Raw genomic sequence first — 57,499 nt, 5'->3', positions numbered from 1 at the left:
CAGAGCGGGCACTGAAAAATTTTGCCATAGGGAGACGCAACTGGCTGTTTGCCAAAAGCATCCGCGGGGCACAGGCCAGTGCGACTGTGTACAGCATCACAGAAACTGCGCTTCTGAATGGACTGAAGCCATACAACTATCTCACATATGTGATGGAAAAGATGAAAGATCTCGGTGCGTTTCCGGCAAAGGAAGAAATGCTGGAGCTTCTCCCATGGTCCTCCAATCTGCCTGATGATTGCCGCAGCAAACTTAAAAAGTAAAAGACAGATCTTCCCCCGGTAAGTGCTGGGGGATTTCTTATTTTGTCAAGATACGGATTATTACTTACTTACCAAGGAACTATCTATAATACAAACTGATTTGCTTTTGATACTTGCCGAGCAGACGGATAAGTGGAGCCGGGGCGAAAGCAGCTCTATTCCCACAGAGAAAGCGCAGGATATCATGATCTCTATCCTGTTTGTAATTGGAATACAATTAAAGTCATATCAAGCCCCGGAACAGGCAGTAGATATGCTGAAATCAGAGCCTTTGAAGGTACTTTTTGAAAACGGTCTGAAGCTAATAAGGCGAAAAATGGCTGTTTCCCGGCATTTGCAAAAAAAGGTTTTAGAACATCTTCTCGATACGCCAAACGTTTATTACCGTTCCACCATAGCAGACGGTATTAACGGCTTTTTCAAATTATATCGCCCACAGTTTTCCGCCCATGAGATACACATAACGGCTGACTATCCCGTTTTTATGGGAAGACCGGAATTAGGCTTGGCCGCCCGGCGGTCATTACGCTGAATATTTATTCTGCAAAGAATGAGTGTGATGTAATTGCATAAGCCTGCGGATATGAACGAGCTTCCCAAATATCTGAAACCGGAAATTGCCGAGCGGGTAGCGAAGCATTTCAAGGACGGCGTCTTTGAGTTTGATTTCAGTACGGAAGAAATGATTGCCGTTGAGGGGAACACAGTCTATCATACGATTCCCCATTATGCGGAGGAAGGAGCAGAAAGCGTACTGGATAAGCTGCGCCGTATCATGGCCGGAAATTTGGAGGAAACAGAATGAAAACTGCTGAAAAAAGAAGGACTGCGCGTTATAATATAGGCATCCGTTTACCTGGCTGTAATTCCAAACGTTGGGAGGAAAGGAGCTACTATGAACCAGCAGCCAGATAAGATTACAGCTTTATATTGCCGTTTGAGCCAGGACGATGCGCTTGACGGGGAGAGCAATTCCATAACCAACCAAAAGGCGCTGCTATCCAAATATGCGGCAGAACACGGATTCCGCAATACCATGTTTTTTGTAGACGATGGATTCTCAGGGACAAATTTTCAAAGGCCCGGGTTTCAGGAAATGATGAAACATGTGGAGGACTATTCCGTCTCCACCCTGATCGTCAAAGATTTGTCTCGTCTGGGGCGGGAGTATTCTTATATGGGGCGCTTGCAGGATTTCATTTTCCCTGCCTACGATGTCCGGTTTATTGCCATCAACTATGATGTAGACAGCGCCAAAGGCGAAAACGACTTCGCTGTGTTCAAAAATGTTTTTAACGATTACTACACCAAGGACACAAGCAAGAAAATCCGGGCAGTTGTTAAGATGCGTGGGGAAGCCGGAGAACACATTGCCAGCAATCCGCCCTATGGGTATGTGAAAGACCCGCAGGACAAAAAGAAATGGATCGTGGATGAAGAAGCGGCAAAGTTGGTGCGGCGTATCTTTGATCTGTGCATTGTAGGCAAGGGGCCAATGCAGATCGCAAAAATCCTGACCGCCGACAGGGTGCTGACGGTTATTGCGTATAACGCCAGACAGAAAGGATGGGCTATGCCGGACAACCTGTATCAGTGGTGCTCCAAATCCGTCGCTGGAATATTGGAGAGGCCGGAATACATCGGCTGCACTGTCAACTTCAAAACTTATTCCAAATCCCTGAAATTCAAAAAGCGGATGGAGAACCCGAAAGAAAATCAGCGGATATTTGAGGATACGCAGCCAGCAATCATCGAGCGCGGACAGTGGGAACGAGTGCAGGCGTTACGGGCCAACAAGCGCAGACCGATAAAAGACAGGGAAAACAAGTATTTTCTCCGGCCTTGTCTATTGCGCCGACTGCAACGCAAAACTCTACTACTGTACCTGCAAAACCTACCGGGATGATTCACAGGATCACTTTGTCTGCTCCAACTACAAGAGCAATACGGGTTCTTATAAAATCCATTATATCCGGGAGGTCACGCTTTACAAACGGGTATTGGAATGTATTCAGGGAACGCTGACCTATGTGCGGCTGTTCCGGGATGACTTTACGCAGGAAATGCTGGCGCAGGACGAGGCTAGCCGGAAAGCGGAGCTGATACAGAAACGAAAAGCCCTTTCCGGGGCACAGAAGCGTATGGAGGATTTGGACAAAATCATCCAAAGGCTCTATGAGGATTCCGTTCTCGGCAAGCTGAGCGACCTCCGCTTTCAAAAACTCTCGGCGCAGTATGAAACGGAACAGGCAGAGATTCAGAGGCTTTCTGTTTCACTGGAACAGAAGATTGAGAATGAGGCGGGACAGATCGCCGATGTAGGGCGTTTTCTTCAGCTTGCCGACAGGTATTCCGATATGACCTCTGCCACGCCGGTTTCATCGGAAATTCTATTTACTTCCTTATGGGTAGTCGCCAATCCGCGGCGCCCTTCTTTTTCACTATGGTCTGCATACCTCTTCTATTTTCCCACCACCTTATACGTTTCCTCCACAATACGCTCCATGGCGTTAAGGATGTTTTCATACCCCGTGCACCTGCACAGGTGGCCGGATATCAGTTTGCGCAGCTCGTCGCGGTTATACCTCTTTCCCGTACCTACGATCTCCACCGCTGTCATAATCAGTCCCGGCGTACAGAAACCGCACTGCACAGCCGCTTCCTCGATAAATGCCTTCTGAATAGGGCTCAGTTCGCCGTTTGGCCCCTTCAGTCCTTCCACTGTCATGATGCTGCGGCCTTCTGCCCACATGGTCAGGTAAATGCAGCTGTCTATGGCCTCTCCATCCACCAGCACCGTGCAGGCGCCGCACTCCCCTACTTCACAGCCCTTTTTCACACTGGTCAGTCCCAGACGGTTCCGCAATGTCTCCAGAAGGGATTCTCTTGGGTCCACTGCCAACTCCACTTCTTTTCCATTAACAGTCATATGCACTATATTAAGCATCCCACTCACCTCCTGCATTGATTACGGCCTGCTTTACGGCACGCCTGCCCAGCTCCTCCACCAGCTGCAGCCGGAACTCCCTGGAAGCCCTCCAGCTGGAACGCGGATTTACTTCCTCCAGAGCGCCTTTTCCCACAGCCTGGGCCAGGGCCTCCCCTGTTTCCATTCCCTTTACAGCCTCTTCTGTCTTATGACAGCGAATAGGAGTAGGCGCAGCCACGCCGTATCCCAGACGAAGGTCCTGGATATGTCTCTTATCCTCTGTCAGCTTCACGCTCACAGCGCATCCCAGGGTGGCAATCTCCATGGCATTCCTCTTGCCATATTTGATATAATGACCGCCGTATCCCTGGTAATTCTCTTTCTTAATCCTGATAGCCGTCAGCACCTCATCGTGATTCCTCACAGTCCTTCCCGGCCCGGTGTACCACTGGCTGATGGGCACCTCCCTGACGCCGTCAGGCCCCTTAAGAACCAGGACCGCGTCCAGACAGCACAGGCTGCTGGCGCTGTCCGCGCTGGTCACGCCGTTGCACACATTGCCGCCTATGGTTCCGATATTGCGCAGCTGGGGACCGCCCGCCATGTCCACCGCATCCCCCAGCATGGGAATGTGCTTCTGAATGATGTCATTATTGGTAATATGGGAAAATGTGGTGGCCGGACCTATGACAATGGTCCCGTCCTCCTCCATTCTTATGCCCTCCAGCTCCTTAATCCCGTGAATGCTTACCAGGGAGCAGCCGGCCAGCTTTCCCTCCCTGATTTTAATCAGCACATCGCTTCCTCCGGAGATGACCACTGCCTCAGGGGCTTTCACTAGGGCGCGCACCGCATCTTCCACATCTGCTGCCTGATAAAATTTCCCGATATCATACATGCTGTTTCACCGCCCTTTCTATATTAAGCCTGCTTCCTTGAAATGCTTCACCATCTTCTGGGGATCCATGGGCAGACTGTCCACGGCAACGCCTGTGGCGTTAAGCACCGCGTTGCGCACTGCCGGGGCAACCGGTATGGCCGGCGGCTCCCCAAGCGCCTTATTTCCAAAGGGACCTGTGGGGTCATCCAACTCCACAAAGAGTGCGTTTAAGTCCGGGGTATCCATGGCTGTTGGTAGCTTGTAGTCCAGCAAATTATCGTTTAACGGTCTCCCCTTTGCGTCAAAGAGCAGCTCCTCGCTGAGTCCGTAGCCCAGTCCCATGCTCATGCCGCCGTGTACCTGGGCAGCCGCCAGCTTGGGGTTAATCAGTTTTCCGCTGTCATGTACATTGACAATATTAGTCACCTTCACCTTGCCCAAAGGCATATCCACCTCCACCTCCGCGAAGCAGACACCGGTGGCAAATGTATTGGTCTTGCAATGGCTGGTGGCCTCTGCCGTGATATGTACGGAGCGGTCCAGGCTGTAAAATGCCGTGGTGGCCAGATCCTCCATGGGAAGCAGCTGCTTTCCGGTCTCCTTATCCACGATGTGGTTATCCCTTACATCCAGGGTATCCTGGGGCTTCTCCAGCATATAAGCAGCATAGTCAAGTATCTTTTCCTTAAATATAGCGCCGGTTTTCTTCACTGCCATGCCGCTGACATAGGTCTGTCTGGAAGCATATGCACCTGTGTCAAAGGGACTTACGTCCGTATCCTGGGTGGACAGCACATTTACCTTATCTTCCGTGATGCCGGTCACCTCTGCCGCCATCTGGGTGAACACGGTGTCGGCGCCCTGGCCGATTTCAGTTGCCCCCATCTGCAGCTGCATGGAGCCGTCCTGGTTCAGTATCATGCGGCAGGACGCTGTTTCCAGGGATATGGGATATACGCCTGTCTTATAGCAGAAGATAGCCATTCCGATTCCCTTTCGCACGGGTCCTGTCTGGTTTTCATATTCCCTACGTTTTTCATCCCAGTGGATGAATTCCCGGCCCTTTTCCATACATTCCGTCAGGCCGTATGTATTGCATTTTACGTGGGTGTGGGGGTCAGCGTATCCCGGCCTCATGCAGTTCTTTTTCCTGAATTCCAATGGGTCCATGTGAAGGGCCAGGGCCAGGTCGTCTGCCATGCATTCCGCCGCAAACGCGGCCTGAGGGATTCCGTATCCCCTCATGGCGCCGCCTGTGGCCAGGTTGGTGTACACGGTCCAGGCATCGGACTCCAGCACCTTCTCATCCTTATAAATCTGCTTGAATTCATTGGATGAGTTGGCTACGATGGCATGGGCATGGGATGCATACCCGCCCTGGTTGGAATAAGCCTCCAGCTTTCTGGCAACCAGAGTGCCGTCCTTCCTGGCTGCTGCCTTTACCTTAAACTCGATGGCGTGGCGCACCCTGGTACAGCCCAGAGTCTCTTCCCTGGATATCTCCATCCTCACGCCACGTCCTCCCACCTGGGTGGTAAGGAAAGCATTGAGAGGCTCATAGAGCACATCCTGCTTGTTGCCGAAACCGCCGCCGATGTAAGGCTTGATGACGCGGATACGGCCCATGGGCAGTCCCAGCGCCTGGCTGATGACCCGGCGCACAATATGGGGTATCTGTGTGGATGTAGTGACGATGATTCTTCCCTTTTCCATATAGGCAAAGGAGATGGGCGTCTCTATGTGGCAGTGCTGCACGCTCTGGGTCCGGTAGTCCTTCTCTATCTCCACCAGTCCCTCCTCCTTCACTGCTTCCCCGTAAGTCCCTTCGCCCACCACAAAGGAGGAATGGGCGATGACATTTCCCGGTTTTTCATCGTGAAGCCGGGAGGCACCCTCTGCCATGGCATCCTTCACGGTCAGGAGGGGAGCATACTCCTCATACTCCACCTTCACAAGTCTGGCTGCCCTGGCTGCTGCTATATCGTCCTCCGCTATAACGGCTGCAATATCGTCTCCATAGACCCGCACCCTGGTATTGAGAAGTTTCCTGTCCGCAATATCCTGATGGGCCGTTTCCACGGACCATGGATGGCCGGGGGTGGGGAACTGGATGTCCGGCACATCGAAGCACGTGACAATCTTCACTACCCCCGGCACCTTCAGTGCTTCTTCCAAATCAAAGCTTTTTACCACGCCGTTGGCGATGGTGCTGCGTATTACCTTTGCCGCCAGAAGTCCCTGGGGCTCTAAATCGGCTGTATACTTGGCACTGCCTGTGACTTTATCAAATGCGTCAACGCGGGTCATGTTATTGCCAATTCCCATGGTGTGCTCTACCTCCTTATCTTGAATGCGCAAACGCCTGTATTCCAGGCGTCTGCATTATATGCTGCATGTTTTAAATTAATACATATTTAAGTACAAATAGTACCGCCAATACATACATCAGAAGGCTGATTTTCTTCTCCTTTGCACGGCCGGTTGCCACGTTGATAACCACGTAGGAGATAACGCCCATTGCAATGCCTTCGGAAATGCTGTACATGAAAGGCATTGCGATGATGGCGATGTAGCTTGGGATTGCCTCTGTAAAGTCAGTGAAATCAATCTTCAACATGGAGCTAATCATCAGGAAACCTACGATAATCAGAGCCGGTGCCGTTGCAAAGGACGGGATGGCTAAGAAAATCGGTGACAGGAACAGGGACAGACCGAAGAAAATTGCTGCCACTACGGATGTAAGTCCGGTTCTTCCGCCTTCCGCAACGCCGGAAGCGCTCTCAACGAATGTGGTTGTGGTGGAGGTACCGAATACAGCGCCAAGGGAGGTACCGATAGCATCAGACAGAAGGGCGCCTCTAATCTTAGGAAGCTTTCCGTCCTTATCCAGCATATCTGCCTTGGATGCCACGCCAATCAGTGTTCCCAGTGTATCGAACATATCCACAAACAGGAACGCAAACATGATGGTCACAAAGTTCAGGGACAGGATGCCGCTGAAATCCATCTTAAAGAAGGTGGGAGCCATGCTCTGGATACCGAAACCACTGGTGAAATCAGGCAGTACGCTGAACATTCCCAGTTCAGCATTTGGCTGGTACAGTCCGGTCACTTCACAGATAATACCTAAAATCCATGTGATGATAATGCCCCAGAGGATGTTTCCCTTTACGTTCTTAACAACCAGAATACCGGTGATAAGTACGCCGATGAGAGCCAGCAGTACGGTGATTCCAACGGAATTAAATGTTCCTGCTTTCAGAGAACCTTTGAATGAAAATACGGATACAAGAGTGGCGCTCTCCACCACGATTTTAGCGTTCTGCAAACCGATGAAGGCGATAAAAAGTCCGATACCTGCGGATACGGCGTGTTTCAGATTCATGGGAATGGCATTGAAAATGGCTTCACGCACATTGGTAAGAGACAGTGCGATGAAGATAATACCTTCCACGAATACGGCTGCCAGAGCCATCTGCCAGGTATAACCCATCTGGAGTACTACGGTGTATGCAAAGTAAGCATTCAGTCCCATGCCGGGCGCCAGCACAAACGGATAATTGGCAAATGCAGCCATCAGCAGGGTGGCAACCAGCGATGCAAGGGCAGTGGCTGTAAAGACAGCGCCTCTGTCCATTCCCGTGGCGCTCAGGATGTTCGGATTCACTGCAAGGATGTAGGCCATTGTCATGAACGTGGTGATACCGGCAATTACCTCTGTCTTGACATCTGTGTGGTTTTCCGATAGGTGAAATGCTTTTTCCAGGAATCCCTGATTTGATTTGTTCTCCATACTTCATACCTCCTTGAATTCATACCTATAGTTTTCCGCTGTTTCTATAGTTAAAACAGTTTCAGCTAAAATATCTTGCTGCCCGCCGCATACTTGGCGTCAATATGGCGCTCATCCGAAATGTAGATGAACCGCTCCAGCCGCTCCTTTAAGCTCAGAGGCTGAGGATGCTTAAGGCTCTCGTCGTTCAGCACCAGTGCGTCTAACTCATAGCCTTCCTCAAAGCTTCCGGCCTTTCCGAAGAACTCGCCGCCGCCCTTTGTTCCCAGGTAGAATGCCTCCTCCGCCGTAAGGGGCTTCAGTGTCTCATCCACCAGTCTCCAGCGCAGCTTTGACACCTGGATGGCGTCAGCCATGGCCCTGAATACGGACTCTCCCGCACCTCCGGCCACATCCGTACCAAGTCCTGTGTGGATTCCCTGTTCCAGATACGTCCTGACGGGCGCAATGCCGGAGGACAGGTTGGTGTTGGACTGCGGACAATGGGCCACGTATACGTCGTTGTCCTTCATTCTCTGTATTTCCTTTACCGGCGGCCACACACAGTGGGCCATGATGGTTTTCACGCCGTTGCCGAACATGCCGAAATGGTCGTACGCATCTCCGTAAAACTCAGACCACGGGCACAGTTCCTTCACCCAGTCAATCTCTCCCTTGTTTTCCGACAGATGGGACTGGACCGGAAGTTCATACTCAATCTGAATCTTCTTGAGCTCTTCCATCAGTGTGTCGGAGCAGGTGGGAATGAACCTTGGCGTGAGAATGGGAACCGTGTTCCTATACCGCCCCTTTATGTCCGCCAGCCACTGTCTGGTCTCCCTCAGGGATTCCTCTGTCTCCTCCACCAGGATATCCGGACTGTTCCGGTCCATGTTGACCTTGCCTACCATGGTCTTGAGTCCGGTCTCCTCCATCAAATCCATGAGAAGCTCCGTAGCCTCTCTGTGCATGGTTGCAAATATACAAGCCCTTGTAGTTGCACTGTGTTTCATGTTTTCCGCAAATATGGTATACGCCTTCCCGGCATACTCCATATCGCTGTACTTGGCCTCTTCAGGAAACGTCCGCGTGTTCAGCCATTCCAATAGTTCAAGGTCCATACCCAGACCTCTGAATGAATACTGCGGGGCATGGAGATGAAGGTCCGTAAGACCCGGCACAATCAGCCTGTCTCCATAATCCGTCAGAGGAAAGCCTGCATACATCTGCGGAAGTTCTTTGTACACGCCGGCTGATATGCCATCTGTACATACCAGATATCCCTGTTCCACACATATCAGTGTGCGGGAATCCTGGCTGTAGCAGATATTGCCCTTTAATACAAAATTCTCTGCCATATGCTCCTCCTTTTCCGTGATACGCCGGTGACCGGCGCACCCTTGTATTCACCCGTACAGCGGCGGGCCAGGGCTTCCATCTGCATTTTTTTGCAAACAAAAAAACCACCGCTGTTCCTAAGGCTTCACATCAGCCTGTCTCCGGCGCCCCGGGCAGTACCTGATGTGAAAACTTATAGTCAACTATTACGGTAGTTGGTAGAAACGCTCAACCTATCTTGAGCATATATAAGTTTTGAATACTTATACGTCTATTCAATTGCGTCATCTTCTGACACCTTGAGTCTATCACAATAGACAACTATATGTCAATGTATCCTGTGTTTTTTGTGCATTTTCTACATTTTGTATAAAATAATTGGCAGATATATGAAATCCGTCCCTTTTCTTTGTGCGAAACCAATATTCTTTTTAAAATATAACGATGCAATTTGATAAGAGTTCTCAACCGGCACCAATTCAATATACTGTCCAGGTAGACAATGAAGGAGGTTTCCCCCAGCTTACCATTCTGATTACGTTCCTGGCAGCCGTATTCACCAGTTCCTACACTGTTCCAGGAAGCGGGAGGAGGAAGCGGCCATGGCCCGGGCTGAACAGCTCAGGAGCAATTTACTGCGTTCCAACCTACCTCCGTGTCTTCATGGCCTCCCTGCGCAAAAAGATTGAAAAAAATCCCTCACAGCCCCAGTACATCCAGATCCACGTGGGAGTGGGGTACCGGATGATGAAGCGGTAAGGGATGAAACAAATAATGGATGAACGTGTGGATGAATTCCAACGGTATTTTAAATCCAACGGTATTTATGTCATGAAACCTTTCAGAGCCCAGTCATATGTATCCATGGCCTGCTGGAAGCCTGTGTCTGCACTTTCCTTGGCAGCGGCGGCGTCCATGTAGGCCGCTTTTGCCTCCAGATATTCCTGGCGTGACAGCATTCCCAGGGCCAGCTTGTTGGATGCGGCCTGAAACGCGGCTTCCTGTGATGCCATGGACGTTGTGGCGCTGGTCCAGAGTGTCTGGCTGGCCAGGACATCCTGATACAGGGTATCCAGCTGGCCGTACATTTCCTCCTCGCTCTGGCGGATATCACGCTGGCGGGCATGAAGTTCTTTATTGGAGCTGGCTCCCCCGCTCCTCTGTTCCCTCAGGGAATAATTGTTTCCCAGTGCGCGCCATTTGTCGATGCTGCCTCCCATCTCCCGGACACGCTCCGGCCGGGGTGCGGGCATGGGACCGATTTCTGTCTGGGAGCCTTCCGGATATCCGGTGAGAATGAGTAATTCCTTCTTCACCCGTTCCATCTCGTCCCGGGCAGCCTTTGCCTTGGCAGCAGCCGCATCGGCTTCCTTTCCCGCCTGGTCCGCCTGGGCGGCAGAAGCGCTTCCTGTCTGGACCTGGCGCAGCAGCTTCTCATACTGGCTCTGTTTCCACTCTGCCTGAGCCAGAGCCGCCCCCTGTTCCGCTTTAAGGGTATTATAGGTACCCATGAGATTCTGGGCGGTCCAGAGCACGGTATCCTCTATCCTGCGAAGGGACATGGATGCCTGGCTGCCCTGGGCTGATCGTATCTGCTTATCCATATCCTTGGCCGCATCCTCCAGTGTCTTGGCCTGGGCCCGGTACTGGCTGGCACTGTCTTTGTCCCCGTTCTTCTCCAGGTCCTCGGCCTCCTCCCTGAGAAGCCGTCTGGTTTCCATGATTTCCTCCCTGGCATTCTCATACCGCGCCAGGCGGCTGTCATACTGCGCCTGTTCCATCTGTATCTGGGGACTGTAGGCTTTCACCAGAGTCTCCAGCTCCTCATAGCGAATGACGTCGGGCATTGCATCTGCATGGACCTCCAGAGGATGCAGGCAGGCAAAGAGGATGCCTATACAGAGCAGTAAGCATTTTTTCACCATATCCTACGCCCCCTCTGTCTGTGCAAGGCCGTTGACCGCCCATCTGTAATCCTCCAGGGCCTGCCTGTATTTCAGGCCTGCTGTGTCGCATGCGGACTGGCTGGAGGCCATGGTTCCCTGCTGCTGTGTATATTCATTTTTGGAAATCATGCCCAGGCTGTATTTGCGCTCGGCTGTCTGGGCCCCGGTACGGGCCAGCTTAAACTCGCCTGCCGCCTGTTCATAATCAGCCCTGGCCTGCTCCAAAAGCTTATACTTGGCTTCCACATCCGCTGCAATCTGCCTGCGGCCTGTCTCCACCTTCTGATTCATCACATCCCACTGGGTCCCGTTGCCTGTAAATGTCAGACGGCGCTCATTGGCTGTCTGGGTAAAGTTCTGCTCCAAGGCCCTTTCCTTATCCAGCTCCAGGTCAATCTGATCCATCTCCCCGGCGTCCGGCACCGGCACTTCCCTGATATCCGGCTGGGCATCGTGATCCCATCCGGTCATGACGCAGAGTTCTCTGCGAAGTCCGTCCCGTTCCCTGTCATTGGTCTCCAGGGCTGCCTGGGCTGCCTCCATCTTTTCCCGGGCCGCGAGCAGCTCAGCCTGAGTGGCCATGCCCTGGCCAGCTTTCACTGCCATGGCTTCATACTTTGACCTGGCCTGGTTCACATCCTCCTCCAGGGCAGGACGCGCCTTGGCCTTCTGCCAGTAGGATATCATCTTTGTCTGGGCATCCTTTACAAGGACAGCCTCCTGTCTGTCGTACTCCAGTTTCTTTACCTGTCCGTCCTCATTCTGGGAATCAGCCAGCTCCTGGTTCTGTTCAGCCTGAAGGCGGGCGCTTATGGCCCCAACCGCTGCTCCCGCGTATCCCGGCTGGTCCTCATTGACAAAATCCATCATCTTATCGCTGGAATCATAGAGCCTGTCAGCAATGTCCTGGTAGGCATTCTTGATTTCATCGTGGTCCTTGCCTCTGTAGTCATCGTATTCCAGGCGGTTATTGATAACCGTGGCATTGTATTCATGGATCAGGTCAGCCAGCTCCCCGTATTCCAGCACATCATCCCTCAGCGCCGCCCATTTTTCCGCAGAATAGGCAAACTCCGGGCTGGCCCACGCAGTCACCGGCCGCAGCATACCCGGGGCCGGGGCCAGCATCAGGGCCAATCCCATGGCTCCTGCTCTCTTCCATGTACCGCTCATCCGTTTCACTTGCTTTCCTCCTGTCTCGATTCTCGATTTTCGTAACAGTTCAGACGGCGGGAAAAATGGTGAAGAGGCGGGTGTTAAGCTGGCTTATAAGACCGATTCTGCACCAATTTTTACATCGGATGGATATCCGATGCTTCTTGACCGTTTTTTCGGTTAAGAAGATGCGCCGTCTGAACTGTTACATTTTCTCCGGCTGGATCCTTGATTTCTCAGGCCGGATTCCCGTCTATTCGTAACGCAGCGCGTCTATGGGGTCTGCCTGGGCTGCCTTGGAAGCAGGGTACAGTCCAAAGAAGATACCGACCACTGCTGAGAATGACACCGCAACCACGATGACCCCCGGTTTTATGACCACCGCAAATCCCAGAAGGAATCCTCCCAGGGATACGGTTCCCACTCCCAGTATGACTCCGATTATACCGCCGCAGGCTGACAATATGGCTGACTCCGTTAAAAACTGAATCAGCACATCCCTGGTCCTTGCGCCCAGGGCTTTCCGGATTCCGATTTCCCTGGTACGCTCCGTCACAGACACCAGCATGATGTTCATGATGCCGATGCCGCCTACCAGCAGCGAAATGGCTGCGATACCGCCCACTGCCATGGACAGGTTGCCCATCATGCTGTCCACCGAGGTCATTTCCTGCATAGCCGTGTACATGTACATATCCTCCGGCTGCCTGCCGTGCATCTTGGCCGCATATGCCTTGAACTGGCTGAAGAACCGGTCCAGGTTCACATCTTCTTTTGCATACACATGGAGCTGGTAAAAATAGTCGTTGGGCCAGGTCAGCAGAGTGTACGGAATGAATGCCGAACCCTTGTCATTGCTGCCGCCCATCATCAGGGCCTGGAGGGCGTTGGTCTCCTTGCGGTACACTCCCACCACCGTAAAGTCGTCAGTGGAGCCATATAAGGTGGTCCTGAAGGACCGGCCAACCGCATTCTCAGTGCCGAACAGCATCTGGGCGCTTTTAGTGTCCATGACCACATTCTTCCTTCTTCCCAGGATGTCTCCCTCATTGAGATAACGGCCGTACACCACGTTCACCGGCTGGACATCCTGGTAATTGTAGTCAATTCCCTGATAATCAAATTTAATCTTAGTCCGCTTATACTCGGCATCACTGCTGGTATAGGCACTGCTGTCTATATAGGCAATCTGGTCCTTAAACGCCTCCTTGGCCCGCTCCATCTCGTCCAGGGTGAAATAATCGCTCTGCCGCACATCATCTACCCAGTAACCAATGGAAACATAAGCCTGAGTAATACCCACGTCCTTGTACAAATCCGAGAAAAGTCTCCGCATGGTATCTCCGATGGACACGATGGCTATGACAGAACCAATACCGATGATGATTCCCAGCATGGTAAGGGCGGAACGCATCTTATTGGACCGGATGGCTGAAAATGCCATCTTCATGTTTTCAATCAGCATCCTGCTCCCCTCCCTTCCCGTCCTCTGAAACCACGCGGGCCACATTCAGCTTGTCACTCTGTATCTGTCCGTCACTGAACCGTATAATGCGGTGGGCAAAGGCTGCTATATCCTCCTCATGGGTAACCAGCACCACGGTGGCCCCTTCCTGGTGAAGCTTTGTAAACAGCTCCATGATTTCCACCGAGGAGGCGGTATCCAGGTTTCCTGTTGGCTCGTCTGCCAGAATTAACGGCGGCTCATTGGCCAGGGCCCTGGCTATGGCAACCCTCTGCCTCTGGCCTCCGGAGAGCTCATTGGGCATATGCTCCTTCCTGGCTCCCAGCCCCACCCGTTCCAAAAGCAGCTGGGCCCTGACCGCCCGTTTGGCCTTTGGCACCCTGGCATAGGTCATGGGCAGTTCCACATTCTTAAGGGCCGATGTCCTGGATATCAGGTTAAAGGACTGGAATACAAACCCGATTTTCCGGTTTCTGATATCGGAGAGCTGGTCCGGCGTCATGTCTGCCACGTCAATGCCGTCCAGGTAGTAATGGCCCAGGGTGGGCCGGTCCAGGCACCCAAGTATATTCATCAGGGTAGACTTTCCGGACCCGGAGTGTCCCATGATAGCCACAAACTCCCCCCGTTCAACGGTCAGGTTTATCTTCTTAAGTCCCAGTACCTTAATGGCCCCGGTATCATATATCTTGACCAGATTCTCCAGCCTAATCAGGGGGCCGTCATAGACATCTCCCTGCATCCTGCTGTCCCTGTGTAAAAACTTCATCCACTTATTCATACAGCGCCTCCTGCTACTGGGTGATCAGCACGGCAGCACCGTCCGCCAGATGGGGTCCCGGATTGGTGATGACCTGCATTCCCTCCTCCAGCACTGTGCCGTCCGTGGGAATGACCTCCACCACCACGTCGCCGTCCACGCCCATGGTCACAGGTATGCGCTTAACCTTCATATCCTGCGCAATGGCTATGTATGTCACTTCCCCGTCGTCAAAAAGTGCCGATGTGGGAACTACGAAAACATCCTTTGCCTCCCTGATTAAAAGTTCTGCTTTTGCCGTGATTCCCGCAATCAGCTTCGAGCTCCCGCCGTCCACCCGTATGGTAGTGGGGATGACCCTCTCCGTGGAACCGCCGCCTTTTTCCTCGCCTGTGGGTGATATCTTTATGACTTCGCCTTGTGCAGTCTCACCGTCCAGGATATCCGCTGTGATGGTAGCCATCTGTCCTACCTTTACCTTGCCGATGGAAAACTCGCTTACCTTGATTTCCAGCTCCAGCTGCTCCAGGTTCTCGATGCTGAAAATGGGTTTATCATCCTCTACTTTATCCGCAAACTGACCCACCTTGGAATTGACGCGGACCACGGTGCCGTCAATGGTGCTCCTTATCTGGGTATTATCCAGTTCTTCCTTTTTCTTCTCCAAATCAAAGGCCGCGTTCTGTATCTGAATGCCGTAGGACGAATCCGCAACACCTCTTCCATTCTCAACCGTGTAGCCTTCCATCTGCCTTCTGGCGTCATTCAGAGCATTGGCGCTGGCTTCCAGCTCCATCTGGGAAATGTCGCCGGTGGCAAAGAGCTGGCTGTTCCTGCTGTGATCCAGGCTGGCCTTCTGGAAATCCTGGACTGCCTTTTCGTATCCAAGGGCTGCTTCCTTATCCTTTTCCTGCTTATTAGCCACCGCAAGGTCGTAGGCGTTCTGGGCAATCTGCACTTCCCGCTCCAGGTCCGTGCTGTCCACCACGGCCAGCACCTGTCCCTTTGTCACGGTATCGCCTTCCTTCACATTCATGGCAGTGATTTCCGCGTGAATATTGGACACCACGTCCACGCTGTCTGTTCCTGATACAGGACCGCTTACCGTAAGCTTTTCCTGAACGTCCTGTTTTGCAAGAGGCATCACGGCAACAGGGATTCCCATATCCTTCTTTCCTCCGGACATACGGGAGAACCCAAACAAAACCACTGCCGCCAGTATCAGGACCGTGATTATCTTCCGCTTCCGGCTGAACCCCTTAAAGCGCCGGACAGGGTGTAAGCCCCCCTCCGATGTCCGGGGTCCGGCCTTATGCTTTTTCTTCTTTTTCTTTCCGTTTCCTATATCCTCCGGAGCCATCAGCTCCTCCACGCGGCGGTCAATCTCCTCTGACTCTGAAATGCCTTCCAAAACCTGGATTTCCTCTAAATCACCAGCTTTTTTCTCTGTTCCCATGACTCCCTCCTTAATACCAGCGGATAGTGTATTATTTATATTAATACAGTTATATCACATATGGCATACTTATACAACAAAAATAAACACTCGCGCTATTGCTGTTCATTTAATAAGGCTATTATATAGGTTTGCCATAAATATTTCATCCAGTATTTTCATAACATTTCATAAATGAAAACGAAAGATTTACTTAAGGAACCGGGCAAACCATATAAAAAGGCGGCAGGCCCCTGTATTACAGGTGTTTCCTGCCGCCTTTGGCGGGCGGGACATCTTCCTTTGCCCTACAACCTATCCCTTACCCTAAACCTATTCCTTGCCCTGCAATCTATTCCTTGCCCTGCAATCTATTCCTTGCCCTGCAGTCTATTCCTTACTCTGTAACCGCTGCCCTAAGGCGTTTCATCATCTCGTCCACATCCGCCTTCTCAATCACCAGAGGCGGAACGAAACGGATGATATTGGGCCCGGCGCTAATTAACACCAGCTTCTGCTCCAGCAGCGCTTTTGACACAATAGGGCCTGCCGGTACAGAGAACTCCAGTCCCTGAATCAATCCCATTCCCCGGTGTCCCCTGATGCAGTCCAGTTCCTTTGACAGCTCCTCCAGCTTCTCGTAGAGATAGGCGCCAATCTCCTTTACATGGTCCGTAATATGACGTTTCTCAAAAATATCAAGCACTGCGCTGGCTCCCGCTGTCACCAGGGGATTGCCGCCATAGGTGGTGCCGTGGTCACCCGGAACCATGGCACTGGCCGCCTTGCCCCATGCCAGGAAGGCACCTATGGGAAGTCCGTTTCCCAGCGCCTTGGCCACTGTCATCACGTCCGGCTTCACGCCGTAATGCTGCCAGGCAAACATTTCCCCGGAACGGCCCATGCCGCACTGGATTTCATCCAGTATAAGGAGCAGGTCGTACTCATCGCACAGGGTCCTGACACCTTTTATGAATTCCTCCGTGGCAGGATAGATACCGCCCTCTCCCTGGATGGTCTCCATGATTACCGCGCAGGTCTTGCTGTTAATCAGCTTTTTCACGCTGTCCAGGTCGTTGAAATCAGCGAAGCGGATTCCCGGTACAAGGGGCTTAAAGGGCTCCTGGTAGCGGGCATTGCCGGTGACGGACAGGGCGCCCAGGCTCCTTCCATGGAAGGAATGATTCATGGCAATGATTTCCCCGGTCATGTCCGGCTCCGGGTCCTCGCAGCCGTCGCAGCCGTCTCCCATGGTTTCGTGAAGTTTATTATAGTGAAAGCGCTTTGCAATCTTAAGAGCGCCCTCAATGGCCTCGGTGCCGCTGTTGGTAAAGAATACCTTATCCATATGGGATGCCTTAAGCAGCTTCTCGCCCGCCTCAATGGAGGGCTGATTGTAGAACAGATTGGAGATATGGGTCAGCTTGTGAAGCTGGTCCTCCACGGCCTTTGTATACTCCTCATCCCCATAGCCCAGCGCCATGACCGCAATGCCCGCGCCAAAATCCAGATACTCGTTTCCCTCTGTATCGTAAAGTTTCACTCCCTCCCCATGGTCAAATACCACTGGGAACCGGTTATACACCTTATAAAGGGCCTGTTCCGCCCGTTCCATCAACTGTTTCTCAGCCATGATAATACCTCTCGTCTTCTTCTGAATTATAGATAGCGGTTCCTATACCCTTGTCAGTAAAGATTTCCAGCAGCAGGCAATGAGGAATGCGTCCGTCCAGGATATGCACCCTGGAAACGCCGTTCTTTATGGCGTTGATGCAGTTTTGAAGCTTGGGAAGCATGCCGCCTCCCAGCATGCCGCTGTCCACAAAGCTCTGGGCCTCCTCCACCGTCATCTCGGATATAAGGGAGGACTTATTCTCATAATCCTTATACACACCCTCCACATCTGTAAGGAAGGCCAGCTTTTCCGCCTCCACAGCCGTGGCAATGGCGCAGGCCGCGTCGTCCGCATTGATGTTATAGCTCAGGAAATCCTCATCAAAGCCAATGGGGCAGATGATAGGCAGAAAATCCTTTTCCAGCAAATCATATATGATTTTAGGATTCACTTCCTCCACATCGCCTACAAACCCGATGTCCTCGCCGCCGGCGTATTTCTTATGGCATTTAAGCATCATTCCGTCCTTGCCGCTGATTCCCACCGCATTGATGCCCAGCTCATTGACCAGCTGGACCAGGCTCTTATTTACTTTATTGAGGACCATCTCGGCAATCTCCATGGTGGGTTCGTCCGTGACCCTGAGCCCGTTCTTAAACTGGGCCTCCATCCCCACCTTACCTACCCAGCGGCTGATCTCCTTCCCGCCTCCGTGCACAATGATGGGCTTAAAGCCTACCAGCTTAAGGAGCACCACATCCTGAATCACCTTTTTCTTTAATTCCTCATCCACCATGGCGCTTCCGCCGTATTTCACCACCACGATTTTCCTGTTAAAACGCTGGATATAGGGCAGTGCCTCAATGAGCACGGCCGCCTTCTGCATTGGTTCCAAATTCATCTTCCCACTCCTCTCGTTATGAGCACTTGGCGCCCGTCTTTTGGGCGCTTACGTGCGATACATGTCACTGGCACTTGGCGCCCATATTATGAACGGTAATCCGCATTAATCTTAACATAATCAAAGGTCAGGTCGCAGCCCCACGCAGTGGCCTTCTCATCCCCCATCTTGATGTCAGCCACAGCCGTCACCTCAGACTCTGACAGAATCTGAGTGGCCTGTTCCTCGCTGTAGTCCGCGGCCACGCCGTCCTTAATGATCTGCATCTTCCCTGCCGCGCTCTCAAAATACAGGTCCACCTTTTCCGGATCAAACTGTGCCCCTGAATAACCCATGGCACAGAGTATCCTGCCCCAGTTGGCGTCGTGGCCGAAGATGGCTGCCTTGGTAAGGCTGGAACAGATTACCGACTTCGCCAGAACCTTGGCCTGTTCCTTTGTCTCTGCTCCCACTACCTTCACCTCAAACAGCGCGGTACAGCCCTCGCCGTCGCCTGCCATTTTTTTGGCTAATGTTTCATTTACAATCTTTAAGGCCCGGCAGAAGGTATGGTAATCCTCATCCTTCTCTGTGATTTCTTTGTTGCCGGCCAGACCGTTTGCCAGAAGGAGGACCGTATCATTGGTGGATGTGTCCCCATCCACGGAAATCATGTTGTATGTATCCTGGATATCCTGGCTGAGGGCTTCCTGGAGCAGCTCCCTGCTGATGGCCGCATCCGTGGTCACAAAGCTCAGCATGGTGCACATATTGGGATGAATCATGCCGGAACCCTTGCACATGCCGCCCATGGTCACAGTGGTTCCTCCCAGCTCAAATTGGACAGCCACCTCCTTGTTCTTTGTGTCCGTGGTCATAATGGCCTTGGAGGCGCCGGTGCCGCTCTCCAGGCTTTCGCCCAGCAGAGGAGCCATAGCCTTAACCCCCGCCGTAATCCTGTCCATGGGCAGCTGCATGCCGATGACGCCTGTGGATGCCACCAGGACGCTTTCAGCGGGAATTCCCAGGGCCTGGGCAGCTGCCTCGGCCGTCTGTGCGCAGTATCCCATGCCTTCTTCCCCGGTACAGGCATTGGCAATTCCTGCGTTTATAACCACTGCCTGGGCAGGCGCCCCGCTTGTCACCTGGTTCTTATCCCATTTTACGGGAGCTGCCTTCACGATATTGGTGGTGAAGGTGCCTGCTGACCTGCAGGGCTCCTGACTGTAAATCATGGCCATGTCCTGACGGTCCTTATATTTGATTCCGGCTGCCGTGGAAGCAGCCTTAAAGCCCTTGGCAGCCGTAACGCCGCCGGTTATGATTTTGATTCCCTTGCCTGACTCATCCATATCTCTCGTTCCTCCATTTATTTCCATACCTTTATGTCATATGGAGATGCACCGGCCCCTTGTCACGGTGCACTCCGTTTCATTTTACCGTACAAACCGGGTGATGTTTTCCTCATTCAATATGAATTCGTATGTATTCACATCCTCCCGTTCCCGCCATCCGATTCCCTGCCAGAACGCATTTCCCACCTCATTCTCCTTAAACGCAATCAGGCTGATTTTGCTGACTCCTTCTTTCTGCAGGGCCTCCATGGCAAAGCGGACCATGCGGTATCCGATGCCGTGTTTCCTGTATCCCGGCGCCACGCACACGTGGTAAAAGCAGCCGGTCCTGCCGTCATGGCCGCAGAGGATGTTCCCTATAATATGACCGTACTGGACAGCCACCACACTGGTAGTGGGATTCCTCCTGAGGAAGCGCACCACTCCCTCCCGGGAATCGTCAATGCTTCTGATTCCAAATCCCTTGATTTCTGTCCACAGGTCGTAAACCTGGTCGTAATCCGCTATTGTCATTTCACGGATAAGGATATCCATCGTACCTGCCATGAGCTCATGTTTCCTTTCTTTTTCCCTCTTTTATCCTTTCAGAGCGTCTCTAAACCAACAGCCTGAACCATCAGGGGAAAATAGGAATCTGCTTCAGTCCCGTATTCTCCGGCAGACCGAACATCAGGTTCATGTTCTGGATGGCCTGGCCTGCTGCTCCCTTGACCATGTTGTCAATGGCTCCCATCATCACCACCCGGTTGGTTCTGGTGTCTATCTTAAAATTCACGTCTGCAAAATTGCTGCCCTCCACCCACCGGGTCTGGGGCACCACATCCTTTTCCAGGACGCGTACAAAATATTCGTCCGCATAATATTTGTCGTATACAGCCTTTACCTCCTCGTAGGACACTTCCTTTGTAAGGGAGGCATAGGCCGTCACCAGGATTCCGCGGTTCATTGGTACCAGGTGAGGGGTGAAGCTGATGGTTACCGGCTTTCCTGCCGCATAGGACAGCTGCTCCTCTATCTCCGGCGTATGTCTGTGGGAGGCCACTCCGTAAGCCTTAATGTTCTCATTGACCTCGCAGTACAGACTGTCCACCTTGCTTCCCCTGCCTGCGCCGGATGTGCCGGACTTGGCATCGATGATGATGGTATTGGGGTCAATGAGCCCTTCCTTTACCAGAGGATACGTGGACAGGAAGGAGCAGGTGGGGAAACATCCCGGATTGGCAATGAGCCTGGCCTTCTTCACCTTTTCCCGGTTGATTTCAGGCAGCCCATACACGGTTTCACCGATGAACTGCGCAGATGCATGGGTCAGCTTATACCATTTCTCATAAACCGACACATCCTTAATACGGAAGTCAGCGCTTAAATCAATGACCTTTACCTTAGACAACACGTCCTCGTCCACCAGGGATGCGCACAGGCCCTGAGGGGTTGCGGTGAACACCACGTCCACCTGGTCTGCCAGCTCCTTCATATTATCATCCATACACGCGTCGTCCACAATCCGGAACATGTTCTGGTAGATGGATGCATATTTCTGGTCTATGTAGCTTCTGGAACCATACCATTTAATCTCTATGTCATCCCTCTGGAGCAGGAGCCTTGCCAGCTCTCCTCCCGCATATCCTGTGGAACCGATAATACCTGCCTTAATCATATCCGTATCTCCTTATATTTATAAATATTGGCTGCTGCCTTCATTATAGTCAGTTTTTCTTTTAATGAAAAGAAGCATTTTCATGACCCTTATTTCCCGGTCCCTTTTCAGATTTCATAATTATACATTATAAATGCATAATATGCAACATCTTTTTAAAAATTTTTATTTAGCACTTGCATTTTATCACATAATGTTGTATATTTATGAAAGTTCAATCAGTACAGCAATCTCAGGAGGATATTAATATGAAAGAAAAAGTAGTTTTAGCTTATTCCGGCGGACTGGATACCACCGCAATCATTCCGTGGCTAAAGGAGCATTTTGGTTATGAAGTCATCTGCTGCTGCATCGACTGCGGCCAGGGCAGTGAATTAGACGGCCTGGACGAGAGAGCCAAATTATCCGGTGCTTCCAAATTATATATTGAAGATTTAGTGGATGATTTCTGCGACAATTACATCATGCCCTGTGTAAAGGCCAATGCAGTATATGAAAACAAATACCTCTTAGGCACCTCCATGGCCCGTCCTGCCATTGCCAAGAGACTGGTTGAGATTGCACGTAAGGAAGGCGCCTCAGCCATCTGCCACGGCGCTACCGGCAAGGGCAATGACCAGATTCGTTTTGAGCTGGGCATCAAGGCCCTGGCTCCTGATATCAAAATCATCGCTCCCTGGCGTATGACCGATGTATGGACCATGCAGTCCCGCGAGGACGAGATTGAATACTGCAAGCAGCACGGCATTGACCTGCCCTTCTCCGCGGACAGCAGCTACAGCCGTGACAGGAACTTATGGCATATCAGCCACGAGGGCCTGGAGTTAGAAGATCCGTCACAGGAACCAAACTACGAGCACCTGCTTGTACTTGGCGTGACTCCTGAAAAGGCGCCGGACGAAGGCGAGTATGTGACCATGACCTTTGAAAAAGGCGTTCCCACCAGCGTAAACGGCCAGAAGATGAAGGTTTCCGATATTATCCGCAAGTTAAATGAGCTGGGCGGAAAACATGGCATCGGCATTGTGGACATCGTGGAAAACCGCGTGGTAGGCATGAAGTCCCGGGGCGTGTATGAGACACCAGGCGGAACCATTCTCATGGAAGCCCATAAGCAGCTGGAGGAACTGGTATTAGACCGGGCCACCATGGAGACCAAAAAGACCATGGCTGATAAGTTGGCCCAGATTGTTTATGAGGGCAAGTGGTTTACCCCACTGCGCGAGGCTGTCCAGGCATTTGTAGAGTCCACCCAGGAATATGTGACAGGCGAAGTGAAATTCAAACTGTACAAGGGCAATATCATCAAGGCCGGAACCACATCCCCATACTCCTTATACAGCGAGTCCCTGGCTTCCTTCACCACAGGCGACCTGTACGACCACCATGACGCAGACGGTTTCATCACCCTGTTCGGACTTCCCCTTAAGGTAAGGGCTATGAAGATGGCTGAGGTAGAATCTGCCAAGAAGGGTCAGTAAAGAGGCGGGGAACTGAAACGGTAAATACCGCATTTTCCGCACATTGGAAAGGACCCATGAAGAAGCAGCCTAATCTTCATGGGTCCGTTTTAAACTGCCATTGAGCTGCAGCTATTTATGTCTACAGTGACTTCACGGCTGCCACAACGTTCTCAACCGTAAATCCGAATTTCTTAAAGAGCTGTCCCGCTGGTGCGCTGGCGCCAAAGCCCTTCATGGTGACGGTGGTACCGTCAAGGCCCACATATCTGCCCCATCCGAAATCGCCCAGTGCCTCTACTGCCACTCTCTTACGCACTGCCTTTGGAAGGACCTTCTCCTTGTAATCCTCAGTCTGTTCCTCGAACACGTCCATGCTCGGCATGCTGACAACGCGCACATCCACGCCCTCTTTTGCCAGCTCAGCCTTTGCACCCACTGCCAGCTCCACCTCGGAACCAGTGGCAATGATGATGGCATCCGGAACTTCCTTCGCGGAATCTTCCAGGATGTAGGCTCCCTTTAATGCCTCCCTGCTGGAACCAGCCAGCTGCGGCAGGTTCTGCCTTGTGAGTACCAGAGCCGTAGGAGTCTTTTTGGAAGATACGGCGCTGTACCATGCAGCTGCTGTCTCCGTGGCATCCGCCGGGCGGTATACATGGAAGTTAGGCATGGCGCGCAGCATAGCCAGCTGCTCAATGGGCTCATGGGTAGGTCCGTCCTCTCCCACGCCGATGCTGTCATGGGTAAATACAAAGGTAAGAGGCACGCCCATAAGAGCGGACAGCCTTGCCATTGGCTTTGTATAATCACTGAACACAAAGAAGGTGGACACGAATGCCCGCAGGCCCCCGTGAAGCATGAGACCATTTCCAATGGCGGACATGGCCAGCTCGCGGACGCCAAAATGCAGGTTGCGTCCGGCATAGTTTTCCTTGGAGAAATCGCCCATATCAGTCATGTAGGTCTTGGTAGACGGAGCCAGGTCTGCCGCTCCTCCAATCAGATTCGGCATCAGGTTCTTAAGCTTCTGAAGCTGCCTGCCTGACAGACTTCTGGTAGCATCCGGCTTGTCCTCAAATGCCCAGTAGTCTTCACTGTCATAAATATCATTAGCCAGATTCGGATTATAGAATTTATCCCATAATTCCTTCATCTCCGGGTATTTCCCGCAGTATTCTGCAAATAATGCGTTCCACTTTTCCTCTGCCTCGGCGCCTCTCTCGGCGTATGCCTTATAATTGGCATATACCTCATCCGGTACATAGAAGGGCTCCATGGACGGCCAGTTCAGGAATTCCTTCATGGCTTTTACATTGTCATCCCCCAAGGGCTCGCCGTGAGCGCTGGCCTTGCCCTGCTTTGCGGGACAGCCGTAGCCAATCTGGGTCTTTACGGTGATGAAGGATGGACGTGTGGTATCCGCCTTTGCCTCCTCGATGGCCTTGCCGATGGCATCCAGGTCATTGCCGTCCTCAACGGTAATCAGCTGGAATCCGAAGGCTTCCATGCGCTTCTGTACGTTCTCTGTAAATGCGATATCCGTGCTTCCCTCGATGGAAATACGGTTAGAATCATAAAATACAATAAGCTTGCCCAGCCCCAGGGTACCTGCCAGTGAGAATGCCTCGGAGGAAATGCCCTCCATCATACAGCCGTCGCCGCCCAGCACGTAGGTATAATGGTCAACAACAGGATATCCGCCCTTGTTGAACACGGCTGCCAGATGGGACTCTGCCATAGCCATGCCAACTGCCATGCCCATGCCTGCGCCCAGCGGACCTGTGGTGGCCTCAACGCCTACTGTATGGCCATACTCCGGATGTCCCGGTGTCAGGGAATCCATCTGACGGAAATTCATCATATCCTCTTTTGTAAGGCCGTAGCCGAAAAGATGAAGCAGGGAATACAGCAGTGTGGAGCCATGGCCTCCTGAAAGGATGAAACGGTCCCTGTTCTCCCATCCTGGATTCTTAGGATTATGGTTCATATGTTTTGCCCACAGCTCAAAGGACATGGCCGCGGCTCCCAAAGGAAGACCTGGGTGGCCTGATTTGGCTTTCTGTACAGCATCTGCTGCCAGAACACGGATTGCATTGACTGACATGGTATCAATCTGATTCATAGTTCCCTCCATTCCGGTGCCCCCAAGGGGGCCCACGCATCATAGATGTTATTTTTTTACCAGCTGCCCTTTATTATACCAATTCCATCCATACAGGGCAATACTTTTTCTCGCAAAAATCAGTGCAACATTTTGCGTTTCTTTGCGTTATTTTGCAAATTTAAAAACGATTGTTATAAAAAGATTATAATTTAAACACATTTTCATCACATTTTAATTTTAAAACTGTTTAGTGAGTATATTATAAAAAACTGACAGGAGGACACATTCAGTGATTGAAGTTAAAAATCTTGTGAAAGATTACGGCGGCCATCTGGCAGTGGACCATTTAAGTTTCCGGGTGGAAGACGGCCAGATATACGGCTTCCTGGGCCCTAACGGCGCCGGGAAGTCCACTACCATGAACATCATGACCGGTTATCTGGGCGCCACAGAGGGCCAGGTCATCATAGACGGCCACGACATACTGGAGGAGCCGGAAGCCGCAAAAAAACGCATCGGGTATCTGCCGGAGATTCCGCCTCTGTATATGGACATGACCGTGTATGAATACCTGGAGTTTGCGGCCTGTCTTAAAAAACTGCCGAAAGCAGGGCAGAAGGACGCCATACAGGAGGTAATGGAACTGGTTAAAATCACGGATGTCAGGAAACGGCTGATCCGAAACCTGTCCAAGGGCTACCGCCAGCGGGTGGGCATGGCCCAGGCCGTTTTGGGAAAGCCCTCTGTCATCATTCTGGATGAGCCCACCGTTGGACTGGACCCCAAGCAAATCATTGAGATACGGGATATGATAAAAGGTCTGGGCAAACAACACACCGTCATCCTGAGTTCCCACATCCTGTCCGAGGTAAGCGCCGTTTGCGACCATATCATGATCATTGCCCACGGAAAGCTGATTGCCAGCGATACTCCTGAAAACCTGGAACAGCGGTTAAAAGGCGCCGCGGGCCTGGATCTGACGGTAAAAGGCAGCGAGGAGGCACTGAGGCCCGTGTTGGAGGAAATTCACGGACTGTCCATAGAGCGTATGGAGGCAGGTAGTGAGGCTGGCACCTGTGTTATGAATCTGCAGTTTAGCGGGGACGGGGATGCCAATGTTTCGGACAGCGCCACTGCATCGGACAGCGCCACTGCTTCAAACGGCGCCGCCTCTCCCGGCCCGGAAACAGATATCCGCGAAACCATTTTTTACGCCTTAGCCAATCACCACCTTCCCATCCTGTCCATGGCTCCCTCCAAGGCATCCCTTGAAGAAATATTTCTGGAGCTGACAGAGGACTCCCCAAAATCCCGGGAGGACAGCGGTGGCACAGACCCCACAGACCAATCAAAGGAGGAGGATTCCCAATGAGAGCTATCTATAAGCGGGAGCTGAAATCCTATTTCTGCTCCATGACAGGCTATGTTTTTATTGCTTTCATGACAATGTTCATGGGCATTTATTTCATGGTCTACAATATGATTAACGGTTACCCCTATTTTTCCTATACACTTAATTCCATCCTGATGATACTTATGATTGCGGTGCCGATTCTGACTATGCGGAGCATGTCGGACGAACACAGAGCACGGACTGACCAGCTGCTGCTGACCTCCCCCGTATCCGTATGGGGTATTGTTATGGGAAAATTTCTTTCCATGGTCACTATTTTCGCTGTCCCCATGGCCACTGCCTGCCTCTGTCCCCTCATCATCCGAAGCGCCGGGACCGCTTACCTGACAGAGGACTATGCATCCATACTGGCCTTCTTCCTTTTGGGATGTGTCTATATTGCCATTGGGCTTTTCATCTCCTCCCTTACGGAAAGCCAGCTCATAGCCGCGGCAGGGACCTTCGGCGTACTGCTGCTCAGCATCCTCTGGCCAGGGCTTTTAAACTTTATACCGGCTACCGCAGCGGGTTCGCTGGCCGGTTTCCTCATTCTGTGGACCCTTGTGTGTTTTATCATGTACCGGCTGACCGGCCATATTCCCCTTTCCCTTGGACTGGAAGCAGCCGGGGCAGCAGTCCTTATAGGAACCTTTTTCGTGAAGCAGAGCATGTTTGAACGGGCCCTGACCGGACTTCTGGGAAAAATCGTCCTGACAGACGTATTTGACGGCATTGTCAGCAGCCATATGCTGGATGTCAGCGGTCTTGTCTATTATCTGAGTGTGGCCGGTATATTGCTGTTCCTGACTGTTCAGTCAATCGAGAAAAGAAGATGGAGTTGAATCATATGACCAGAAAATTTAAAAAAGGCAGCTATATGGCACTGTTCACCCTTGTGGTCATTGCCGCTGTCATTGTACTCAACCTGATAGTGGGAAAGCTTCCTGCCAAATACCTGAAACACGACTTAAGTTCCAACAAAATCCTTACCCTGGGGGATACAACCAGGGACATCCTCGCGCAGCTGGACAGAGACGTTACCATCCACATCGTGGCTGACCCCAACTCCGTGGATGAAAGGATTACATCCTTTGTAAATCTGTATAAAGACCTTTCCCCACATATTTCGGTGGAAGCCAATGACCCAGTGCTTCACCCGGACGTACTTACCTCCCTGGACACAGAACCCGGAAACCTGATTGTATCCTGTGAGTCCACCGGAAAAAAGACTTCCGTTTCATTTGACGATATCATCCAGTTTGACCCCATGGTTTACTACCAGTACGGGCAAATCAAGGAAACAGCCTTTGACGGTGAAGGACAGATTACCAGCGCCGTCCGCTATGTCACAAGCGATACGGCTGCTGCCGTATATACCCTGACCGGACACGGCGAAGCCGCCCTCTCGTCAGCCGCGGCAGATGCCATGGATAAATCCGGCATAAATGTGACCGAACTGAATCTGCTCACCCAGGGAGCCATTCCCCAGGACTGCAGCCTTCTCATCATGAACGCCCCTGCCAAGGATATTTCCGTGGATGAAAAGGAAACTCTGACCGATTACCTGAAAAACGGCGGCCGCATGTTGCTCCTTGCAGGCTGTACCCAGAATACCCTGGCCAATCTGACTGAATTCATTTCCCAGTACGGAATGGACCTGAAAAATGGATTTGTGGCTGACCCGGCTCCCCAGCATTTCTACAACAATAATCCCTTTAATGTTATTCCGGATTACGACTTTGCCAGCAGCCTTCTCTCAGGAATCGACTCCTCCGCGGCAGCCCTTCTGGTCCAGCCTGCCGGAATGACCATACAGGAAAATCCTTCGGAGGACATTGCGGTCCAGCCCTTCCTTACCACCTCTGATTCCGCATTTCTGGTGGATCCTGTCACACAGGAGAAGACGCAGGGCTCTTATGTGCTGGGAGCTGTGGCCACGGAGACTGTAAACGAGGAAGAGGGCTCATCCTCCATGCTTACCGTTATCACGGCGCCAAGCATGATTGATGATTCCATTCTGTCACGTTTCCCCAGCATCACCAACCTGACTTTGTTCATGAACGCCGCGACCAACGGACTGCCTGGAGTCACACCGCTGTCCATCCCCAGCAAAAGCCTGGATATTACCTATAATATGGTAACATCCGCCGGACTGTGGAGCGCGCTGTTCATTATCGTGATTCCGGTCATTTTCCTGATTGCAGGCTTCGTGATCTGGCTGAAGCGCCGGAAGCTCTAAAACACGTTGACATGTATCGCACGTAAGTGACCTAAGTACGGTCACTAAGTGCTCATAACGAGGAGGTTAGACATGAAGAAACATGTACGGCCAATGGTTCCCGCTCTGGGAGCCCTGGTCCTTCTCTGCGCTGCATATGGCGTCATCAACTGGCAGCAGGAGAGGAATGCTAAAACACAGGCCCTGTCTCCGGAAAATGCCTCTGTATATATGACCGACCTTCCGGAACTATCTTCCCTGTCCTGGACGAAGGATGACAAGAGTCTGTCCTTTACCCGGGAAGGCGACACCTGGTACTATAAAGGAGATAAGGATTGCCCCATCCGCCAATATCCCCTGACCACCCTGGCAGATACCCTGTCCCACTTAAAAGCAGAGCGGAAGCTGGAAGGTGCGGATTCTCCGGAAGCATATGGCCTGGATAACCCTTCCGCGCGGTTTGATACCGTTTCCTCTGACGGTTCCTCCCGCGCCATCCTGCTGGGCAGCCAGGTTCCCGGTACCGGCGGTTCAGGCTCGGACGGTTCCCAGACCCCTGCCCAGTACTATGCAGCCATGGAAGGGGACAGTCAGATTTATACCATCAGCAGTTATCTTACAGAGACAGCTGCCAAGGGACTTTACGATTTTGTCGAGACAGAGTCCCTTCCCCATGTGTCAGGCGCCGATATCCGGGAAATCACTGTTTCCAAGAACGAGCAGACCAGCCGGTTCTGTAAAAAGACCGTGGATGACGCAGGCAATATAGCCTGGTATAAGGACTCTGCCGAGGACGAGGCCAACCGCCTGGATGACAATGGCGCTCTTAATAATCTGGCGGATGCCATAAGCGGTTTGTCGTTCCAGTCCTGTGTATCATACAAGGCCAGCGATGAAGAATTGGGCAGCTATGGCCTGTCTGATCCAACTATGACTCTTTCCTGGACCTATGAAAGCGGAGATACGGACGGCGGCCTGTCATTGGCGATTGGAAGTCCCACTGAGGATGGTACCGGCTACTATACCAAAAAGGATGATTCCAGAGCCGTGAACCTGATATCCAAAGAGGCGGCAGAGCGTTGTCTGAACGCTGCCTATCCAAAGTAATGTGAATCATACATGAAGTTGTGTTAAATATGAAAGGGAAACAACACTGCATTCCTGCCTGTTGTCTCCCTTTTAATTAAATAACTGTTCTGATATATGATTGCCCTTAAGCCCCTTCCCTGCGCTCCCCCGCGCCCCTGTCATGGAGCACAAAATGATTCTTCTGAAAATCCAGTATCCCCTCAGCCCGCATCTTACTCAGCTCGCTGGACATGGCGCTCCGGTCCACGCAGAGATACTCAGCCAGCTCCTGGCGGTTATGGGGTATGTCAAAATCCCTTCCCCCTTTTGCCATGGCCTGCTCTGACAGATAGGACAGAAGCTTTTCCCTGGTGGTCCTGCGGCACACATGCTCCAGTTTGTTTTCCAGCTTCACATTGTGCTCCGACACCAGACGCAGCATGTTGTGTATGAACCTGGTATGGAAATCGCAGGCCAGGGGACAAAATGTGATCATCCTCTGGTAATTGAGGAACAGGGCCTCGCATCCTCCCTCTGCCACCACGCTCACCGGCAGCACCGGGGTCCTGGCGCAGGAATAGGACTGGCCAAAGAGCTCCCCTTCCTTTATATGATATATGTGTTCCTGATGTCCCCAGAAATTCTCCTGGATGACACATGCCTTTCCCCTCAGCAGAACCAGCACCTTATTGACGGATTCTCCCATGCGGAAAATATATTCCCCGTCCTCATAAAGCACCTGCTCCGAGGCGCAGCATTTTAACAGAGTATAGAGCTCGTCATCACTAATGCCATAAAATAGCGGAGATTTTTTCACAAGAGGCAGCCATTCCTCCATATTCGCCCTTCTTTCCGTTGCATTTACAACTCTTTTGCTGTAAATATTATATAATCAAGAGATTTTTCCGTCAAGAGGGATTTTATGTGAGATAAAATCTCATATAGTATCACTGAGCATCGTCCATTCCCAGCTGTTTTTTATATATCCCAATGACTTTTTTCATAGCCTCCTGTCCGGGGGCCCCTATGGTAAGGCGCTTCTCCACGCAGGTCTTCATGCTGATGGCCTCATATACGTCCTCCTCAAACACCGGACTGATGGCCTTGTATTCTTCCAGGCTGAGATTATCCAGGGCAATTCCCTTGCCGATGCACGTAAGGACCAGCTGTCCCACGATGCCGTGGGCATCCCTGAAAGGCACTCCCTTGTTCACCAGATAGTCCGCCGCATCCGTGGCATTGGTAAAGCCGTTCTTTGCACTGGCCTCCATTACCTCCTTACGAAAGCTCATGGAGGAAATCATGCCTGTAAACAGAGCCAGGCATCCCTTTACCGTGTCAATGGCGTCAAAGGTAAGCTCCTTATCTTCCTGCATATCCTTGTTGTAAGCCAGAGGAATCCCCTTCATGGTGGTCAGCATGGACACCAGGGCGCCGTATACGCGCCCGCTTTTGCCGCGTATCAGTTCTGCGATATCCGGGTTCTTTTTCTGAGGCATGATGGAACTTCCTGTGCTGTAGGAATCATCAATCTCCACAAAACGGTACTCGTTGGTATTCCATATTATGATTTCCTCGCAGAACCGGGACAGGTGCATGGAGATAGTGGACAGGGCGCTGAGCAGCTCAATCAGGTAATCCCTGTCAGCCACTGAATCCATGGAATTAAGGGTCGGTCCGTCAAATCCCAGAAGCTCTGCCGTATATTCCCGATCCAGAGGATAGGTGGTGCCTGCCAGAGCACCTGAGCCCAACGGGCAGTAATTCATGCGCCTGCGTATATCCTTAAGGCGGGAGCGGTCCCTGGAGAACATCTCGAAGTAAGCCCCCATATGATGGGCCAGGGTGATTGGCTGGGCCTTCTGAAGATGGGTGAAGCCGGGCATGAAGGTGTCTGTATTCTTCTCCATCACTGCCAGCAGCTCCTCCAGCAGTTCCTTTACCAACGCCTCGATGGCGTCAATCTCATCCCTGGTATAGAGCTTCATGTCCAGGGCTACCTGGTCATTGCGGCTGCGTCCTGTGTGAAGGCGTTTTCCCGCCTCCCCAATCCGCTCAGTCAAAGTTCCCTCCACAAAGGAGTGGATATCCTCATATCCGGAATCGGATGATATGGTCAATTTACCACTATCCAGGTCTTCCAGAATGCTTTCCAATCCGCGGATAATATCATCTCTGTCCTGTTCTGTAAGGATTCCCTGCTTTGCCAGCATCTTCACATGAGCAATGCTGCCCCTGATGTCCTGACGGTAGAATTTCTGGTCAAAGGAAAGGGATTCGTTAAAATTGTGTACCAGCTGATTGGTTTCTTTTGTAAAACGTCCGCCCCATAATTTCATGGCTCTAATCTCCTTATTTCTGATTTTCTTTTGTCCTGTTTTAACTGCTCTTTTTCTTCTTCCGGCCGATTCCAGCCAGCACAGTGACTCCCAGGACAGCCGTGCTGACTCCGGTAATCCACGCCCCGGTCCTAAGTCCCTCCGGTTCATAGGAAAAACTGATTCGGTGGGTCCCTTCACTGATGTCCACTGCCAGAAACGTGTCAAACATCTTCCGCGGCACCACGGCCTTGCCGTCCACCAGGATGCTCCATCCCTTATCATAGGGAATGCTGGTGTACATAACGCCTGCGGAATCTGCGGTTATGCTGCCTGACAGTTCCGTATCCGTCCACCTGGAAAGCACCATGGGATTCTGGTTCATTTTCCCGTAAACAGCCTCCAGGGCCTGAGGGTTAAAACGCCACACCTCTGCCTGCAGGGTCGGGCTGCCGTCATCCCCTGCCTCCAGACGCACCTCCACATCCTTGTTGATGCGGCCCAGCTCCATAAAGTAGCCCCGGTCCACATTATCAAAGCTTTCTGTCTGCTCTCCGATTACAGCCGTGACCTCCTTCACCTTCTTATCGGTCACATACACGTAGTAATCGCCGGTCTCATCGGCTGTAAATGTAAGCTTTCTGCCCTCTGTTACGCTTTCGTTGGGAAGCAGCACATGCTCTGTTTCCAGCACATCGCAAAGATCGTTCTGGACATGGGCCGGGTTCCCGGAATTCAAAATCCAGTTTCCTTCCACATCCGATGGAAGCATGAATGCCACAGGCAGGGTAAATTTATTCTCGTACAGCCACATGCTTCCTTTTCTTGCGGACAAATCCCTGAGTCCATCGGCAGGCTGCTGGTCCCCGTATATGCCGTACCGCACGGACAACAGGCTGTCCACCAGAGGTGTGCTTCCTGTGATGCTGTAGGCATTGGTAGAACTCTCACACCCCATCCTGCGGAAGAAATCCGACAGGGAGGCATTGGCTGTGGATGAAAACAGGGATACGGACGGGAAATTCATCCAGGCGCCGTCATTCTTTGTCTTTCTGTCTGTCTTTTCCACACGATAGAAGGTGTCCGACTTGATATTCCACACCAGATCCTCCACGTCCTGGTTATCTTTCACATAGGAGGACCTGCTGGTGGTAGGGATGCTGGTTACCGCGGTATTCACGGCCGCCTCAATGGCAACCACGGCCAAAGCAGTGAGAAGGATGGCATCCAGGCTCCATTTTCCCTTGTGGTACAGGTAAATCAGACCTCCATATATGGCAATGAACAGGAGCGCCACATAGAACACGGAGAAATGGTATTGTTCCGGATTATTCACCAGCTTCTCTGCCAGCAGCACAAAGGAAACAGCTCCCCAAAACGCCAGGCATACAGATTTCCAGGACGTATCCTCCAGATGAATGTAGGCGTGGTAACACATGAACAGCATCAGTGCAATATAAATGAAGGACTGACGGCAGGGAAGGCTGTTGGGATAGTGAAACCCATGCCAGATGAAATTCAGCACATTAACGGAAAAGCTGGCATAAAACAGAATCAGCATGGTGCAGTACACTGCCTTTTCCCTGAAGGTAATCTTCCTGCTTCCCAGATATAAAAGGAAGAACATGAGCACTGCCACACCGCAGTATATATTGGGCCAGTGGTCCAGGCCTATCTCGGTTCCCACATTTCCTATGTGACGGGCAATCATATCAAAGATGGAAAAATAGGAGGAAAATGTCTTAGGAAAATCAAAATCCCCTGACGCCGTGACCTGCAGCGCATAAATCTCCGGCAAAAGCACCACCGCGGCAAGACCGCCCGCCAGAAGGGAATAAAAGGCAAAGCGCAGCCCTGTTCCCATGAACTCACCAAAGCTTTTTGGCGGATTGAGTGTCATCTGAGCAATCACATAGATGACCATGAAAATGCAAATCATAATGGAAATATAGTAATTGGAAAGGATGGAGAGGCCCAGAGTGATGCAGTAGAGCGTCCCCCTCTTCTCCTTCACCAGCTGCTCCAGTCCCAGAAGAATCATCGGAAACAGCATGATACAGTCCAGCCACATGATGTTCCAGCTGTAGGCAGCCATATAGCCGCTGAGGGCATAAAAAATACCGAAAAAGCCCACGCCGAAATTCTTAACTCCAAAGTGTTTCTTCAGATACCACGAAAAGCTAAGGCCGGACAGTCCTGTCTTGAGAACAATGAGTATGGTCATGAACTCAATGATAAACTTCTTCGGGCATAGTATCAGAAGCCAGTTCACCGGGCTGGCCAGATAATAGGCATAGAGCGCCGAAAAATTCACCCCCATGCCGATATCCCAGCTGTAAAGCAGGCTTCCGCCATGGGTAAGCTTATACTGGAACTCTGAAAAAAACGGGGCATACTGATGGTACATATCTGTCCTGAGAAAACACTCTTCCCCAAAAGGAAAGATACCTCTCTGGGCAAATATGATAATCATGGCCACTACCGGGACAAAAAATGCTGCCACCAGACCGTCCGAAGGCTTTAACAACCGAAGTCCGCGCCTGTTTCCTGTCCGTGACATCCCTGTCTCTCTCTTATCGTACTGCTGCCTGTCCTGTCCGGCAGTCTCATTCTCTTCTTCCATTCCGTATTCGTCTTCCTCTGATGTATATTCATCTGTTGCGTAATTATCTGTTGTATTATTATCTGCTGCATAATTATCTGCTGCATAATTATCTGCCGCATTACCCTCCGGAGCATATCCCTCTGTATCATTCTGCGGCTTGCGGCTTCCATTTTCTGTCCTATGGGAATCTATCCTATGGAATTCATCCCTCCTGGAACCCGCCCCATGAGAATTCATCCCAAAGGAATCCCTCTCATGCAACCATTCCTCTTCCTCCCCAATCCCATATGTTTTCTTTTCCTCTGATGTCTTTTTTTCCCCGTCGGTAACCGGCTCCTTTGAGAGCGCTTCCTCCCGGGCTTTATCCTGTATGGTCGGTTCTGGCTGCACAAGCTTCAGGATTTCGTCAAGCTCCCGTTCAACCCGTTCTATTTCTTCACGTTCCATCACAGTCACCTTTCTCTATTCAGGCTTATTCTTGAATATCCAGAGTTTGCTGAAAATATAGTTCAGTACCATGTTGATTACAGAGGATGTGAATTTGCAGAACAGCTCATATAGCATTCCCCTGTCACCGCCTAATTTTACCATGACCACCATGAGCACCCAGGTAACGGCTCCTGAGAACGCCCGGGCAGCCACAAATGCTCCCACCTCCTTCATAAGGTAGGAAGGCCGCAGATTATAATTGCGGAACACGATAAGCTTGTTCACCACATAGGCAAACAGCACCGCCGCCAGCCATGACATGGCCTGGGACAGGCCTACGCCAATCCCAATCTGCCTCAGCAGAGCATATACCGCAAAATCCACTGCCGTGGTGAGAAACCCGCATATAATGTAGCTTATTGTCTCATAGTTAACACATTTTACCCATATTTTACGTAACATCTTCTGCTCCTGCACTGTTCCAGAGTGCGCACAGACAAACTCTGGAGCAATAATCCCTTCTATTATATGGTAGCATCATGGAATTGTAAAGAAAAAACCATTATCTGTACAGGAAATCCTCGGCCCCCCTGGTGTAGTGGAGTTCCCCGTCTTCCGTGAGGAATATGCCGTAGATTTGGTCCATGGACTCTATGAGCCTGGTCCCTTCTTCCAGTCCCAGGGCAAAACAGGTGGTGCTCAGTCCGTCCCCGTCCACTGACCTGGGGGAAATGATGGATACCTGGGTCAGCCCATTTTCATAAGGATATCCGGTAGCCGGATCCAGTATATGATGATAGTTGACGCCGTCCTCCACAAAATGCCTCTCGTACACGCCGGAGGAAACCACGGACATGTTGTCTATTTTCAGTGCTGCCACGGTCTCTGTATGGGTTGCGTACGGCCTCTGGAGCCCTATCTTAAAAGGAGTGCCGTCCGGCCGTTTTCCCACGCAGAGCACATTTCCTCCCAGGTTGATGACCGCACTTTCCACACCGTTTTCTTCCAGATATGCCTTCATCTGGTCTGCTATAAAACCCTTGGCTATGGCGCCCAGGTCAATGGTGGTCTCGTCATTGAGGAAGGTGACCTGTCTGCCATCCAGGATCACATTTTCATATCCCACCTTTTTCAGATCCGCCTCAATCTCCTCCCTGGGCGGCACATGGGGCGTCCTGCCTGTAAAATCCCACAGGGAACTTAAGGGCTCTATGGTTATATCAAAGGCCCCCTGGGACATGCGGCAGTACTCCAGCCCCTCCGCCAGTACCTCGGCTGTTTTCTCCGATACGGTGATGATCCTCTCACCCGGTCTGCGGTGGTTCAGTTTATAAATCTCGCTGCCCTCCAGGGTCTTGCTGAGCAGCTTCTCATAGTCGGAACAAAGTGTCATGCAGCCGTCCAGAATGGTCTGGTCCTCTGTATCGTATAAGGTAACGGTGACAAATGTGTTCAACAAAAAAGACGACCTGGTGACAGGATCCGCAACTTTCTTGCTGCATCCTGCCAGCCAAGCCGTGCACATGATAATCAAACCTGCTGTTATTATTGTCTTTAATCCTGTATTTTTCATGCCTTACATTCTAGCACCCGGCCCTCAAAAAGTCAAGGCAGCCGCATTAGGCTTTAGTCTCTTCCATGTACTCATCCATCACAGCGTCCAGAATGCTCTTAAGGGTCTCAGGCGCCCTGCCTCCCACCGGAGTGCCGTCAATCTCATTGGCAGCCACACACAGTTTGGTGGATGATGTCACCAGAACCTCGTCCGCATCCATCATCTCCTTCAGGGTATATGGAGTCTCGCTTACCGGAATCTCCAGTTTCTTACAAATACGAATCAGGTGGGCCCTTGCAATGCCCGGAAGAATCAGATTGTCGGCAGGAGCCGTATAGAGAATTCCGTCCTTTAAGATATGGCAGTTGCTATGGGCACATTCTGTCACACGGTCGCCTCTGTGGAACACTGCTTCCTGGCATCCTGCCTCTTTTGCTTTCTGGGCAGCCATGACGCTGGGCAGCAGATTCAGGGTTTTGATGTTGCAGTGGAAGAAACGGGTGTCCTCCTGGGTAATCAGGCGAATTTTCTTGTACAGGTCCGGTGTTCCCATGGGCTTTAACATAACCCAGAGATTTGCCGGTACGTTCTCCGGAAATTCATGGGTCCTGACAGCGGTCCCCCTGGTTACCTGGAAGTAAATGAACAGATCTCCGGTGTCCATCTTATTTACCAGGTCCTGAAGCAGCGCCTTCAGCTCTGCCTTTGTGCATGGCACCTGAATCCTGATAAGGCCGGCGCTGTTGAAGAAGCGGTCAACGTGCTCGTCAATTGCAAAAATCCTGTAATTGCGGCAGGGACCTGCATCGTATACGCCGTCTCCAAACCAGCATACCCTGTCATTCATGGGAACGCTCATGTTCTCCAGTTCGTCGTACTTTCCATTATAATATCCAAGCGTTTTCATATATGTAATCTCCTTTTTAATAAAATCTTCATTGAAACATGATGCTAAAACCGCTTCTTCTCTTCTTCCGGTATGGCGGAATACATGTTTTTGATTTCCTTCAGCACGAAATGGGTCCTGGTGGCGGATACACCGGGTATGCTCTTGATGGTGCGGTGGATGCGCTCCAGCTCATCGGAGGAGGCGCAGGATATCTTCAGCACAAAATCATAATCCCCGGTCAGATAATAGCAGTCCAGGATATTAGGGTGGTCCATGATGACCTCTGTGAAGGAGTCATGGAACTTGGGATGCTCCAGGCTGATTTCCATCAGGGCTGTGACATCGTTCCCCAGGGCCTTGGCATCCACCCTTACCGTATAGCCCTTGATGATGCCGGACTCTTCCATCTTCTTGATGCGGTCCAGTACGGCTGATACGGACAAATGAATGGCTTTGCTGATGTCTGAGGCTGTCTCCCTTCCGTTCTCTTTTAGGATGTTCAGTATCTTATAGTCAAGTTTATCCATCTTGTCCCCCTGTTATTTTAGCTTTTCAAATGTGATTTCGTAGTATATACTGGTAGGTGGATAGAATGCATTTGCTGCACTGCGCCTGCGTGGACATTATAACACAAATCATCCAGGAGTTGTACTATGAATCTCTCTTATTTGAAATATGCGGTAGAAGTGGAAAAAACCGGGTCCATCACAAAGGCGGCTCAGAATTTTTATATGAATCAGCCCCATCTGAGCAAAATCATCCGTGAGCTGGAACGGGACCTGGGATGCGACATCTTCGACAGGACCAGCCGCGGGATGGTTCCCACCAAGAAGGGTGTGGAATTCCTGCGCTATGCAAAGGCAATCCTGGTGCAGGAGGAACAGATTGAGGCCCTGTGCGTGAAGAACAGCGAAAAAGCCCTGGAGGTGAATCTGTGTGTTCCCAGAGCCACCTATATTTCCTATGCCTTCTCTGAATTTCTTAAAAATATGGACAGCTGTCCCTCTGTCAATGTACATTACATGGAAACCAATTCCAAGGACATCATTCGGGGCGTGTCAGGCAAGACCTTTGACGTGGGCATCATACGATGCCAGGCCCTGTATGAATCTTATTATATGAAGCTTCTCCAGGATGAGAACCTGGAGTGGAAGGAACTGTGGTCATTTTCCTGCAATGTCCTTATGTCCCCCAGCCATCCCCTGGCCTCTAAGGACAGGCTGACATACCTGGACTTTACCGATTACATTGAAATCGTCCAGGGCGACATCCAGAACCCTTCCTTTACCTTTGAGGCCCAGGATGCCTCTGCCACCGGCGGTAACTCCAAGAAAACCGTTTCCATCTATGACAGGGGTAGCCAGTTTGATCTGCTGCGCCAGCTGCCCGGTTCCTATATGTGGACCTCGCCTGTGCCCTACGGCTGTCTCACCTCCTCAGGCCTGATTCAAAAGAAATGCAGTTATCCCGGAAACATCCACAAGGACCTGCTGATTTACAGGAGCGGCTACCGCTTTTCCAGGGAGGAGGAGGAATTTCTCCAGTGCCTTTCACGGATGGTAAGCCGTCTCTCCGATTGACCGCCAGTATGAATTTCATTAGCCCGTCAGCCCCCTCATTACAGCGGCTGACGGGCTTATGTTTTGCGTTGAAATCCCGTTTATTCCTATTTATATAGTGTAGTGTCTTTATATGAAACAGCGTCTTTATATAGGGCAGCGTCCCATTTTACCATGATCCGGAAAGAATCCTCGCCAGCTCACTGTCCTCGTTCAGAATGATAGTCTTATTATCCCCTTTCAGGGAAGCCTTCAGGGCATCCAGGGAGCGCACGTAATTATAGAAGTCGGCCTTTGCCTCGTCATTGTAGGCGTCGCTTAATATCTGCATGTATCTGGCCTCGCCCTCCGCCTTGATTTTCTCTGCCTCCGCATTGGCCTTGGCTATGGTCTCCTTCACCGTCTTATCAGTCTCGTTCTTAATCAGGGATGACTGGTAATCGCCGTCAGCCGTATACTGGGCGGCAATGTTGTTTCGCTCGGATATCATTCTCTGGTACACGGATTCCTTGTTGGAGTCTGGAAGGTCCAGCTTCTTTGTCTCCACCGCATAGATGTGGATGCCGTAGGAATCCATGGCATCACCGATGTTCTCCGTGATGGTCTTAGCCAGGTTCCCGTCCCGGCCGGATATGATATCCGCCTGGTTGGTGGAGGAAAGCACGTTTTTGATGGAGTTATATACCACGTTCCCCAGTCTGACTTCTGCCTTTTCCTTGCTGGCGTTCAGGGACGCCAGATATTTCACCGGATCGTTGATATCCCATATAACGAAGGAATCAACGGTCATTACCTTTTTGTCCTTTGTGGTGACATCGCTTGGGTACAGGTCGGAAATCATCTTATATTTAGGTATCTTCTGCACGGACTGCAGGAAGGGAACCCTGAGAGAGGGACCTGCCGAATTCTCTACACGGACCACCTTTCCGAACTGGATAATCAGGGAGTACTCATTGGATTTTGTAACCACCAGCGGATTGAATATGGTGACAGCCAGGAGCACGATAACCAGTATTCCCATGTTTCTCATAAATTTAGTCAATGTCTTCATTACTGTCCGCCTCCGTTCTGGTCATTGCTTCCATCCATATTATCCTGGGTATTATCCTGGTCATAGGCGCCGGGCTGGCTGTTCAGGCTGCCGGAACCTGCCTGGTCTTCCTGGTTTGCCTGATGGTCCTGGCTGCCGCTGTATGCCCCCTGAGAACCGGTGTTTGTCTGGGCCCCGGTGACAAAGGAGTCCAGGGGAAGCATGGTCTGAGTCCCGTCTGAGCCGTTTATGATGACCTTGAGCCCTGGCAGAATGTCCTCCATGGTCTCATAAAACATCCTCTTCTTTGTAATAAGAGGATACTTTGCATATTCCTGGTACATATCGTTGAACCTGGATACCTGCCCCTCTGCCTCGCTGATTCTCTGCTGGCGGTAGGCTTCCGCGTCCCTGGCAGCCTTGTCGGCCTTTGCATTGGCTGCCGGAAGCTGCTCGGACTGGTACTTTCTGGCCTCGTTGATTTTGGTATCCATACCCTGTTTTGCATCCTCCACTGCCTTAAATGCATTGTTCACCGCATCCGTTGGCGGCTGTGCGTCCTGGATAGTCACATTATTAATGCCCAGGCCGATGTCCTCCTGCTCCAGGCGCTCAGACAGCAGTGCCTTCACCTTTGCCTGAATCTCGGATTTGCCGGTGGTGATGACCTCGTCCACGCTGTAGGAGCCCACCGTGTCCCTTATATAGGACTGGGCCAGGTTCTTTAAAATAGGAATGGCAGTGTCGCTGTGGATATACGCCTTAATGGGGTCCACAATCTGATACTCAATGTAGAAATCCACATTCACAAAGTTAAAATCCTTGGTTATCATCTCTGACTCGGACGTAACCGTAATCGGATTGTTCTCGCTGTCCGCATGGTTCTGTGCATTGTAATCCGGGTCGTATCCAATGGGCATGCCCTTGATTTCCTTGGACATCTTATGTACCTTCTGTATGAAAGGCACCTTGAACTTGGGCCCTGAGGTAGTGACGCTGCTTGGACGGCCAAAGGTGGTCAGCACTGCCATCTCGTTCTCTGACAGGGTATAGAAAGAATCAAAGGCAGCAATGGCCAGGACAGCCACCACAATGGCTATCTTTATGGTACGGAGCATCCGCTTCATCCTCTTATTGCTTTCTTCCCTGTTGTCAAATACTACTTCCGGTCCCTGATCTTTTTTACCGCCTCCAGGTCCCACAAACCTCTTACCCATGAAAAAATTCATCCGGTATTCCCCTTTCTCAGTCATTTTAGAGAAGTATACCATAAGTTTCACATACCGGATAGCATTTGCCCCGAGTTTCCAATAATTTTATAATTCCTTCAGGGAGATGCCGGAAAAGGAATACCGGTATTCCTTTTTCATACCTACCCATTCCAGGCCAATGATGTTAAGATGTAATCGTTAAAGAAATAACACATCAAAACAACATTTTACATATACTGGGAGGTATTATCATGAGATTTACACTGCCAAGAGATTTGTACCATGGAAAGGATGCACTGGAAGCCCTTAAGACCCTGACCGGCAAAAAAGCCATTGTCGTTGTAGGCGGCGGCTCCATGAAACGTTTTGGTTTTCTGGACAAGGTAGTTGATTACCTGAAGGAAGCCGGCATGGAAGTTAAATTATTCGAAGGCGTTGAGCCTGACCCATCTGTGGATACAGTTCTGAAAGGCGCTGCTGCCATGCAGGAATTTGAGCCTGACTGGATTGTGGCAGTGGGCGGCGGTTCTCCCATTGACGCGGCAAAGGCAATGTGGGCATTCTACGAATACCCCGACACATCCTTCGAGGACCTGATTACACCATTCAGCTTCCCGACCCTGCGTACCAAGGCTAAATTCTGTGCGATTTCCTCCACATCAGGAACAGCAACTGAGGTTACCGCATTTTCCGTTATTACTGATTATAAGAAAGGCATCAAATATCCCCTGGCCGACTTCAACATCACGCCTGATGTGGCTATCGTGGACCCGGCTCTGGCTGAGACCATGCCAGGGAAGCTGACCGCACACACAGGAATGGATGCCATGACCCATGCAATCGAGGCTTATGTCTCAACTCTTCACTGCGAGTATACGGACCCGTTAGCACTCCATGCCATCGAGATGATTAACGAGTATCTGATACCTTCTTATAACGGGGATATGGAAGCCCGTGATAAGATGCACGATGCACAGTGTCTGGCCGGAATGGCGTTCTCCAATGCTTTGCTTGGAATCGTACATTCCATGGCTCATAAGACAGGTGCTGCATATTCCGGCGGTCACATTGTTCACGGTTGTGCTAATGCAATGTACCTTCCCAAGGTTATAAAATTTAACTCCAAAGAACCTGAGGCCGCCGCCAGATATGCGAAAATTGCTAAATTTATCAACCTTCCCGGTACAACGGATGAGGAGCTGACAGATGCCCTTATTGCCCGTCTCTTAGAGATGAACAAGGCTCTGGACATCCCGGCCTGCATAAAGGATTACGAGGGCGGAATCATTGATGAGAAGGAATTTATGGATAAGCTTCCGAAGGTTGCCGAACTGGCCGTAGGCGATGCCTGCACCGGCTCCAACCCAAGGGCCATCACTCCAAAGGTCATGGAACAGCTGTTAAAATGCTGCTACTATGATGCGGAAGTAGATTTTTAACTGCCCCCTTTGTGCTACACTCCATATAAACGGTTTGTTTTTACTGCCCGAAAAGGGTGGGAAAGAATTTGTCTTTCCCACCCTTTTCACGTTGCCAGAAGCTGTTCCATATAGCGCAGATACCCGCACAGTCCTGTGATGATGAATATTTCCAGAAAACTGGTGATAAAGCCAGCTTCCAGGAGGAATAGGACAGCACAGGCTGCCATCATCCACAGGATGCCCCATGCCCTGCGAAAGCGCATTCGGTCACGGGCGCTTAAGAAGCGGAGGAAACCAATGATGCTGACAGCCAGCAGCACCGGCGAAAAAAATGCCAGCAGCACATGGAGGTCTGCCTTTAAGGGATATTCCTCCGGCATATAGGGAATCATAACTGCCATGAGGAGAAAGGCTGCCGCTGTATACATGAGTGTCCTGCCTCCCGGATTCCTGTACCTTCCTATGTGAAAAAGATAACGGACATACACACAGTAATAGATGCCGGTGGCAAATCCCCACACTGCAAACAGCAGCTTGTTGCCGGTCCGGTTGCCCAGGACAGACAGGTTGGTACCGGTCCAGCTGTCAAAGGATGCCAGGAATATGGTCACGCCCGGAATCAGATAAATCGTGAAGAGGTCGTATTTTCCTTTAAACCGTACATTCCGGCCCTGCATGGTCCTGCCTCCTTTATCAGATGATCCCTGCTCTTAAATCTGTCCCGGATCGCCTGCAGCCTGGATATCCGGGACAATGAGGAAGGGAGCGCGCACATCTGCTTTCGATGTGCCGCTCCCTATCATTATCTGATGAAGTGCTGACTTTTACACTTGAATCATTTTCCTTGGAAGGTATCTGCCCTCCAATTATGCCATTGTTTTTAAAAGCTTTTCCACAGAGGAGAGCTTCACGCAGAGGGTAAACAGCTCGGCAGCCGTAATCAAATCCCCTAAAGTCGGATAGGTGGGCGCGATACGGATGTTGCTGTCATGTGGATCCTTTCCATATGGATAGGTGGCTCCGGCAGAAGTCATAACCACTCCTGCCTTCTTGCATCTGGCCACGATATCCTTTGCACAGCCCTCCAGTGAATCAAAGGAGATAAAATATCCGCCCCTTGGCTTTGTCCACCGGCCGATTCCCAGTCCTTCCAGCTCCCGATCCAATATCTCCTCCACTGCCTCAAATTTGGGCCGGATGATATCCGCATGCTTTCTCATATGCTCTATCATGCCGTGGATATCCTTAAAGAAACGGGCATGGCGCAGCTGATTTACCTTGTCGTGGCCAATGGTCTGGTTCTTTAACTGGGCCTTGATGTCCTCCAGGTTATTGTGGGAGGTGGCAATGGCCGCAATACCGGAACCGGGGAAGCTGATTTTGGAGGTGGATGCGAACTTATAAACCAGATCAGGATTTCCGGCTCTCTTGCACTCTGCCAGAATTTCAATCAGGTGATCCTGGTCATGGTCATACAGGTGATGTACGCCGTAAGCATTGTCCCAGAATATACGGAAGTCGGACGCAGCCGGCTTCAGCCTTGCAAAACGGCGGACAGTCTCGTCTGAATAGGAATAGCCCTGGGGATTGGAGTACTTGGGCACGCACCAGATTCCCTTGATGGAATCATCGGAAGCCACCAGTTCCTCCACCATATCCATATCAGGTCCCTCCTCGGACATAGGTACATTAATCATCTCGATGCCGAAGTATTCTGTGATGGCAAAATGGCGGTCATATCCCGGAACCGGGCAGAGGAATTTCACCTTATCCAGCTTGCACCAGGGCGTGCATCCCATGATTCCGTGGGTCATGGCCCTGGATACGGTATCGTACATGACGTTCAGGCTGGAATTGCCGTAAATGATAATGGTGGAAGGATTCACCTCCATCATATCCGCCAGCAGTACCTTGGCCTCGTCAATTCCTGTAAGCACACCGTAATTGCGGCAGTCCGTGCCGTCCTCGCAGGTCAGGTCGCTGGTGCTGCTCAGTACGTCCATCATACCCATGGAAAGGTCCAGCTGCTCCACACACGGCTTTCCCCTGGACATATCCAGCTTCAGGTCCTTTGCCTGAAACTCACGGTACTGTGCTTTCAGGTCCTGGCGCAGTGAAAGCAGTTCCTCTTTTGTCATCTCTGCATATGGCTTCATAATATCCTCCTGGCTCACTATATTTTCTATAAAATGTGTCCGTCAGGCATACATCTGTCAGCTACCGGTCAACATTTTCGTACATTGTACACAAGCATACACCAATTGAAGCATTCCGTCAATACAAAATTTTCTTATATTGTCAAAAGATATGCTTATGTCTTTTTCCATCTGTCTCTATCACAGCTTATACATCTTATCTTATGCATCCCCGCCGGCAAGCAGCTCCCTCACAAGCTGATTCACCATGGCCGGGTCCGCCTTGCCCTTCATGGCCTTCATGGTCTGGCCCACCAGGAATCCCATGGCCTTTTCCCTGCCGTTCCTGTAATCCTCCACGGACTGCGGGTTGGCAGCCATGACCGCCTCCACGGTGCGGCGCAGGGCGCCCTCATCCTTTACAACCTTTAGGCCCTTTTCCTCCACATACGCCTCAGGGTCCGCGTCGTGCTTGAATATCTCTTCAAACACGGTTTTAGCGACCGTCCTGTTGATGGTGTTTTTCTCCACCATGCCGATAAGGGCAGCCAGATGGGAGGGGGAGAACCTCATGTCCTCAGGCTCCATTTCCTGTTCCTTCATCAGGCGCATGGCCTCCACCATGAGCCAGTTGGACGCCTCCTTGGGCCGGCCGCTCAAACGCGTGGTCTCCTCAAAGATATCCGCCATGTGCTTGGAACCGGTGAGAAGCCTGGCGTCATACTCAGGAAGCCCGTATTCCTCCCTGTATCGGGCGATTTTCTCCGTGCGCAGCTCCGGCTGGCGGGCCTTTACCCGGGCAATCCACTCATCGCTTATGACCACCGGCACCAGATCCGGATCAGGGAAATACCTGTAATCCTGGGCATCCTCCTTGGATCGCATGGCCTTGGAACTCTCCTTGTTGTCGTCCCAGCGCCGCGTCTCCTGGATTACCTTCCTGCCGTCTTCCAGCAGCTCAATCTGACGCCTGCGCTCCCCCTCTATGGCTCTGGCAATGGCCTTAAAGGAGTTCAGGTTCTTCATCTCGGTCCTGGTGCCAAACTCAGCCGCCCCCGCCTCTCTCACGGACAGGTTCACGTCCGCTCTCATGGACCCTTCCTGAAGCTTGCAGTCAGAGGCGCCCAGGTACTGGATTATCAGCCTCAGCTTCTCCAGGCAGGCTATGACTTCCTCGGCACTGCGCATGTCAGGCTCCGACACAATTTCAATCAGCGGGACTCCGCTGCGGTTGTAATCCACCAGGGAACAGTCCTCCCACTCATCATGAATCAGCTTGCCCGCATCCTCCTCCATGTGGATTTCATGGATTCCCACACGTTTCTTAAGGCCGGACTCCGTCTCTATATCCACCCAGCCGTCGTGGCATATAGGCAGGTACAGCTGGGATATCTGGTAGTTCTGCGGATTATCCGGATAAAAATAGTTCTTTCTGTCAAATTTACAGTACTGGTTAATCTGGCAGTTTGCAGCCAGTCCCACTGCCAGCGCATACTCCACCACCTGCTTATTTAACACGGGCAGGGAACCCGGCATGCCGGTGCATACGGGGCAGGTATGGGTGTTTGGCGCTCCCCCGAACCGGGTGGAACAGCCGCAGAAAATCTTGGTTTTGGTGGCCAGCTCCACATGGACTTCCAGACCGATGACGGTCTCATACTGTTTACTCATGGCTCATCCCCCTCTCTGTCCCCGGCCATGACGCCGGACGGCGCCTCTGCCGTCCCGGCAGTCACAGGCGGCAGCTTCCACTCCCGCGCCTTCTCGTAAGCATAGGCGGCCCGTATGATGTTTTTTTCCTTAAAACAGTCCCCTATGAGCTGCAGTCCAATGGGAAGTCCCTTTGAATCCAGGCCGCAGGGAAGGCTGATTCCGGGAAGACCGGCCAGGTTCACGGAAATGGTATAGATATCCCCCAGATACATCTTCAGAGGATCCCCCAGGGACTGGCCTAACCGTGGGGCTGTTTCCGGCGCTGCCGGCGCCAGTATGACGTCATAGGACGCAAACGCACGGTCAAATTCCTTCTTAATCAGGGCCTTGGTGCGGAGGGCCTTCAGATAATATGCGTCATAGTAGCCGGAACTCAGCACAAAGGATCCCAGCATGATACGGCGCTTCACCTCCGGCCCGAAGCCCTGGGAACGGCTCTTTTTGTACATGCTGTGAAGCCCATCGTATTCCGGCGCCCGGTAGCCGTACTTTACACCGTCAAACCGGGACAGGTTGGAGCTGGCCTCTGCGGAAGCAATGACATAGTAGGCAGGTATGGCGTACTCCACCAGCTTAAGGTCAAAGGTCTCCACGATGGCCCCCTTTTCTCCCAGCACCCTGGCTGCTTCCAGCGCAGCGTCCTTCACCTCCTGGTCCAGCCCCTGTCCGAAGTAGGATTCCGGTATGCCGATGCGCATTCCTCTTACATCCTCTGACAGGGCTGAGGTGAAACCACAGTCCTTTCGCTCCATGGATGTGCTGTCCTTGGGGTCATGAGATGCCAGGACCTCCAGGACCGCGGCGCAGTCCGACACGTCCTTTGCCACAGGCCCTATCTGGTCCAGGGATGAACCATAGGCAATGAGCCCATACCTGGACACGGTCCCGTAGGTGGGCTTGATGCCCGTGACGCCGCAGAAGGAGCTGGGCTGTCGTATGGAACCGCCCGTATCAGACCCCAGGGCATAAAAGCATTCCCCGGCAGCCACTGCCGCGCAGGAACCGCCGGAGGAGCCCCCCGGCGCATGTTCCAGGTTCCATGGATTCCTGGTAACGCCAAAGGCGGATGTCTCCGTGGTGCTTCCCATGGCAAATTCGTCCATGTTTGTCTTTCCCAGGATAACGGCTCCTGCCTGCTCCAGATTGGCTACTGCCTGGGCCGTGTAGGTGGGGATGAAATTTCCCAGTATCCTGGAACTGCAGGTGGTCCGCATTCCTTCCGTACACATGTTGTCCTTGATAGCCACAGGTACTCCGGCCAGGGGGCCTCTAAGCCTTCCCGCCTCAATGTCTGCCTGGACCTTCCCGGCCTGTTCCATGGTCTTTTCTTCATTCACGGTCACATAGGCGTGGATGGATGGCTCCATGGCCTTTATGCGTGCCAGAGATGCTTCTGCGGCCTGTACCGCGGTGATATCCCCTGACTGAATCCTTTTTCCCAGCTCCAGGGCTGTCATATCTAATATGCTCATGTTCCCGTTCCTCCTACTCTACGGTCTTAGGCACTTTGAATGCACCGTCCTTTTGCCGGGGGGCGTTGGACAGAATTTGGTCCCTCTGGTCCACGCCCGTGACCACATCCTCCCGGAACACGTTATTCACCGGAAATACGTGGGACATGGGCTCCACTCCCTGTGTGTCCAGTTCATTTAACTTATCTATATAATCCAGCATCCTTCCCATGTCCTTCTTTGCTTCCTCCTTTTCCTCCGGGGAAAGTTCCAGCTTTGCCAGGATGCCTACATACTCGATTGTCTCGTCACTTATGATATTTGCCATGATTTCCTGCTCCTCTCAGTCATTTTCCCGTCCCTATGGCTCCAATCTGGTCACATCTCTTGGGAACAATGATGCCTCCCTGACATTCTGTTCATCCAGGAGCCTCATGGTAAGGCGTTCCAGTCCAATGCCCAGGCCGCCGTGGGGCGGCATGCCGTATTTGAAAATCATAAGATAGGAAGCAATGTCCTCAGGATCCATGCCCCGCTTCTCCATCTTGGCTGTGATTTCCCTGTAATCGTGAATCCTCTGTCCGCCGGTGGTCACCTCCAGCCCCCGAAACATTAGGTCAAAACTCAGAGTGAATTTGGGGTCTGCCGGGTCATCCATGGCGTAGAAGGGCCGTTTTTTGGAAGGGTAATGTGTGACGAACACAAAATCGCTTCCATACTCTTCCTGGAAATACCGTCCTATGAGCAGCTCCTCCTCCGGCTCCAAATCATAGGGATTGCGTATCTTCCTGTCATATTTTCTTGAAACGAGCTCCTTTGCCTGGTCAAACCGGACCGCAGGAATCCTTCCCACCTCCGGCAGGGTCACTCCCAGCATATCCAGCTCCTTCTTATACTCCTGTTCCAGAAGTTTCATGACATACCGGAGCATTCCCGTCTCCATATCCATCACATCCCGGAAGCTGTCGATATACCCCATCTCGAAATCCAGGCTGGTGTATTCGTTGAGATGCCGGGTGGTATTATGCTTTTCAGCCCGGAACACAGGCGCTGCCTCAAACACCCTGTCATATACGCCCACCATGGTCTGTTTGTAAAACTGCGGGCTCTGTCCCAGCTCTGCCTTCTTATTAAAATACTCCAGCTTAAATACGTTGGAGCCGCCCTCCGCCCCTCTCGCCACGATTTTAGGCGTGCGTATCTCCGTAAAGCCCTGGCTTAAAAGATAGTCCCGAAATCCCCTTACAATGCCTTCCTGAATCTTGAATTTGGCCCGCTCCCGCACATTGCGCAGGGAGATGGGGCGCAGGGAAAGCTTTGTCTCCAGGGATGTGTTCAGCTTCCATTTGCTGATGGCAATGGGCAGGGGCTCTGCGGGCTGGGACAGCACCCGAATTGCCTTTAAGCGTATCTCAAAGCCATGGGGCGCCCGTTCCTCGGCCTTCACAACACCCATCACCTCCACGGCGCTCTCTTCCTTCAATTCCCTGATGTCAAAATCCGTAACCCCTGCCTCATATACACACTGCACCAGCCCCCGGGGCTTGCGCAGGATGACGAAGGCCACCTCGCCCATATGGCGTATGGTATGAACAGCCCCGTTCATCCGTATTTCCTTCCCCTCGTATTCCCCTTCAAGCACTTCCCTGATATCCAGGACCCTCTTCTCCTTAACTCCGTTTACAAATTCCATGGCACTCTCTCCTCGTTATGAGCACTTGACATCTGTACTTTAGATGTCCGCGCAAACTGGATTTCGGTTCCGGTTGATTTTCTTTTCCATGGACATAAGCCGGCTGTCTGGTCCACAAATAAAAAACGCCCCGGAACACAGTAACTGCATTCCGGGACGGGATTAAATTCAGACATTTCCCGCGGTACCACCCGCATTGAGACCTGGTCCCGCAGCAAACTGCCCTGCGTTTCCAGCTCCCCTCTCTATGTACGTAACGTGTACAACGGATATACCTACTATCAGCCGTATCCTGCCCGGCATCTTCCGTTTCGGCCCTGACCGCTTCGATATACCAGCTCCAGAGTGTTCCCTCAGCCCAGTCCTGCCCGGCGGCGCTCTCAGTCGGTGACGCCCCCTTCCTGTCACATTTCTCAGGCCAGAGTCTCTTTCATTGCTGTTGATTATTTATTTTCTAAAATAGTACATCACTGATTCAAAGTCAAGGGCAAATATTTCTCCGGGATGAATTTTAGATATTTTGACAATAAATTCGCCCATGTCTGAATATTTATTGTAACAATTAAAAGTGTCTGCCGCCATGAAACGGATGGAAAGCAGGTCCCGGCATGTCATATTTTTGCTCCGCTTTGCATAAACTGCAATATGGAAACTACTATACATATAAAGGAGTTCATGATGTTATCCATCCATGATTTTCATTATTCCTCCGATGCACCCTATCCACCCATTAAGGCAGAATCCGGGAATCCGGCCTATGCAAGGGTGATGTTGGACAACATAGGCGGAAGCAATTCAGAAATGTCCGCCATATCCCTCTACGTCTTCAACCATCTGATTACCGAGTACAATCCCGATGTCAGCGCCGTATTCCACAAGGTCAGCATCGTGGAAATGCATCATCTGGAGATATTTGGAAAACTGGCCCTGCAGCTGGGGGAGGAACCGCGGCTGTGGACCCAGCACGGATGCAAGAAGATATACTGGTCCCCCAGCTGCAACCAGTATCCCGGAGAGCTGCGGACCCTGATGCGCAATGTCATCGACGGGGAAAAGGCAGTCATCAGCAAGTACCAGCACCAGATTTCCTACATACGGGATGAAAATATCACCGAAAACTTAAGGCGCATTATTTTGGATGAACGGCTGCATGTGGAAATTTTTGAAAAGGTTTACGGAGAGTATTGTTCCTGACCGCCCTTAAGCATGGCGTATATTGGTAAACTCCGATATCTCCCTGCTGACCGTGCACAAATCGTCCGCATTCATGTCGTGAATGTTGTCATGTCCTGTAATCCTGGCAAATGTCTTTATCTCCTCCAGGGATACCCTGAGGAAATTAGCCACTCTCTGCGCGGCCGCGTCCTCCTTAAAGCGGCCGCGCAGCTTCTCGTCCTGGGTCGCCACGCCCACGGGACACATTCCGGTGCCGCATATACGGTACTGCTGGCAGGCGGCTGCCATCAACGCCGCGGAAGCGATGGCCACCGCGTCCGCGCCCATAGCCAGTGCCTTTGCAAAATCAGAGGATACCCGCAGGCCGCCCGTTATCACCAGCTGGGCGCCGCAGCCTGTCTGGTCCAGGTATTTCCTGGCCCTGTAAAGGGCATAAATCGTGGGTACGCTGGTGGAATCCCTGATAATCTTAGGGCTGGCTCCGGTTGCCCCTCCCCTTCCGTCTATGGTAATAAAATCCGGTCCGGCATAGACGCAGAATTCCAAATCCTTCTCAATCCTTCCCGCTGCAATCTTTATGCCGATGGGCCGTCCGCCGGATACAAAGCGCAGCCTGTCCACCAGGGCCTTCAAATCCTCTTTGGTGTCAATGCCAGTAAAACGCGACGGACTGATGACGTCCTGTCCCAAAGGTTTATTCCTTATGGCCGCAATCTCCGGCGTAACCTTGCCTCCGGGCAGGTGGCCTCCCATGCCCGGCTTTGTGCCCTGCCCGATTTTTATTTCAATGGCGTCTGCTTCCCTCAGGTTCTCATCCGTCACACTGTACTGGTTGGGAACATATTCAAATATATACTTATAGGCCGCCGCCTTCTCCTCCGGCAGGATTCCCCCTTCGCCGGAGCACATGGCTGTGCGGGCCATGGCGCTTCCCCTGGACAGGGCTGTCTTTGTCTCCCTGGAAAGGGCGCCGAAGGACATGTGGGAAATATAAACCGGATGGTCCAGCACCATGGGCTTGGCCGCATGTCTGCCTATGATGGTTTCCGTTTTTACCGGAGCGTGTTCATCAAGGGGCATGGGATTCAGCTGGGCCCCCAGGAACAGGATGTCATCCCAGCCCGGCATGGGCATCTGGGTTCCCATGGCAGCAATGATGGACTGTCCCTTCACAGCCATCTCGTGAATCTCGTCCATATAGCGGGCATCGGTCTGAGTCCTGGCATACTCAGGGTCATAGGCTAGGGTTTCCTCTGCCCTGCCGACGCTGTCTTCGCATGTTTCCCGGGTCCCGGCCTTTTTAACAGGCTCCTCCTTCTCCCTGTCCGGAGTCTTTCCTCCGCCCTCTCCGTCCTCTGTCCTCACCAGCTTGTCAGCCGTGACCATGCACACGGGACAGACCTTTAAATCGGATACCGGTACCCCCTCCTTTTCCTCATCATAAATAGAACCACAGAATCTGCAACGGTATACTGCCATTATGTTTCCCCCTTCTCTTAATTATCGTCAATAATAGTAATTATTACTATTTTAAATATAGCACAAACAACGCACAATGTCCAGTGTTTTATGCCCCATATGTCATTGACTTACCAATATAAGTAATGTTACAATATCTTTTATGCACAAATGAGAAAGGAAGTCGCTTTACATGTCACAAGAAAACAAAATGGGCGTCATGCCCATTAATAAGCTGCTCATATCCATGTCCCTGCCCATGATTATCTCCATGCTGGTACAGGCCCTGTACAACATCGTGGACAGCGTGTTTGTATCCATGATTAACCAGGCTGCCCTGACTGCGGTATCCATGGCATTTCCCATCCAGAACCTGCTGATTGCAGTTTCTGCCGGCACCTGTGTGGGCGTCAATGCCCTGCTGTCCCGTTCCCTGGGGGAGAAAAATCCCAAGGCGGCCAATCTGGCTGCTGTCAACGGTCTGTTCCTGGCCTTCATAAGCTTCCTGGCCTTTGCAGTCTTCGGCCTGTTCGGCTCCAGGCTGTTCTTTGAAAGCCAGACAAACAACCCGGTCATCATTGAATACGGCGTACAATACCTCCAGATTGTCTGTATCTTCTGCTTCGGGCTCTTTGGGGAAATGATGTTCGAGCGGATTCTCCAGTCCACGGGCCAGACCTTTTACTGCATGATTACACAGGGCACCGGCGCCATCATCAATATCATACTGGACCCCATTCTTATCTTTGGTCTGTTTGGAGTGCCAAAAATGGGAATCCAGGGAGCTGCCGCCGCCACTGTATTCGGCCAGATCGTGGCCATGTTCCTGGCTCTCGTGCTGAACCAGGCCAAGAACAAGGAGGTACGGATTAGTTTCAGATCGTTCACCCCTAACTGGAGGACTATTTCCATTATCTACCAGGTAGGCGTGCCCTCCATAATCATGCAGTCCATCAGCTCTGTCATGACCTTTGGAATGAATAAAATCCTGATTGGATTTTCCGAGACAGCCGTAGCCGTATTCGGAGTATATTTCAAGCTTCAAAGCTTCATCTTCATGCCTATATTCGGACTGAACAACGGCATGATACCCATTGTGGCCTACAATTACGGGGCCCGCAGCAAAAAGCGCATCATGGAAACGGTCTGGCTGAGCATCGGCATCGCAGTGGGCATCATGCTCATCGGACTGATGGTGTTCCATCTTATGACGCCTCAGCTGCTCATGCTCTTCCAGGCAGACGAGGAGATGCTGTCCATCGGCGTCCCTGCCCTGCGGATCATCAGCCTCAGCTTCCTGTTCGCAGGATACTGCATCATAGTGGGATCCGTGTTCCAGGCCCTGGGCAACGGCGTATACAGCCTTATTATATCCGTAGCCAGACAGCTTGTATGTATCCTCCCCCTGGCCTGGTTTTTTGCCCGGACCTTTGGACTGCATGCAGTGTGGCTCTCCCTGCCTCTGGCTGAAATCACCTCTGTGGTGCTCAGCTCCGTCCTGTTCCGCAAGATTTATCAGGATAAGATAAAACCACTGGGACAGCCGGCCGCCTGATGAATGCAGCCGATGATTGCAGCCGATGATTGCCGACTGCTAAATTATGTTTGGATAAACAATATACAAAACGGGCTGTTTGGGAATATAATCTGTTCCCAAACAGCCCGTTTGCCGATCCGATTGCATTGGCTACTCCGCCGCGTAATTCAATCTCACCGTAATATTGGCAGTCTTATACCGGGAGCTGGTGTCCAGGTATCCGTCGTAGCTGTAGGATTCCGACCCGGAATTCTTTGCAGTAATCTGGAACACGCCCAGGGCCGCGCTTAACAGCTTGCCTGCCTTAGCTCCTGAACCGGCAGACATGATGTCAATGCGCTCCTTTGCATTGGCAGTGGCTTTCTCAATCAAATCCAGCTTCACCTCATCCAGCTTGGTGTAATAATACTCCGGCAGCTCAGACTCGAACTCCACTCCTGATTCAATCAGCTTAGTGATATCCCTGGAAATATTTTCCACCTTGTCAATATCATAGGATGAAACCGTCAGACTCTGGGTCAGATCATATCCGTCCGGCTCATCTCCCAGATATTTGCCCTCGTCATCGTATCTGGATGTATAGGTCTGGGAAATGTTGACGGAACTGAATATCATCTCATCCTCCGCCACCTGGTTCTCCTTCAGATACTGCCTTACCAGTTCCGCGTCCTTCTTGATGATGGCGTAGGCATCCCTGGGCGTATTCCCATGGACAGAAAAGCTGCCTCTCCACACAATCAAGTCCGACTCAAAATCACAGCTGGCAGAACCGGTGGCCGTGATTCCGCTTCCCCCGCCGCTCTTCTTATAATCCACCAGTCCGCCTGTAAAGATGCTGACGCAGATAATGGCGCTGAGCGCCGCGATGATCGCGATAAGCACAGACCTGCCCTGGGCCATAAAGCCTGTCTTTTCCTTTTTCTCCCTGTTCTCTTCCAATCCCTCACAAACCTCCTTTTATATACATGTTCCTGCAAACCTGCACGCCCGGCGCAGGTTGTGGTGGTTTTAGTATAGCACATAAGAGCCGGGAGAGACCTGACGGCTTTCTTAATATTTACAGTCAAAATAAGGAGGAGAAAACAGGGGCTGCGTTATCCCCCTATCAGAACATCCAGCCGTTTAAGGGCTTCTATGTATATCTCCATGGCATTGGTAAGATTTTCAATCTTCACACACTCGTCCGGCTGGTGGCCGCCGCCGTGGCCCGGAGGACAGGGCTTTTTCTGTCCCCGGATGCCCGGCCCAAAGGCGACCGCATTTGGCAGCTTCCTGGCGTAGGTGCCGCCGCCCATGGAGTAGGCTTCTGCCTCTGTCCCCAGCATCTGGCAGCACAGGGACGTAAGCTCCCTTACCACCGGGCTTTCCGGTAATGACACAGGGCGGGTTATCCCGGCTCCAGGCCAGAATCCATCCGTATGTTCCGGCTTCCTCGCTCATCTGCCGCACCAGTGCTTCCGCATCGGCCGTCACCGGATAACGGATATTAAAGTTCTGTATGAACCGTCCCCTCTCTGCCCTGGCCATGCCTCCCGCCAGGGTAAGCCTGCCGGACAGTCCATCCTCAAAGCCGATGCCCATACCTTCCCCATAATAATCAGCAAATCCCTGGTCCGGGAACCGGAAGCAGGCTTTTTCCTCCTCTGTCAGGAAGGGGGCTCCGGCCAGCACACGGGCCAGCTTCACCGCCGCGCTGTCAGAACCCTCGGGAAAGGCGGCATGCGCTGTTTTCCCGGCAGCCTTTACAACGATATGGCCGTTGTCCTCAACCGAAAAATCCTGGGGGGTTGCGAGGCTGTCCACATAATCCCGGACCGCCCGGCATTTACCTGCCGGGAAGGTCTGGCATACGCATAGAGGATTTAATCGTGATTACGGAAAAGGGCTGTGAATCCCTGAATACCATGACAAAGGAACTGATGATTGTTTAACTTATTGAACGGGATATGGGATGGTTGGAGGGAGCAGCCAGTGGGCTTTATTCCCCCCTCTTCCACTTTCTGATTTCCTCCAGCCTGCCTTTTACAGGTTCTTCCGCGCCCTGGTCCGTAGGACGGTAATATTCTCTTCCCTCCAGGGAGTCCGGCAGGCACTGCATCCGGGCTATCTTTTCCTTTGTATCATGGGCATACACATAGCCGTCGCCATAATGCAGGTCCTTCATGAGTCCGGTGGGAGCGTTGCGTATGGTAAGGGGCACCGGCTCCGCCAGCATGTTCTGGGCGTCTGCCTTGGCGGATTCATAGGCCATATAGGCGGAGTTGGATTTAGGCGCCATGGACAGGTAAATTACGGCGTGGCTCAGATGTACATTACATTCGGGCATTCCCAGAAAATGACAGGCCTGGTAGGCAGACACTGCCAGCGTCAGTGCCTGGCTGTCCGCCATCCCTATGTCCTCACTGGCAAAACGGACCAGCCTGCGGGCCACATACAGAGGATCCTCCCCAGCTTCCAACATACGCGCCAGCCAGTATACGGCTGCGTCCGGGTCGGAATTGCGCATGGACTTGTGGAGCGCGGATATAAGGTTGTAGTGTTCTTCCCCTTTCTTATCGTACAAAAGACTTTTTTTTCCGATGCACTGCTTCAACACATCCTCTGTGACCGTGGTCTTATCCGGACTGATTACCCCGTTTGTCACTGCCATTTCCAGGGTGTTCAGAGCCGTCCTGGCATCCCCGTCTGCAAACCCGGCAATCATTTCGATCATATGGTTCGTGATTTCCACGTTCAAATAGCCCAGTCCTTTAGGACTTTTAAGCGCGTTCTTTATAAGGCGGGCCAGGTCATCCTCCGTCAATGCCTGGAGCACAAAGACCCTGCACCGTGACAGGAGAGCGCTGTTTATCTCAAAGGAAGGATTCTCCGTGGTGGCCCCAATCAGAATGATGCTTCCCTTTTCAACATAAGGGAGAAATGCATCTTGCTGAGCCTTATTAAAACGGTGTATCTCGTCCACAAATAAAAGAGTCTTAATTCCCATCCTCCGGCTGTTCTCAGCCTGGGCCATGACCTCCTTGATTTCCTTGATACCGCTGGTAACAGCGCTGAAATTAATGAACTGGGCATTGGTCCGCTTTGCAATGATTCCCGCCAGGGTGGTCTTGCCCACGCCGGGAGGCCCCCAGAAAATCATGGATGGAATCTTATCCTGCTCTATGAGCTGGCGCAGCAGCTTCCCCTTTCCCAAAAGATGCTCCTGTCCCACAAATCCATCCAGGTCATCCGGACGCAGCCTGCTGGCCAGGGGATTGTATACTTCTCTGTCATCGAATAATGACATCTGTTTCATGGCTTTTCCCTCTCCTTTCTGAAATGGTTCTGCATGATTAAGAATTGGTGTTAGTATTGGGGTGGTATTGGGTTAGTGTTGGTATTGTGTTGATATTGATACTGTATAAAAAGCAGCCAAAAATGGTATTCTGGAAGCCTATCACGAAATCAGCCAGCTAAAATAAACCACATATCCAGCAGTGATGGAAAGGAAAAGCATATGTATATAAAGCATGTTACATTTCAATCCACAAGGCTCTTGCGAGCCTCGACCATCCCACCCAAAACCTATGTCATGCCGCTGGATATTTCAATCCACAAGGCTCTTGCGAGCCTCGACTCTGGAC

The 57,499-nt window shown here is 51.7% G+C and carries 48 protein-coding genes, 2 pseudogenes and 1 riboswitch; of the genes and pseudogenes, 15 read left to right on the top strand and 35 right to left on the bottom strand.

The window, feature by feature from the left end; genetic code table 11:
- The 5 genes and pseudogenes from G614_RS0125695 to G614_RS34860 form a co-directional block, all read left to right on the top strand.
- Positions 1-263: transposase domain-containing protein (locus G614_RS0125695; RefSeq protein ID WP_027644144.1), on the top strand; the 263-nt coding region annotated here is incomplete at its 5' end.
- A gap of 22 nt (positions 264-285) precedes the next feature.
- A complete protein-coding gene (locus G614_RS29100; RefSeq protein ID WP_049948128.1) occupies positions 286-795 on the top strand; it encodes a DUF6179 domain-containing protein in 510 nt (169 codons plus the stop codon).
- A 33-nt stretch (positions 796-828) separates the two neighbouring features.
- The gene (locus G614_RS29095) at positions 829-1,068 is read left to right on the top strand and encodes a hypothetical protein (RefSeq protein WP_242828227.1); all 240 of its coding nucleotides are present in this window, start codon (positions 829-831) and stop codon (positions 1,066-1,068) included.
- A 90-nt stretch (positions 1,069-1,158) separates the two neighbouring features.
- The gene (locus G614_RS29090; protein ID WP_242828226.1) at positions 1,159-2,169 is read left to right on the top strand and encodes a recombinase family protein; all 1,011 of its coding nucleotides are present in this window, start codon (positions 1,159-1,161) and stop codon (positions 2,167-2,169) included.
- Positions 2,153-2,209: pseudogene (locus G614_RS34860) on the top strand (hypothetical protein); the annotation flags it as partial. The gene G614_RS29090 and the pseudogene G614_RS34860, both read left to right, overlap by 17 nt.
- Before the next feature lie 515 nt (positions 2,210-2,724).
- Here the strand turns inward: G614_RS34860 and xdhC are convergent.
- The 5 genes from xdhC to G614_RS0125655 all read right to left on the bottom strand — a co-directional run bounded on the left by xdhC (position 2,725) and on the right by G614_RS0125655 (position 9,202).
- Positions 2,725-3,210 (bottom strand): xanthine dehydrogenase subunit XdhC, encoded by a 486-nt coding sequence (gene xdhC / locus G614_RS0125675; RefSeq protein WP_022203183.1) that lies wholly within the window; start codon positions 3,208-3,210, stop codon positions 2,725-2,727.
- Positions 3,203-4,090 carry a xanthine dehydrogenase subunit XdhB gene (gene xdhB, locus G614_RS0125670; protein ID WP_027644143.1) on the bottom strand — a complete coding sequence of 296 codons (888 nt, stop codon included), beginning with the start codon at positions 4,088-4,090 and terminating at the stop codon, positions 3,203-3,205. The genes xdhC and xdhB overlap by 8 nt, the downstream gene beginning before the upstream one ends.
- 18 nt (positions 4,091-4,108) lie before the next feature.
- Positions 4,109-6,397 carry a xanthine dehydrogenase subunit XdhA gene (gene xdhA, locus G614_RS0125665; protein WP_027644142.1) on the bottom strand — a complete coding sequence of 763 codons (2,289 nt, stop codon included), beginning with the start codon at positions 6,395-6,397 and terminating at the stop codon, positions 4,109-4,111.
- A gap of 73 nt (positions 6,398-6,470) precedes the next feature.
- Complete coding sequence (locus G614_RS0125660; RefSeq protein ID WP_027644141.1) at positions 6,471-7,865, bottom strand: NCS2 family permease; 1,395 nt, start codon at positions 7,863-7,865, stop codon at positions 6,471-6,473.
- A gap of 65 nt (positions 7,866-7,930) precedes the next feature.
- Positions 7,931-9,202, bottom strand: a complete 1,272-nt coding sequence (locus G614_RS0125655) for an amidohydrolase family protein (protein WP_027644140.1) — start codon at positions 9,200-9,202, stop codon at positions 7,931-7,933.
- A gap of 156 nt (positions 9,203-9,358) precedes the next feature.
- Positions 9,359-9,454, bottom strand: a riboswitch (purine riboswitch).
- A gap of 379 nt (positions 9,455-9,833) precedes the next feature.
- Between G614_RS0125655 and G614_RS34855 the strand changes: the two are divergent.
- Positions 9,834-9,941, top strand: a pseudogene (locus tag G614_RS34855) (winged helix-turn-helix domain-containing protein); the annotation flags it as partial.
- A gap of 65 nt (positions 9,942-10,006) precedes the next feature.
- On the opposite strand, the gene G614_RS0125645 reads toward G614_RS34855, so the two are convergent.
- The 10 genes from G614_RS0125645 to argC form a co-directional block, all read right to left on the bottom strand.
- Entirely contained in the window at positions 10,007-11,107 is a 1,101-nt protein-coding gene (locus tag G614_RS0125645; protein ID WP_027644139.1) for a TolC family protein, read from the bottom strand.
- A 3-nt stretch (positions 11,108-11,110) separates the two neighbouring features.
- On the bottom strand, positions 11,111-12,310 hold the full coding sequence (locus G614_RS0125640) for a TolC family protein (RefSeq protein WP_027644138.1): 1,200 nt from the start codon (positions 12,308-12,310) through the stop codon (positions 11,111-11,113).
- A 226-nt stretch (positions 12,311-12,536) separates the two neighbouring features.
- Positions 12,537-13,748 (bottom strand): ABC transporter permease, encoded by a 1,212-nt coding sequence (locus G614_RS0125635; RefSeq protein WP_027644137.1) that lies wholly within the window; start codon positions 13,746-13,748, stop codon positions 12,537-12,539.
- Positions 13,738-14,529 (bottom strand): ABC transporter ATP-binding protein, encoded by a 792-nt coding sequence (locus tag G614_RS29085; protein WP_080664628.1) that lies wholly within the window; start codon positions 14,527-14,529, stop codon positions 13,738-13,740. Before G614_RS29085 ends, G614_RS0125635 begins: the two co-directional genes overlap by 11 nt.
- Positions 14,530-14,542: 13 nt before the next feature.
- Positions 14,543-15,964: an efflux RND transporter periplasmic adaptor subunit gene (locus G614_RS0125625; RefSeq protein WP_027644136.1), complete on the bottom strand. Its 1,422-nt coding sequence runs from the start codon at positions 15,962-15,964 to the stop codon at positions 14,543-14,545.
- 376 nt (positions 15,965-16,340) lie between these two features.
- The gene (locus G614_RS0125615; protein ID WP_027644135.1) at positions 16,341-17,576 is read right to left on the bottom strand and encodes an aspartate aminotransferase family protein; all 1,236 of its coding nucleotides are present in this window, start codon (positions 17,574-17,576) and stop codon (positions 16,341-16,343) included.
- Positions 17,569-18,459: an acetylglutamate kinase gene (argB, locus tag G614_RS0125610; protein WP_027644134.1), complete on the bottom strand. Its 891-nt coding sequence runs from the start codon at positions 18,457-18,459 to the stop codon at positions 17,569-17,571. Before argB ends, G614_RS0125615 begins: the two co-directional genes overlap by 8 nt.
- 86 nt (positions 18,460-18,545) lie before the next feature.
- Positions 18,546-19,790 (bottom strand): bifunctional glutamate N-acetyltransferase/amino-acid acetyltransferase ArgJ, encoded by a 1,245-nt coding sequence (argJ, locus tag G614_RS0125605; RefSeq protein WP_027644133.1) that lies wholly within the window; start codon positions 19,788-19,790, stop codon positions 18,546-18,548.
- Positions 19,791-19,874: 84 nt separating this feature from the next.
- Positions 19,875-20,339, bottom strand: a complete 465-nt coding sequence (locus G614_RS0125600) for a GNAT family N-acetyltransferase (RefSeq protein ID WP_027644132.1) — start codon at positions 20,337-20,339, stop codon at positions 19,875-19,877.
- Between the two features lie 70 nt (positions 20,340-20,409).
- Entirely contained in the window at positions 20,410-21,450 is a 1,041-nt protein-coding gene (argC, locus tag G614_RS0125595; RefSeq protein WP_027644131.1) for an N-acetyl-gamma-glutamyl-phosphate reductase, read from the bottom strand.
- Between the two features lie 248 nt (positions 21,451-21,698).
- On the opposite strand from argC, the gene G614_RS0125590 reads away from it, so the two are divergent.
- Entirely contained in the window at positions 21,699-22,931 is a 1,233-nt protein-coding gene (locus G614_RS0125590; protein WP_027644130.1) for an argininosuccinate synthase, read from the top strand.
- Positions 22,932-23,052: 121 nt separating this feature from the next.
- Here G614_RS0125590 and tkt read toward each other — a convergent pair whose 3' ends face one another.
- Positions 23,053-25,035, bottom strand: coding sequence for a transketolase (tkt, locus tag G614_RS0125585; protein ID WP_027644129.1), 1,983 nt, complete (start codon positions 25,033-25,035; stop codon positions 23,053-23,055).
- A 271-nt stretch (positions 25,036-25,306) separates the two neighbouring features.
- Between tkt and G614_RS0125580 the strand changes: the two genes are divergently transcribed.
- The 4 genes from G614_RS0125580 to G614_RS0125565 all read left to right on the top strand — a co-directional run bounded on the left by G614_RS0125580 (position 25,307) and on the right by G614_RS0125565 (position 29,735).
- Positions 25,307-26,389, top strand: coding sequence for an ABC transporter ATP-binding protein (locus tag G614_RS0125580; protein WP_027644128.1), 1,083 nt, complete (start codon positions 25,307-25,309; stop codon positions 26,387-26,389).
- Positions 26,386-27,252 (top strand): ABC transporter permease, encoded by an 867-nt coding sequence (locus G614_RS0125575; RefSeq protein ID WP_027644127.1) that lies wholly within the window; start codon positions 26,386-26,388, stop codon positions 27,250-27,252. The genes G614_RS0125580 and G614_RS0125575 overlap by 4 nt, the downstream gene beginning before the upstream one ends.
- A 5-nt stretch (positions 27,253-27,257) precedes the next feature.
- Positions 27,258-28,649: a Gldg family protein gene (locus tag G614_RS0125570; protein ID WP_027644126.1), complete on the top strand. Its 1,392-nt coding sequence runs from the start codon at positions 27,258-27,260 to the stop codon at positions 28,647-28,649.
- A gap of 72 nt (positions 28,650-28,721) precedes the next feature.
- Positions 28,722-29,735: a DUF4340 domain-containing protein gene (locus tag G614_RS0125565; RefSeq protein WP_027644125.1), complete on the top strand. Its 1,014-nt coding sequence runs from the start codon at positions 28,722-28,724 to the stop codon at positions 29,733-29,735.
- Positions 29,736-29,841: 106 nt separating this feature from the next.
- Here the strand turns inward: G614_RS0125565 and G614_RS0125560 are convergent, their stop codons facing one another.
- The 7 genes from G614_RS0125560 to G614_RS0125530 form a co-directional block, all read right to left on the bottom strand.
- The gene (locus G614_RS0125560) at positions 29,842-30,534 is read right to left on the bottom strand and encodes a Crp/Fnr family transcriptional regulator (RefSeq protein WP_027644124.1); all 693 of its coding nucleotides are present in this window, start codon (positions 30,532-30,534) and stop codon (positions 29,842-29,844) included.
- Between the two features lie 109 nt (positions 30,535-30,643).
- Positions 30,644-32,035 carry an argininosuccinate lyase gene (argH, locus tag G614_RS0125555; RefSeq protein WP_027644123.1) on the bottom strand — a complete coding sequence of 464 codons (1,392 nt, stop codon included), beginning with the start codon at positions 32,033-32,035 and terminating at the stop codon, positions 30,644-30,646.
- Positions 32,036-32,075: 40 nt separating this feature from the next.
- Positions 32,076-35,066, bottom strand: coding sequence for a YfhO family protein (locus G614_RS0125550; RefSeq protein ID WP_027644122.1), 2,991 nt, complete (start codon positions 35,064-35,066; stop codon positions 32,076-32,078).
- A 15-nt stretch (positions 35,067-35,081) separates the two neighbouring features.
- Complete coding sequence (locus G614_RS0125545) at positions 35,082-35,510, bottom strand: GtrA family protein (protein WP_027644121.1); 429 nt, start codon at positions 35,508-35,510, stop codon at positions 35,082-35,084.
- A 100-nt stretch (positions 35,511-35,610) separates the two neighbouring features.
- Positions 35,611-36,573 carry an FAD:protein FMN transferase gene (locus G614_RS0125540; protein WP_027644120.1) on the bottom strand — a complete coding sequence of 321 codons (963 nt, stop codon included), beginning with the start codon at positions 36,571-36,573 and terminating at the stop codon, positions 35,611-35,613.
- A gap of 94 nt (positions 36,574-36,667) precedes the next feature.
- On the bottom strand, positions 36,668-37,510 hold the full coding sequence (locus tag G614_RS0125535) for an aminotransferase class IV (protein WP_027644119.1): 843 nt from the start codon (positions 37,508-37,510) through the stop codon (positions 36,668-36,670).
- Between the two features lie 44 nt (positions 37,511-37,554).
- On the bottom strand, positions 37,555-38,019 hold the full coding sequence (locus tag G614_RS0125530) for an Lrp/AsnC family transcriptional regulator (protein WP_027644118.1): 465 nt from the start codon (positions 38,017-38,019) through the stop codon (positions 37,555-37,557).
- Between the two features lie 126 nt (positions 38,020-38,145).
- Here G614_RS0125530 and G614_RS0125525 point away from each other — a divergent pair, with 126 nt between their 5' ends.
- The gene (locus tag G614_RS0125525; RefSeq protein ID WP_027644117.1) at positions 38,146-39,072 is read left to right on the top strand and encodes a LysR family transcriptional regulator; all 927 of its coding nucleotides are present in this window, start codon (positions 38,146-38,148) and stop codon (positions 39,070-39,072) included.
- A gap of 148 nt (positions 39,073-39,220) precedes the next feature.
- Here G614_RS0125525 and hflC read toward each other — a convergent pair whose 3' ends face one another.
- Together hflC and hflK are read right to left on the bottom strand one after the other, a co-directional pair.
- Positions 39,221-40,102, bottom strand: coding sequence for a protease modulator HflC (gene hflC / locus G614_RS0125520; protein WP_027644116.1), 882 nt, complete (start codon positions 40,100-40,102; stop codon positions 39,221-39,223).
- The gene (gene hflK, locus G614_RS0125515; RefSeq protein ID WP_027644115.1) at positions 40,102-41,310 is read right to left on the bottom strand and encodes an FtsH protease activity modulator HflK; all 1,209 of its coding nucleotides are present in this window, start codon (positions 41,308-41,310) and stop codon (positions 40,102-40,104) included. Before hflK ends, hflC begins: the two co-directional genes overlap by 1 nt.
- 233 nt (positions 41,311-41,543) lie before the next feature.
- Here hflK and G614_RS0125510 point away from each other — a divergent pair, with 233 nt between their 5' ends.
- On the top strand, positions 41,544-42,731 hold the full coding sequence (locus G614_RS0125510) for an iron-containing alcohol dehydrogenase (RefSeq protein WP_027644114.1): 1,188 nt from the start codon (positions 41,544-41,546) through the stop codon (positions 42,729-42,731).
- A gap of 86 nt (positions 42,732-42,817) precedes the next feature.
- On the opposite strand, the gene G614_RS0125505 is transcribed toward G614_RS0125510, so the two are convergent.
- From G614_RS0125505 to aspS, 6 genes are all read right to left on the bottom strand, one after another.
- Complete coding sequence (locus G614_RS0125505; RefSeq protein WP_027644113.1) at positions 42,818-43,390, bottom strand: hypothetical protein; 573 nt, start codon at positions 43,388-43,390, stop codon at positions 42,818-42,820.
- A 189-nt stretch (positions 43,391-43,579) separates the two neighbouring features.
- Entirely contained in the window at positions 43,580-44,869 is a 1,290-nt protein-coding gene (locus G614_RS0125500) for an aminotransferase (protein WP_027644112.1), read from the bottom strand.
- A gap of 201 nt (positions 44,870-45,070) precedes the next feature.
- A complete protein-coding gene (gatB, locus tag G614_RS0125495) occupies positions 45,071-46,519 on the bottom strand; it encodes an Asp-tRNA(Asn)/Glu-tRNA(Gln) amidotransferase subunit GatB (protein WP_027644111.1) in 1,449 nt (482 codons plus the stop codon).
- Positions 46,516-48,033, bottom strand: a complete 1,518-nt coding sequence (gatA, locus tag G614_RS0125490) for an Asp-tRNA(Asn)/Glu-tRNA(Gln) amidotransferase subunit GatA (protein ID WP_027644110.1) — start codon at positions 48,031-48,033, stop codon at positions 46,516-46,518. The genes gatB and gatA overlap by 4 nt, the downstream gene beginning before the upstream one ends.
- 13 nt (positions 48,034-48,046) lie before the next feature.
- Entirely contained in the window at positions 48,047-48,340 is a 294-nt protein-coding gene (gatC, locus tag G614_RS0125485) for an Asp-tRNA(Asn)/Glu-tRNA(Gln) amidotransferase subunit GatC (RefSeq protein ID WP_027644109.1), read from the bottom strand.
- A gap of 33 nt (positions 48,341-48,373) precedes the next feature.
- Positions 48,374-49,705, bottom strand: coding sequence for an aspartate--tRNA(Asn) ligase (gene aspS, locus G614_RS0125480; RefSeq protein ID WP_027644108.1), 1,332 nt, complete (start codon positions 49,703-49,705; stop codon positions 48,374-48,376).
- Positions 49,706-50,383: 678 nt separating this feature from the next.
- Between aspS and G614_RS0125470 the strand changes: the two genes are divergently transcribed.
- Entirely contained in the window at positions 50,384-50,899 is a 516-nt protein-coding gene (locus G614_RS0125470) for a ferritin-like domain-containing protein (protein WP_027644107.1), read from the top strand.
- Between the two features lie 6 nt (positions 50,900-50,905).
- Here G614_RS0125470 and G614_RS0125465 read toward each other — a convergent pair whose 3' ends face one another.
- Positions 50,906-52,360: a glutamate synthase-related protein gene (locus G614_RS0125465; protein ID WP_027644106.1), complete on the bottom strand. Its 1,455-nt coding sequence runs from the start codon at positions 52,358-52,360 to the stop codon at positions 50,906-50,908.
- A gap of 172 nt (positions 52,361-52,532) precedes the next feature.
- Between G614_RS0125465 and G614_RS0125460 the strand changes: the two genes are divergently transcribed.
- Positions 52,533-53,894, top strand: coding sequence for an MATE family efflux transporter (locus G614_RS0125460; protein WP_027644105.1), 1,362 nt, complete (start codon positions 52,533-52,535; stop codon positions 53,892-53,894).
- 132 nt (positions 53,895-54,026) lie between these two features.
- Here G614_RS0125460 and G614_RS0125455 read toward each other — a convergent pair whose 3' ends face one another.
- The 3 genes from G614_RS0125455 to G614_RS0125445 all read right to left on the bottom strand — a co-directional run bounded on the left by G614_RS0125455 (position 54,027) and on the right by G614_RS0125445 (position 57,171).
- Complete coding sequence (locus G614_RS0125455) at positions 54,027-54,815, bottom strand: SIMPL domain-containing protein (protein WP_002588291.1); 789 nt, start codon at positions 54,813-54,815, stop codon at positions 54,027-54,029.
- A 225-nt stretch (positions 54,816-55,040) separates the two neighbouring features.
- Positions 55,041-55,679 (bottom strand): hypothetical protein, encoded by a 639-nt coding sequence (locus tag G614_RS29080; RefSeq protein ID WP_242828225.1) that lies wholly within the window; start codon positions 55,677-55,679, stop codon positions 55,041-55,043.
- Positions 55,680-55,854: 175 nt separating this feature from the next.
- Positions 55,855-57,171: a replication-associated recombination protein A gene (locus tag G614_RS0125445; RefSeq protein WP_027644104.1), complete on the bottom strand. Its 1,317-nt coding sequence runs from the start codon at positions 57,169-57,171 to the stop codon at positions 55,855-55,857.
- Between the last annotated feature and the right edge of the window lie 328 nt (positions 57,172-57,499).

This window comes from [Clostridium] clostridioforme AGR2157 (assembly GCF_000424325.1).
In the GTDB taxonomy this organism is placed as follows: Bacteria; Bacillota; Clostridia; order Lachnospirales; family Lachnospiraceae; genus Enterocloster; species Enterocloster clostridioformis_A.
The sequence above is the reverse complement of the archived record's forward strand: the minus strand, read 5'-3'. Positions and strand labels throughout refer to the sequence as shown.

Excerpts from the sequence above, each read along its gene's own strand:
- argH (WP_027644123.1), bottom strand. The coding sequence starts at position 32,035 with ATGAAATTATGGGGCGGACGTTTTACAAAAGAAACCAATCAGCTGGTA.
- G614_RS0125570 (WP_027644126.1), top strand. The coding sequence starts at position 27,258 with ATGACCAGAAAATTTAAAAAAGGCAGCTATATGGCACTGTTCACCCTT.
- G614_RS0125525 (WP_027644117.1), top strand. The coding sequence starts at position 38,146 with ATGAATCTCTCTTATTTGAAATATGCGGTAGAAGTGGAAAAAACCGGG.
- xdhA (WP_027644142.1), bottom strand. The coding sequence starts at position 6,397 with ATGGGAATTGGCAATAACATGACCCGCGTTGACGCATTTGATAAAGTC.
- G614_RS0125635 (WP_027644137.1), bottom strand. The coding sequence starts at position 13,748 with ATGCTGATTGAAAACATGAAGATGGCATTTTCAGCCATCCGGTCCAAT.
- hflC (WP_027644116.1), bottom strand. The coding sequence starts at position 40,102 with ATGAAGACATTGACTAAATTTATGAGAAACATGGGAATACTGGTTATC.
- argJ (WP_027644133.1), bottom strand. The coding sequence starts at position 19,790 with ATGGATGAGTCAGGCAAGGGAATCAAAATCATAACCGGCGGCGTTACG.
- argB (WP_027644134.1), bottom strand. The coding sequence starts at position 18,459 with ATGAATTTGGAACCAATGCAGAAGGCGGCCGTGCTCATTGAGGCACTG.
- aspS (WP_027644108.1), bottom strand. The coding sequence starts at position 49,705 with ATGGAATTTGTAAACGGAGTTAAGGAGAAGAGGGTCCTGGATATCAGG.
- G614_RS0125470 (WP_027644107.1), top strand. The coding sequence starts at position 50,384 with ATGTTATCCATCCATGATTTTCATTATTCCTCCGATGCACCCTATCCA.
- G614_RS0125565 (WP_027644125.1), top strand. The coding sequence starts at position 28,722 with ATGAAGAAACATGTACGGCCAATGGTTCCCGCTCTGGGAGCCCTGGTC.
- G614_RS0125465 (WP_027644106.1), bottom strand. The coding sequence starts at position 52,360 with ATGGCAGTATACCGTTGCAGATTCTGTGGTTCTATTTATGATGAGGAA.
- G614_RS0125510 (WP_027644114.1), top strand. The coding sequence starts at position 41,544 with ATGAGATTTACACTGCCAAGAGATTTGTACCATGGAAAGGATGCACTG.
- G614_RS0125645 (WP_027644139.1), bottom strand. The coding sequence starts at position 11,107 with ATGGTGAAAAAATGCTTACTGCTCTGTATAGGCATCCTCTTTGCCTGC.
- G614_RS0125540 (WP_027644120.1), bottom strand. The coding sequence starts at position 36,573 with ATGTGCACGGCTTGGCTGGCAGGATGCAGCAAGAAAGTTGCGGATCCT.
- G614_RS0125560 (WP_027644124.1), bottom strand. The coding sequence starts at position 30,534 with ATGGAGGAATGGCTGCCTCTTGTGAAAAAATCTCCGCTATTTTATGGC.
- argC (WP_027644131.1), bottom strand. The coding sequence starts at position 21,450 with ATGATTAAGGCAGGTATTATCGGTTCCACAGGATATGCGGGAGGAGAG.
- G614_RS29090 (WP_242828226.1), top strand. The coding sequence starts at position 1,159 with ATGAACCAGCAGCCAGATAAGATTACAGCTTTATATTGCCGTTTGAGC.
- gatA (WP_027644110.1), bottom strand. The coding sequence starts at position 48,033 with ATGAGCATATTAGATATGACAGCCCTGGAGCTGGGAAAAAGGATTCAG.
- G614_RS29085 (WP_080664628.1), bottom strand. The coding sequence starts at position 14,529 with ATGAATAAGTGGATGAAGTTTTTACACAGGGACAGCAGGATGCAGGGA.
- G614_RS0125500 (WP_027644112.1), bottom strand. The coding sequence starts at position 44,869 with ATGAAGCCATATGCAGAGATGACAAAAGAGGAACTGCTTTCACTGCGC.
- G614_RS0125505 (WP_027644113.1), bottom strand. The coding sequence starts at position 43,390 with ATGCAGGGCCGGAATGTACGGTTTAAAGGAAAATACGACCTCTTCACG.
- xdhB (WP_027644143.1), bottom strand. The coding sequence starts at position 4,090 with ATGTATGATATCGGGAAATTTTATCAGGCAGCAGATGTGGAAGATGCG.
- G614_RS0125600 (WP_027644132.1), bottom strand. The coding sequence starts at position 20,339 with ATGGCAGGTACGATGGATATCCTTATCCGTGAAATGACAATAGCGGAT.
- hflK (WP_027644115.1), bottom strand. The coding sequence starts at position 41,310 with ATGAATTTTTTCATGGGTAAGAGGTTTGTGGGACCTGGAGGCGGTAAA.
- tkt (WP_027644129.1), bottom strand. The coding sequence starts at position 25,035 with ATGAATCAGATTGATACCATGTCAGTCAATGCAATCCGTGTTCTGGCA.
- gatB (WP_027644111.1), bottom strand. The coding sequence starts at position 46,519 with ATGAGTAAACAGTATGAGACCGTCATCGGTCTGGAAGTCCATGTGGAG.
- G614_RS0125550 (WP_027644122.1), bottom strand. The coding sequence starts at position 35,066 with ATGGAACGTGAAGAAATAGAACGGGTTGAACGGGAGCTTGACGAAATC.
- xdhC (WP_022203183.1), bottom strand. The coding sequence starts at position 3,210 with ATGCTTAATATAGTGCATATGACTGTTAATGGAAAAGAAGTGGAGTTG.
- G614_RS0125460 (WP_027644105.1), top strand. The coding sequence starts at position 52,533 with ATGTCACAAGAAAACAAAATGGGCGTCATGCCCATTAATAAGCTGCTC.
- G614_RS0125575 (WP_027644127.1), top strand. The coding sequence starts at position 26,386 with ATGAGAGCTATCTATAAGCGGGAGCTGAAATCCTATTTCTGCTCCATG.
- G614_RS0125530 (WP_027644118.1), bottom strand. The coding sequence starts at position 38,019 with ATGGATAAACTTGACTATAAGATACTGAACATCCTAAAAGAGAACGGA.
- G614_RS0125660 (WP_027644141.1), bottom strand. The coding sequence starts at position 7,865 with ATGGAGAACAAATCAAATCAGGGATTCCTGGAAAAAGCATTTCACCTA.
- G614_RS0125545 (WP_027644121.1), bottom strand. The coding sequence starts at position 35,510 with ATGTTACGTAAAATATGGGTAAAATGTGTTAACTATGAGACAATAAGC.
- G614_RS0125590 (WP_027644130.1), top strand. The coding sequence starts at position 21,699 with ATGAAAGAAAAAGTAGTTTTAGCTTATTCCGGCGGACTGGATACCACC.
- G614_RS0125615 (WP_027644135.1), bottom strand. The coding sequence starts at position 17,576 with ATGGCTGAGAAACAGTTGATGGAACGGGCGGAACAGGCCCTTTATAAG.
- G614_RS0125535 (WP_027644119.1), bottom strand. The coding sequence starts at position 37,510 with ATGAAAACGCTTGGATATTATAATGGAAAGTACGACGAACTGGAGAAC.
- G614_RS0125655 (WP_027644140.1), bottom strand. The coding sequence starts at position 9,202 with ATGGCAGAGAATTTTGTATTAAAGGGCAATATCTGCTACAGCCAGGAT.
- G614_RS0125445 (WP_027644104.1), bottom strand. The coding sequence starts at position 57,171 with ATGAAACAGATGTCATTATTCGATGACAGAGAAGTATACAATCCCCTG.
- G614_RS0125625 (WP_027644136.1), bottom strand. The coding sequence starts at position 15,964 with ATGGGAACAGAGAAAAAAGCTGGTGATTTAGAGGAAATCCAGGTTTTG.
- gatC (WP_027644109.1), bottom strand. The coding sequence starts at position 48,340 with ATGGCAAATATCATAAGTGACGAGACAATCGAGTATGTAGGCATCCTG.